Annotated in this window: 49 protein-coding genes (2 of these 49 cut by a window edge); 29 read left to right on the top strand and 20 right to left on the bottom strand. The window is 63.5% G+C overall.

Translation table 11 applies throughout. The annotated features are described in order from the left end of the window. A protein-coding gene (locus AN936_RS12785) for an IS1380-like element IS1247 family transposase (protein WP_006473457.1) crosses the window boundary here: on the bottom strand, positions 1–1,185 show its 5' portion. Its footprint begins 171 nt before the window's first position; the window shows 1,185 of its 1,356 coding nt (coding positions 1–1,185); the start codon lies at positions 1,183–1,185; the stop codon falls past the left edge of the window. A gap of 100 nt (positions 1,186–1,285) precedes the next feature. Between AN936_RS12785 and AN936_RS12780 the strand changes: the two genes are divergently transcribed. The 5 genes from AN936_RS12780 to AN936_RS12760 all read left to right on the top strand — a co-directional run bounded on the left by AN936_RS12780 (position 1,286) and on the right by AN936_RS12760 (position 7,066). Then, positions 1,286–3,094 (top strand): copper resistance system multicopper oxidase, encoded by a 1,809-nt coding sequence (locus AN936_RS12780; protein WP_054588490.1) that lies wholly within the window; start codon positions 1,286–1,288, stop codon positions 3,092–3,094. Continuing rightward, a complete protein-coding gene (locus AN936_RS12775; protein ID WP_054588489.1) occupies positions 3,091–4,347 on the top strand; it encodes a copper resistance protein B in 1,257 nt (418 codons plus the stop codon). The genes AN936_RS12780 and AN936_RS12775 overlap by 4 nt, the downstream gene beginning before the upstream one ends. A 26-nt stretch (positions 4,348–4,373) precedes the next feature. Then, entirely contained in the window at positions 4,374–4,892 is a 519-nt protein-coding gene (locus AN936_RS12770) for a YybH family protein (RefSeq protein WP_084758320.1), read from the top strand. 379 nt (positions 4,893–5,271) lie between these two features. Then, entirely contained in the window at positions 5,272–6,486 is a 1,215-nt protein-coding gene (locus AN936_RS12765; protein ID WP_006954973.1) for an IS256-like element ISSpma2 family transposase, read from the top strand. A 103-nt stretch (positions 6,487–6,589) separates the two neighbouring features. Further along, complete coding sequence (locus tag AN936_RS12760; protein WP_234715560.1) at positions 6,590–7,066, top strand: PepSY domain-containing protein; 477 nt, start codon at positions 6,590–6,592, stop codon at positions 7,064–7,066. A 30-nt stretch (positions 7,067–7,096) separates the two neighbouring features. On the opposite strand, the gene AN936_RS12755 is transcribed toward AN936_RS12760, so the two are convergent. Together AN936_RS12755 and AN936_RS12750 are read right to left on the bottom strand one after the other, a co-directional pair. After that, on the bottom strand, positions 7,097–7,537 hold the full coding sequence (locus AN936_RS12755) for a hypothetical protein (protein WP_054588488.1): 441 nt from the start codon (positions 7,535–7,537) through the stop codon (positions 7,097–7,099). A 157-nt stretch (positions 7,538–7,694) separates the two neighbouring features. Beyond that, entirely contained in the window at positions 7,695–8,135 is a 441-nt protein-coding gene (locus AN936_RS12750) for a MerR family transcriptional regulator (protein WP_034953551.1), read from the bottom strand. Positions 8,136–8,242: 107 nt separating this feature from the next. Between AN936_RS12750 and AN936_RS12745 the strand changes: the two genes are divergently transcribed. Further along, a complete protein-coding gene (locus AN936_RS12745; RefSeq protein ID WP_234715558.1) occupies positions 8,243–8,857 on the top strand; it encodes a cation transporter in 615 nt (204 codons plus the stop codon). Continuing rightward, a complete protein-coding gene (locus AN936_RS12740) occupies positions 8,854–9,228 on the top strand; it encodes a DUF3703 domain-containing protein (RefSeq protein WP_234715557.1) in 375 nt (124 codons plus the stop codon). Before AN936_RS12745 ends, AN936_RS12740 begins: the two co-directional genes overlap by 4 nt. On the opposite strand, the gene AN936_RS12735 is transcribed toward AN936_RS12740, so the two are convergent. Further along, positions 9,202–9,510, bottom strand: coding sequence for a hypothetical protein (locus tag AN936_RS12735; RefSeq protein WP_034953554.1), 309 nt, complete (start codon positions 9,508–9,510; stop codon positions 9,202–9,204). The two genes, AN936_RS12740 and AN936_RS12735, sit on opposite strands and share 27 nt — an antisense overlap. A gap of 235 nt (positions 9,511–9,745) precedes the next feature. Between AN936_RS12735 and AN936_RS12730 the strand changes: the two genes are divergently transcribed. The 5 genes from AN936_RS12730 to AN936_RS12715 all read left to right on the top strand — a co-directional run bounded on the left by AN936_RS12730 (position 9,746) and on the right by AN936_RS12715 (position 16,570). Then, positions 9,746–10,954 carry a TolC family protein gene (locus AN936_RS12730; protein WP_234715556.1) on the top strand — a complete coding sequence of 403 codons (1,209 nt, stop codon included), beginning with the start codon at positions 9,746–9,748 and terminating at the stop codon, positions 10,952–10,954. Positions 10,955–10,965: 11 nt separating this feature from the next. Further along, positions 10,966–12,111, top strand: a complete 1,146-nt coding sequence (locus tag AN936_RS12725; RefSeq protein ID WP_034953556.1) for an efflux RND transporter periplasmic adaptor subunit — start codon at positions 10,966–10,968, stop codon at positions 12,109–12,111. 43 nt (positions 12,112–12,154) lie between these two features. Further along, positions 12,155–15,397, top strand: a complete 3,243-nt coding sequence (locus tag AN936_RS12720) for an efflux RND transporter permease subunit (protein ID WP_054588487.1) — start codon at positions 12,155–12,157, stop codon at positions 15,395–15,397. A 35-nt stretch (positions 15,398–15,432) separates the two neighbouring features. Then, positions 15,433–15,855: a hypothetical protein gene (locus tag AN936_RS25490; protein ID WP_234715555.1), complete on the top strand. Its 423-nt coding sequence runs from the start codon at positions 15,433–15,435 to the stop codon at positions 15,853–15,855. Between the two features lie 73 nt (positions 15,856–15,928). Continuing rightward, positions 15,929–16,570: a cation diffusion facilitator family transporter gene (locus tag AN936_RS12715; protein WP_054588486.1), complete on the top strand. Its 642-nt coding sequence runs from the start codon at positions 15,929–15,931 to the stop codon at positions 16,568–16,570. 827 nt (positions 16,571–17,397) lie between these two features. Here AN936_RS12715 and AN936_RS12710 read toward each other — a convergent pair. The 6 genes from AN936_RS12710 to AN936_RS12685 form a co-directional block, all read right to left on the bottom strand. Further along, positions 17,398–18,051: an outer membrane protein gene (locus AN936_RS12710; RefSeq protein ID WP_054590277.1), complete on the bottom strand. Its 654-nt coding sequence runs from the start codon at positions 18,049–18,051 to the stop codon at positions 17,398–17,400. Between the two features lie 69 nt (positions 18,052–18,120). Continuing rightward, complete coding sequence (locus AN936_RS12705; protein ID WP_054588485.1) at positions 18,121–18,420, bottom strand: hypothetical protein; 300 nt, start codon at positions 18,418–18,420, stop codon at positions 18,121–18,123. A 158-nt stretch (positions 18,421–18,578) separates the two neighbouring features. Next, positions 18,579–20,903 (bottom strand): TonB-dependent receptor domain-containing protein, encoded by a 2,325-nt coding sequence (locus tag AN936_RS12700; protein WP_158500085.1) that lies wholly within the window; start codon positions 20,901–20,903, stop codon positions 18,579–18,581. Positions 20,904–20,925: 22 nt separating this feature from the next. After that, positions 20,926–21,879 (bottom strand): FecR family protein, encoded by a 954-nt coding sequence (locus AN936_RS12695; protein ID WP_054588483.1) that lies wholly within the window; start codon positions 21,877–21,879, stop codon positions 20,926–20,928. Next, positions 21,876–22,436 carry an RNA polymerase sigma factor gene (locus tag AN936_RS12690; protein WP_054588482.1) on the bottom strand — a complete coding sequence of 187 codons (561 nt, stop codon included), beginning with the start codon at positions 22,434–22,436 and terminating at the stop codon, positions 21,876–21,878. The genes AN936_RS12695 and AN936_RS12690 overlap by 4 nt, the downstream gene beginning before the upstream one ends. A 168-nt stretch (positions 22,437–22,604) precedes the next feature. Then, entirely contained in the window at positions 22,605–23,603 is a 999-nt protein-coding gene (locus AN936_RS12685; RefSeq protein ID WP_054588481.1) for an NAD(P)H-binding protein, read from the bottom strand. On the opposite strand from AN936_RS12685, the gene AN936_RS12680 reads away from it, so the two are divergent. Then, entirely contained in the window at positions 23,573–24,619 is a 1,047-nt protein-coding gene (locus tag AN936_RS12680; RefSeq protein WP_234715554.1) for a LysR family transcriptional regulator, read from the top strand. The two genes, AN936_RS12685 and AN936_RS12680, sit on opposite strands and share 31 nt — an antisense overlap. Here the strand turns inward: AN936_RS12680 and AN936_RS12675 are convergent. Beyond that, on the bottom strand, positions 24,592–25,488 hold the full coding sequence (locus AN936_RS12675) for a LysR substrate-binding domain-containing protein (RefSeq protein ID WP_054590275.1): 897 nt from the start codon (positions 25,486–25,488) through the stop codon (positions 24,592–24,594). The genes AN936_RS12680 and AN936_RS12675 overlap by 28 nt on opposite strands. A 146-nt stretch (positions 25,489–25,634) precedes the next feature. Between AN936_RS12675 and AN936_RS12670 the strand changes: the two genes are divergently transcribed. Together AN936_RS12670 and AN936_RS12665 are read left to right on the top strand one after the other, a co-directional pair. After that, on the top strand, positions 25,635–26,942 hold the full coding sequence (locus AN936_RS12670) for an NAD(P)/FAD-dependent oxidoreductase (RefSeq protein WP_054588480.1): 1,308 nt from the start codon (positions 25,635–25,637) through the stop codon (positions 26,940–26,942). Position 26,943: 1 nt separating this feature from the next. Further along, on the top strand, positions 26,944–28,464 hold the full coding sequence (locus AN936_RS12665; RefSeq protein WP_054588479.1) for an aldehyde dehydrogenase family protein: 1,521 nt from the start codon (positions 26,944–26,946) through the stop codon (positions 28,462–28,464). A gap of 21 nt (positions 28,465–28,485) precedes the next feature. Here the strand turns inward: AN936_RS12665 and AN936_RS12660 are convergent, their stop codons facing one another. The 3 genes from AN936_RS12660 to AN936_RS12650 form a co-directional block, all read right to left on the bottom strand. Beyond that, positions 28,486–29,103, bottom strand: a complete 618-nt coding sequence (locus AN936_RS12660; RefSeq protein ID WP_054588478.1) for a TetR/AcrR family transcriptional regulator — start codon at positions 29,101–29,103, stop codon at positions 28,486–28,488. Positions 29,104–29,268: 165 nt separating this feature from the next. Then, positions 29,269–31,521: a TonB-dependent receptor gene (locus AN936_RS25760; protein WP_084758319.1), complete on the bottom strand. Its 2,253-nt coding sequence runs from the start codon at positions 31,519–31,521 to the stop codon at positions 29,269–29,271. Between the two features lie 269 nt (positions 31,522–31,790). Further along, complete coding sequence (locus tag AN936_RS12650; protein WP_054588476.1) at positions 31,791–33,512, bottom strand: DUF885 domain-containing protein; 1,722 nt, start codon at positions 33,510–33,512, stop codon at positions 31,791–31,793. Positions 33,513–33,814: 302 nt separating this feature from the next. Here AN936_RS12650 and AN936_RS12645 point away from each other — a divergent pair, with 302 nt between their 5' ends. The 3 genes from AN936_RS12645 to AN936_RS12635 all read left to right on the top strand — a co-directional run bounded on the left by AN936_RS12645 (position 33,815) and on the right by AN936_RS12635 (position 39,922). Beyond that, positions 33,815–35,119: a spinster family MFS transporter gene (locus AN936_RS12645; protein WP_158500084.1), complete on the top strand. Its 1,305-nt coding sequence runs from the start codon at positions 33,815–33,817 to the stop codon at positions 35,117–35,119. Between the two features lie 15 nt (positions 35,120–35,134). Beyond that, complete coding sequence (locus AN936_RS12640) at positions 35,135–37,093, top strand: alpha/beta hydrolase family protein (protein ID WP_054588475.1); 1,959 nt, start codon at positions 35,135–35,137, stop codon at positions 37,091–37,093. Between the two features lie 234 nt (positions 37,094–37,327). Continuing rightward, positions 37,328–39,922 (top strand): TonB-dependent receptor, encoded by a 2,595-nt coding sequence (locus AN936_RS12635; RefSeq protein ID WP_234715553.1) that lies wholly within the window; start codon positions 37,328–37,330, stop codon positions 39,920–39,922. Between the two features lie 107 nt (positions 39,923–40,029). Here AN936_RS12635 and AN936_RS12630 read toward each other — a convergent pair whose 3' ends face one another. After that, positions 40,030–43,005, bottom strand: coding sequence for a TonB-dependent receptor (locus AN936_RS12630; RefSeq protein ID WP_054588473.1), 2,976 nt, complete (start codon positions 43,003–43,005; stop codon positions 40,030–40,032). Between the two features lie 434 nt (positions 43,006–43,439). On the opposite strand from AN936_RS12630, the gene folE reads away from it, so the two are divergent. After that, positions 43,440–44,036, top strand: coding sequence for a GTP cyclohydrolase I FolE (gene folE / locus AN936_RS12625; protein ID WP_054588472.1), 597 nt, complete (start codon positions 43,440–43,442; stop codon positions 44,034–44,036). Between the two features lie 234 nt (positions 44,037–44,270). On the opposite strand, the gene rplI is transcribed toward folE, so the two are convergent. From rplI to AN936_RS12605, 4 genes are all read right to left on the bottom strand, one after another. Continuing rightward, the gene (gene rplI, locus AN936_RS12620; protein WP_054588471.1) at positions 44,271–44,900 is read right to left on the bottom strand and encodes a 50S ribosomal protein L9; all 630 of its coding nucleotides are present in this window, start codon (positions 44,898–44,900) and stop codon (positions 44,271–44,273) included. A gap of 13 nt (positions 44,901–44,913) precedes the next feature. After that, the gene (gene rpsR / locus AN936_RS12615) at positions 44,914–45,138 is read right to left on the bottom strand and encodes a 30S ribosomal protein S18 (RefSeq protein ID WP_054588470.1); all 225 of its coding nucleotides are present in this window, start codon (positions 45,136–45,138) and stop codon (positions 44,914–44,916) included. A gap of 12 nt (positions 45,139–45,150) precedes the next feature. Continuing rightward, entirely contained in the window at positions 45,151–45,516 is a 366-nt protein-coding gene (gene rpsF, locus AN936_RS12610; protein ID WP_054588469.1) for a 30S ribosomal protein S6, read from the bottom strand. A 158-nt stretch (positions 45,517–45,674) separates the two neighbouring features. Continuing rightward, a complete protein-coding gene (locus AN936_RS12605) occupies positions 45,675–47,063 on the bottom strand; it encodes a Mur ligase family protein (RefSeq protein WP_054588468.1) in 1,389 nt (462 codons plus the stop codon). Positions 47,064–47,217: 154 nt separating this feature from the next. Between AN936_RS12605 and AN936_RS12600 the strand changes: the two genes are divergently transcribed. Genes AN936_RS12600 through AN936_RS12585 form a run of 4 tightly spaced genes read left to right on the top strand, consistent with a single transcriptional unit; the run spans position 47,218 to position 50,378 of the window. Further along, positions 47,218–48,045, top strand: coding sequence for an LD-carboxypeptidase (locus AN936_RS12600; protein ID WP_054590273.1), 828 nt, complete (start codon positions 47,218–47,220; stop codon positions 48,043–48,045). 45 nt (positions 48,046–48,090) lie between these two features. Then, complete coding sequence (fabD, locus tag AN936_RS12595) at positions 48,091–49,029, top strand: ACP S-malonyltransferase (protein WP_054588467.1); 939 nt, start codon at positions 48,091–48,093, stop codon at positions 49,027–49,029. Between the two features lie 24 nt (positions 49,030–49,053). Further along, a complete protein-coding gene (fabG, locus tag AN936_RS12590; RefSeq protein ID WP_054588466.1) occupies positions 49,054–49,794 on the top strand; it encodes a 3-oxoacyl-[acyl-carrier-protein] reductase in 741 nt (246 codons plus the stop codon). A gap of 17 nt (positions 49,795–49,811) precedes the next feature. Continuing rightward, positions 49,812–50,378: a hypothetical protein gene (locus AN936_RS12585; protein WP_149037659.1), complete on the top strand. Its 567-nt coding sequence runs from the start codon at positions 49,812–49,814 to the stop codon at positions 50,376–50,378. 51 nt (positions 50,379–50,429) lie between these two features. Here AN936_RS12585 and AN936_RS12580 read toward each other — a convergent pair whose 3' ends face one another. Then, entirely contained in the window at positions 50,430–52,562 is a 2,133-nt protein-coding gene (locus AN936_RS12580; protein WP_054588464.1) for a TonB-dependent receptor, read from the bottom strand. 196 nt (positions 52,563–52,758) lie between these two features. Here AN936_RS12580 and AN936_RS12575 point away from each other — a divergent pair, with 196 nt between their 5' ends. From AN936_RS12575 to AN936_RS12550, 6 genes are all read left to right on the top strand, one after another. After that, on the top strand, positions 52,759–53,745 hold the full coding sequence (locus tag AN936_RS12575; RefSeq protein WP_054588463.1) for a cysteine synthase A: 987 nt from the start codon (positions 52,759–52,761) through the stop codon (positions 53,743–53,745). Next, entirely contained in the window at positions 53,742–54,137 is a 396-nt protein-coding gene (locus tag AN936_RS12570; protein WP_054588462.1) for a hypothetical protein, read from the top strand. Before AN936_RS12575 ends, AN936_RS12570 begins: the two co-directional genes overlap by 4 nt. Further along, the gene (locus AN936_RS12565; RefSeq protein ID WP_054588461.1) at positions 54,134–55,303 is read left to right on the top strand and encodes a Gldg family protein; all 1,170 of its coding nucleotides are present in this window, start codon (positions 54,134–54,136) and stop codon (positions 55,301–55,303) included. Before AN936_RS12570 ends, AN936_RS12565 begins: the two co-directional genes overlap by 4 nt. A gap of 272 nt (positions 55,304–55,575) precedes the next feature. Next, a complete protein-coding gene (locus AN936_RS12560; protein ID WP_234715552.1) occupies positions 55,576–56,082 on the top strand; it encodes a division/cell wall cluster transcriptional repressor MraZ in 507 nt (168 codons plus the stop codon). Next, positions 56,079–57,083 (top strand): 16S rRNA (cytosine(1402)-N(4))-methyltransferase RsmH, encoded by a 1,005-nt coding sequence (gene rsmH / locus AN936_RS12555; RefSeq protein ID WP_054588460.1) that lies wholly within the window; start codon positions 56,079–56,081, stop codon positions 57,081–57,083. Before AN936_RS12560 ends, rsmH begins: the two co-directional genes overlap by 4 nt. After that, positions 57,077–57,400 carry the 5' portion of a hypothetical protein gene (locus AN936_RS12550; protein WP_054588459.1) on the top strand. 285 nt of this gene lie beyond the right edge of the window, so only the first 324 of its 609 coding nucleotides appear in the window; the start codon lies at positions 57,077–57,079; its stop codon lies beyond the right edge, outside the window. The genes rsmH and AN936_RS12550 overlap by 7 nt, the downstream gene beginning before the upstream one ends.

Below are 57,400 nucleotides of genomic sequence, written 5' to 3'. Positions count from 1 at the left end.
GGCCATGGCCTCGGGCAGCTCGATGCAGCGCAAGAAGGTGGCCAGGTTGTACGCCAGGGCGTGCAGTTGCAGCCGCACCTCATTGTCGCGGAACTTCCGGCACGACAGCCGCGTCCAGCGAAAGGCGTATTTGCCCTCTTTGATGTGCTGCTCGGCGGTGCCGCGCTGGTTGTAGAACCGCACCACCCAGTCCGGCTCCATCGGCAGGTTGGTGACGATGAAGCCGACACGCGGGAACAGTTCGCCCGGATGCCATTCGATCTTGGCGATCACCCGGCGTTCCTTGTCCCAGGACGCCGCCTGATACTCGAATTCCTCGAAGAACCGCTTGACCTTGGTCAGTGACGGCCGCCCGACAGGGCGCGTTAGCCGATGCGCGATCTTGTCCTTGAGGACCGCGTTTGCGGGCAGCCGGATGGCGTAGAAGAACCGCGCTTCTTCCAATCGCTCATAGATCGCCGGGATCGCGTAGGCAGCATCGGCCCGGAAGAACCTGCCACCAAGGTCGCGCTCCGCGTAGCGCGCAATGACGGGGTCGAGAACATCACGCCAGCCATCGGCGCTGTGGACGTTGCCATGGCGCAGGGCGCAGCGTTCCAGCATCCCGAACTGGTTGAACAGAAAGTTGGGGTGATAGCAGCTACAGTCGAAATGGCCATTCCAGGCGGACCCTTCCTGGTCGCCATGGGTCGGGCTGACCGAGCTGTCCATGTCCAGAACGATGTACTTCAGCCCGTTACGGTCATGGAACCGGTCGATCCATTGCCCGTTCAGGTCGGCCAGCGCGGCACGGTTCCCGGCCAGAGCCAGCGTCTCGGTCTCGAACCGTCCCATCTGCGATGCCGAGGCCGCTTGTGCATCGACCGCTCTGCCGCCGACAACTTGGCGCATGACCGGATCGCAGGCGAGACGGTTGGCGTCGTTGACATCCTCGTATCCGGCCAGCCGCCCAAAGACTGATTGCCGGAACAGGCCGTCGAGCCGATGGACCGTGTTCTTGCCAGAGCGAGTATCGCGCAGCGCCGCTGACGCCAAATCGGACAACCCGAGCGCGTCATCAAGCTCGCGCATCACCAGAAGGCCGCCGTCGGAACTGAGCTGCGTGCCGCGAAATTCCAGCCGCACGCGAGGGTCGAAATCCACCCGATCTGCCCGTTGCAAGCCCGCACCCTCTGGGTGATCCATGAAACGCGCCCCTCGCAGCCTTCAACACCATGTTTTATATAGGAAATATAATGGTCAGGACAGCGAAATCAGCGCCTTACTTGGGAAATGTGGGTTTAGGATGACAATCGTAAATCGCAGAAAATTCCTCGGCACAAGCGCTGGCGGCTTGGGCTTGCTTGGTCTCAGCGGCGCCATGCCCGCTTGGGCGCGCGGCGCGGATATCTCGGCGGGAAATGCCCGCAAAGGGCTGGACGAAGTGTCCGGGCCGAATATCGACCTCACCGTTGCGCGGTCGGCCTTCGCGACGGGTAACAGGCGCGGCGGTGCCATTGCCGTCAACGGCACTATCCCCGGCCCGCTGTTGCGCTTGCAGGAAGGTACGACAGTCCGGCTCAATGTGCACAACCAACTCCAGGAAGATACCTCGATCCACTGGCATGGCCTGCTCGTGCCGTTTCAGCTAGATGGCGTGCCGGGCGTGAGCTTCCCCGGCGTCAAGCCGGGAGAAACCTTCACCGCAGAATTCCCGGTTCGTCAGGCGGGCACCTATTGGTGGCACTCGCATAGCGGCCTGCAGGAACAGGCCGGACACTACGGCGCGATCGTGGTCGATCCGGAAGGGCCCGATCCGGTTCAGGCTGACCGCGAATATATCGTGGTTCTGAGCGAGTTCAGCGCCATGTCCCCGCACACGATTTTCGACAAACTGAAGAAGGGCGAAGGCTACTTCAACTACAATCAGAACACCTGGACCGACGACTACCCGCTTTCGGGTGAGGATCGCCGGATGTGGGCGAAAATGCGCATGATGCCGACCGACATCCTCGATGTGTCGAGCGCGGCTTACACCTACCTTCTCAACGGTCATGGCCCGCTCGACAATCTGGAATACCTTTTCCGGCCTGGCGAACGCGTGCGGCTGCGCTTCATCAATGCCGGCGCCATGACCTTCTTCAACATCCGTATTCCCGGCCTGCCGATGACTGTCGTGCAGGCGGACGGGAAGGATGTCGAACCGGTCGAGGTCGACGAGTTCCAGATTGGCGTTGCCGAGACATATGATGTCGTCGTTACGCCGGGCGAACAACAAGCTTACACACTGGTGGCGGAATCCATGGACCGCTCGGGCATGGGGATCGGCACGCTTGCGAGCGCACCCGGTGCGCGCGCCGCAATTCCGCCCCTGCGCGATCCGCCGCTCTTGACCATGGCAGACATGGGAATGAGCGGTATGGATCACGGCTCGGGCGGCGATGCCGGCATGTCGGGAATGGACCACGGCAATGGCGGCGACATGGCGGGGATGGATCACGGTTCCTCCGGCGATACCGAAATGGTTGGCATGGCCGGCATGTCGGGCATGAAAATGCGCGATACCTCGCGCTTGCCGCCCGATGTGAAGGTGGGGCCGGGTCTCGACATGGTGTCGATGAATCCGGTCGACCGAATGGGCGATCCCGGCATCGGTCTTGCCGATGTTCCCCATCGAACGCTCGACTACCGCAAGCTTCGCGCACTGGTGCCGAACAAGGATCCGCGAACTCCTTCACGGCGGATGGAAATACACCTCACCGGCAACATGGAGCGCTACATGTGGTCGTTCGACGGCAAGAAGTTCTCCGCCGTCTCCGACGAACCGATCCGCTTTGCCTATAACGAGCGCGTGCGCGTGAAGCTAATCAACGATACGATGATGGCGCACCCCATCCACCTCCACGGCCATTTTTTCGAATTGGTCAATGGCGCGCCTGGAGACCGCCAACCGCTCAAACACACGGTTGTCGTGCAGCCGGGCGGCAACGCGCAGTTCGACCTGACGGCGGACGAGACGGGCGACTGGGCTTTCCACTGTCACCTACTCTACCACATGCATGCCGGTATGTTTCAAATCGTTACCGTTGCCAACCCAGATGGGAGCACAGCATGAAGACTCCTGTCTTTAGCTCGCTCGCCTCGGTTGCGGCCGTTTCAGTTGTTGCGGTGCCCGCCGCGGCGCAGGATCACAATCATTCAGCAATGGCGCAGCAGAAGGGTGCCGGGCCGCAGGCCGCTGCCAAGACAAAGTGCGAGCAAGAAGCCGAGCCCCATCGCGCGATGGGCCATCAGGTAGCCGAAGATGCATGCGGACCCGCTGCCCAGCCTGAAGCTGCCACGGACCACCCTAGCATAGATCATTCTACCATGGATCATGGTTCGATGACCGCTCAGGATGATCAGTCGAGCATGACGATGCCGATGGATGCTGCCGGTCCAAGTTCGTCCTCCGCGGGCCACGCGGAAATGGATCACGGCTCGATGCCGCAGGCGGACGCCGATAGCTCGTCGATGGATCACGGGCAGATGGATCATAGCCGGATGAACCATGGGCAGACGGGCACGCAGGACATGCAGGGCATGGACCACTCGGCGATGCAGATGGGCTCGGACGATGATATCCGGTTGCTGCCGCCTCCTCCCGAGGCAGGTAGCGGCCCCGCGCGTGCGGCAGCTTCTATCTGGGGCGAGGACGCCATGGACGAAGCGCGGCGCGAACTCATCCGCGAGACCGATGGTGGCATCCAATTCTGGTTCCAGGGCGACCGGCTAGAATTCCGCGCCCGCGAAGGGGGCGACGGTTATCTTTGGGATGTTCAGGGCTATTATGGCGGCGATATCGACAAGTTCTGGTTCAAGTCGGAAGGCGAGGGCAGCTTCGGGGAGCCCATCGAGGGTGCCGAGGTCCAGGCGCTCTGGAGCCGCGCCATTGCACCCTTCTTCGATTTTCAGGCCGGTGTCCGCCAGGATCTGACTGGCCCCGAGCGCACCCATGCAGTGATCGGTATCCAAGGGCTCGCGCCTTACCAGTTCGAAGTCGATGCCGCAGTTTTCGTCTCCACCAAAGGCGATGTGACCGCACGGATCGAGGCTGAACTCGACCAGCGCATCACGCAGCGACTGATCCTCCAACCGAGAGCCGAACTCGCGCTTTCTGCGCAGGACATTTCGGAGCTGGGCATCGGTGCCGGTCTCGACCGGATCGAGGCGGGCCTGCGTCTGCGATACGAGTTCGCACGTGAGTTCGCACCCTATGTCGGCGTTTCGCAGGAATGGCGCATCGGCGGCAGCGCGGATTTTGCGCGGGCCGTCGGAGAGGATCCAAGCGTCACCAATTATGTCGTCGGCGTAAGGTTCTGGTTCTGAATGTATAGAGAAGGAATACAAGAAAAATGAACAAGGCTGTCACACGGATCGTATCGACCGCGCTCGCACTTGCGCTGATGCCAACGGCTGCATCGGCGCAGCAGATGGATCATTCATCCCATGCAGGCCACCCGATGCAAGCCATGGACGCTTCTGTCGACGATGTTGCGGGAGCGGAAGATGTGCTGAAGGCCTATCGCACTGCCCTGGAAGCACGCGATGCCGACGCGATGTCCGCGCTCTTCGCGGAATCGTCCGCAATTTTCGAAAACGGCAAGGCAGAGGGTAGCTTCGCAAACTATATGGAGCATCATCTCGGCCCCGAGCTTCATGCGATCAAGAGCTTCACCTTTTCCGATCCGACGCTGACCGTGACGCGTATGGGGCATATGGCTTATGGCTATGAAACTTACGGGTATCGGATCGAGCTGGAGGATGGGCGCGTATTCGAGCGTGATGGTGTTGCGACATCGGTACTCTCGCACGATGCTTCGGGCTGGAAAATTGTGCAGTACCATTCGTCATCGCGAGCACCGCGGAACTGAAAGTAAAAGCTGGGAGGGTAGCGAAGCTTGGTGACGCGTTCGGTAAAGCTGCGCCTGCATGTGCTGGGCAGCAAGATTCACAAGTGGCTGGCGATTTTGGTCGGTCTTCAGGTTCTATTGTGGATGGGAACCGGTGCCTTGATGTCGTTTCTCGATATCAAGGAGGTTCGCTCCGAGCACGTCGTTTCGCGTGAACCACAAGCGCTGTCTGCCGACGCCCCGGTTAGCGTCCGCGCTCGTGGTGTAATTTCCGGTGTAGGCGATGGTGTATTCCGGGGTGGGGCATGCCCCACCCCGGAATGCGGCGTCGCTGGTGGCCACCGGGTTCATCGTTATGGTGGAGTTTGCACACTTCAACCGTGACGAAGAGGAGTTCCCGATGACCGAGGACAGATTACTGATCGAAGAGCTGGCTGCAAAGGGCGGCCAACCGGATTTTTTGCGCACCATCGCCGAGAACGTGCTGCAGCTGATCATGGAGGCCGACGTTGATGGCCTGATCGGCGCGGGTCGCCACGAACGCAGCAGCGAGCGCGCGACCTGGCGCAACGGCTATCGCGACCGTTCGCTGGATACCCGGGTAGGCACGCTGAACCTGAAAATCCCCAAGCTGCGTGCTGGGTCCTATTTTCCGGGCTTCCTTGAGCCCCGCAAGATGGTCGAGAAAGCGCTGGTTGCGGTGATCCAGGAAGCGTGGATCGGCGGGGTCAGCACCCGGCGGGTCGATGAACTCGTCCAGGCCATGGGCATGACCGGCATCTCCAAGTCCACCGTCTCCAAGCTTTGCAAGGACATTGACGAGCGCGTCCATGCCTTTCTGAAACGCCCGCTCACCGGCGAATGGCCGTATCTCTGGCTCGATGCCACCTATCTCAAGGTACGCGAAGGCGGGCGGATCATCAGCGTTGCCGCAATAATCGCCATGGCCGTCAACACCGAGGGCCGGCGCGAGATCGTCGGCCTGCATATCGGCCCCTCGGAAGCGGAGGTCTTCTGGTCCGACTTCCTGAAGGACCTTGTTCGGCGCGGTCTTACCGGCGTGAAGCTGGTCATCTCCGATGCTCACGAGGGCCTCAAGGGCGCGATCACCCGCGTCATGGGCGCCACCTGGCAGCGCTGCCGGGTGCACTTCATGCGCAATGCCCTGTCCTATGTGCCCAAGGGCCAGAACACTGTCGTCGCCGCCGCGATCCGCCAGGTCTTCCTGCAGCCCGATCAGAAAAGCGCAACGCAGGTCTGGCGACAGGTCGCCGACCAGTTGCGCACCCGTTGGCCCAAGCTCGGCGCCTGCATGGACGAGGCCGAAACCGACGTGCTCGCCTACACCGGCTTCCCCACCCAGCACCGCACGAAGTTACACTCAACCAATCCGCTCGAGCGGCTCAACAAGGAGGTCAAGCGCCGCGCCGACGTCGTCGGAATCTTCCCGAACGAAGACAGCATCATCCGCCTCGTCGGGGCTGTGCTGATGGAGCAGAACGACGAGTGGCAGCTCCAGCACCGATACATGCAGATCGAAGGCATGGCCGAACTCAACCAACCCATGATCGAGGAGGAAAATCAGCCCCTACACATCACCGCCAAAGCCGCCTGACGATGGCCCACGGCCACAGCCGAAATTACACCACCTTGACGGACGCGACCACGCCCCGCTCCCTGCCTGGGTCGCAAACAAGGGCAACCTTGCTGCTGTGACGATGCGTTCGCTCGATGGCGAAGCGGTAACAGAGATCCAACTGATCGACGGAAGCGTTAGCCTGCACGATCCGGCGACCGGGCGAAAACTCTCGCCAATCTCGGCTGAGACAGCGAAATCGGTTGCCCTGCGCGCCTGGACTGGACCTCGAACGACGATCGAGTCCGCGCGACTTGTTGACGAGCCAGTGGGGACAGAATTTCGCGGACCTTTTCCGGCCTGGCAGGTCACATACGGGGACGAGGCTTCCACACGCATCTATGTCGATGCTTCGAGTGGTACAGTCGGGGCGGCACGCAGCGATACCTGGCGCCTGTTCGATTTCATCTGGGGCTTGCACATCATGGATTGGACCCAGCGTGACCGCATCAACAGCTGGTGGCTGCTCCTGTTTGGTATAGGCGGCACGGTCATGGCCCTGTCGGGCTTTGTTCTCCTTGCAAACCGAATGCCAAGGCTGCGGGTTAGAAAGAGGTAGCCGACAAACCTGCGGCGCTCGAATGGTGGCTCAGACGGTCCTGGCTGTGGTAAAACGCACCAGAACCAGGGTCACTCCGGGAACAATCACCCACATGGCTATCGGTACGAGCGCCAAGCCTAAAACAGGGTCGATCGGCATCAATCGGCTATATCGCCACGCGAAGACACTATCGGGCGGTAACGATGTGGCGATCAGTTCTACCAACACCGCAACGGCGAGACCGAAGCCGAAATAGGTAAAATATGCAGATTTGCGCGAGCTGGCCCACCAATCAGCTCCGCCAATGAAAACGGCTAGGCGATGAGCTGCCAACAGGATGACCCCATCGCCCAGGCTGGCAATCCCACAACGGATCGTCTGTTGGTAGGAAGTCAAACTACCTGGTTCAAAGAACGGCATCTGGTAGCTTTCCCAGACAAACGAAATCAGGGAGCCGAGAATCAGGAAAAGCCAAGTCGTTCGTCCCATCGCCCATTAGCGTGTCCCGAGGGCCGTTAACCGTCAACTACAAGTTGATCGGATTGGCTACTTCGGTGCTGCCCGAGCCTGTCTTTCTTTAGATAATAGACGAACAATGGTTTGGGAGATCGCGTTTTATGCCGAACGTGTCGGATCTGCCGAGCGCTCAGAGCCCCTCGACCTTCTCGTGCCGCTCGGTGTCACATTGGCTGTGATCGCCGAGAGCTTCGATAACCTTGCAATCCGCTGCGGCCCCACCGCCGCAAGCTTTGGCGATACGCTCCAGCTCTTTTTCGAGAGATGTGAGTTGCGCGATGCGCTGTCGGACAAGCGCAAGCTGCGTTTCAGCGATCTCGTTCGCCGTAGAACAATCCATCGCTGGGGTGGTTTGAAGCTGTAGCATCTCGCGAATGGCATCCAGAGAAAAGCCCAAATGGCGAGAATGCTTAATGAAGCTGATGCGCTTTACATCATCTTCGCGGTACATTCTCTGCCCGCCGGCGCTGCGCTCGGGTTTCGTCATTAGTCCCACGCGCTCGTAGTAGCGTACCGTCGTGATCTTCACGCCGGATCGCTTCGAAAGCTCCCCAATTGATATAGATTTCATAGACTTACCATTTCTCGCTTGAAGCTACAGTCACTGTAGCTTGTATCAAGCTGCCTGTCATTACGACTCGGGAAGAAAGAACAATGTCAGGCTGCTGCGAAGAGAAAGTGTTCGATGGGCTGTCACCGGCCTACAAGCGGGCCTTGATCATAGTGATCGCGATCAATGCGACCATGTTCGTTATCGAGATGTGGGCCGGTATGGCCTCCGGCTCGCAAGCTCTGAAAGCCGATGCCCTCGACTTCGCTGGGGACGCCGCGACTTATGGCCTTAGCCTGGCTGTGATCGGCGCATCCATTCGAACCAGAGCTATGGCCTCCTTGATCAAAAGCGGCTCGCTCGCGCTTATCGCCATCACAGTTCTTGGAATGACAGCGTTGCGGTTTGCAGAAGGCGTGCCGCCCGAAGCGCAGACCATGAGCTTGGTCGCACTGCTCGCGCTCGGCGCGAATGTTGCAAGCGTCATCATCCTGCTCAAATGGCGCGACGGCGACAGCAATGTCCGCTCGGTCTGGCTGTGTTCGCGTAATGACGCGATTGGCAATGTCGCCGTGATCGTCGCGGGCCTTCTTGTCGCCGCGACCGCGAGTGCATTGCCGGATTTGCTCGTGGCAATCATGCTGGCAGGCTTGTTCCTCCGGTCGTCCATCGCCATCGCGCGGCAGGCGATGTCTGAGCTTAGGTCTGAGCGCCTTCATTTAGAAAGAGGGGAAAGCCGATGACCATCATGGCAAAGGAACAGATCCTCTCGTTGATCGAAATCGAAAGAGCCGCTTTCGAAAAGGCAAAACAGGTAGGCAATTGTGACGCGGCGTGGAGGGCACTTGAGCGCGAGCACATCCTCGGTCAGGCATTTTTCTGGCAGCATATCCGATCGCATATTGCGATGCTCAGGTTTGCTCTCACACAAGGGGAGATCGGCGAAGCTCTCGGACAGTTCGTGCGACTGGTTCTGGCGCCGCTCGGCAATATTACGGGCAGGCTGCCTTGGGGTAACACGGGACGGTCCAACGTTAATGCCTTCACGCCGATGCCGTACCCGGATGACCTTGCAGAAATATTCTCGCTACCTGACCAGGTCCATAGGCGATAACGACATGAGCAAACTCCCAAACAACCTTGCCAGAATAGTTTCTTGCACCATGCGCGCCGAAACCCTAGTAGCGGCGCCGTAATGCGACGTCTTATCTTGCCTTTTCTTGCGTTTGTCGCGCTCCTTTTCAGCAATCTGCTGATGGTGCCCGATGTGCATGCCGAACAGGGAGAGACGTTTGCGCACGCCGCCGACCATGTCTACGCGCATGGCGCAGAGCACTTCGATGCCGACGTCCCTGATGATGATCAGACCCGGCAGGACCACGCGGGTGGCCACCATCACAATTGCAGTTTCAATTTGAGCGAAGTTGGCAACCTCGTATCAAACGCTTTCTGGCATCGAGAAACGTTGAAGCGACCGCTGCGTGTAGCATCCCTGGCGTCGCGCATGCCGTCCGTACCCAAACAGCCCCCGAAGGCCTGACCGAGACCTTTTTTGTGGCGAGCGCAATCTCGCTCGCCAGGTTTCAGTCAGGAGATACGAAATGCGGTGCATTGCACTGGCCGCGGCACTTATGGCCGCGTCCATCGGCTCGCAAACATGGGCACAAAACACGATTACGCTCGACGAAGCGCTTGAACGCGCTGGCGTTGGTACAGGCGCGGAAGACGCAGCCTCTGTCAATCCGAGGGTCTACGGGCCTTTAGCGGAGGAAGAAGCAGCGCGCGCAGCCATCACGCAGGCGCGGCTGCGACCCAATCCGGAGCTGAGCTTCGAGGCGGAGAATGTCGCGGGAACCGGAGCGTTTTCCGGTCTCCAGTCCAGCGAGTATACGCTGGGCTTCGCACAGCAGATCGAGCTTGGCGGGAAGCGCCGCGCGCGCATCGGAAGCGCGGAAGCATCGGCGAGGATTGCTGGGGTTCGCCGGGATATGTCGACCGCTGAACTCGCGCTGGCCGTGAGAGAGCGCTACATTGCGGCAGTCGCCGCTGGACAACGCGTCGAACTCGCGCGTGAAATCGTCGAGCGCAATCGCGAACTTGCGCGTATCGCAACCGTGCTGGTCGAGGTCGGGCGAGAGCCTCCTTTACGGGCCATGCGAGCCCAGGCATCGCTTGCCGAAGCGGAAGCGCAATTGCAGGCTGCCGAAGCTGACGAGATTGCTTCGAGCCAGGCCCTCACTGCGCTGTGGGTGCCCACAGAAGAACCCTGGCGTGTCGCGTCTTCTTTCCCTGACATTAGCCCACCCGTCGCTCCGAATGATGCATCTGATCCGCTGCCGTTGCGGTTGGCCGGTGCTCGCACCGAACTCGCGCAGGCTGAGATCGCTCGCGAACGATCGCTTCGTGTGCCGGACCCGAGTGTCATGGCAGGAGTGCGGCGCTTCGAAGGCAGCAACGACCAGGCCTTTATTGTCGGCGTTACGATCCCGCTTCCTTTCGGCAACCGCAATCAAGGCAATATCGCTGCCGCCGAAGCGCAGGCGCGTGCTGCGCAGGCACAGGAAGCGATTGTCGAAGCCGATTATCGACTGGAATTCGAGCGCACCCTGACGCTTTATCGTTCTGCCGAGACAAGGGTTGAAACCTTGTCACGCGCGAGCCTTCCGCAAGCCGAGGAAGCGCTTCGACTGGTCGAGATTGGATACCGCAATGGGCGGTTTCCACTGATCGAAGTTCTGGCCGCCGCCGAAGCGCGGGATGCCATCCGTGAAAACTTGATACAGGCAGAAGAGACGCGAGGCGTACTTGCCGCCCGCCTCATCTGGCTCACTGCAGAGTGAGGTCCATTCCCATGAAACGTAACATTCTCATAGCCGTCGCGGTCGTTCTTCTCGCGACTGCCGCCATTTGGGCCTTCTGGCCTAATGATTCCGAGGACCATTCCGAAGACGAGCACAGCGAGGTTGCCGATGCCCCAGAAGGGATCGTGCCGATCAGCGACCAGCAGATCGAAGCCTCGTCGATCGATATCGAGACGGTCGAGGCAGGCTCCGCCACCGAGTTGGTGTTCCCGGCGACCGTTGCCGCCGCTCCGAACGCGAGCGCGCGGATCGACGCGCGTGCATCCGGAGTTGTTCGCAGCGTCAACAAGACGCTTGGCGACTATGTCCGTAAGGGCGAGACGATCGCGAGTATCGAGAGTGCCGATGCCGCCGCTCTTGCATCGCAAGTCGCGGCAGCACGAGCGCGCGTGGGTGAATTGTCAGCGCTCTATGACCGTGAGCGCCGGCTGTTCGAAGCGAATGTGACGGCGCGGCAGGATCTCGAAGCTGCGCAGGCCAACCTCCAGGTCGCGCGAGCAGAATTGTCGCGGGCGCAGGCGGCTGCCGCCGCCGCAGGCGTTGGTGGCAACGGACGCTCGCTTGCCGTGACCAGTCCGATTTCCGGCCAGGTCACAAGCGCCCAAATCGTGCTCGGAGCCTATGTCTCTGCTGGCGATGAGCTGTTTCAGGTCGTCAATGCCAGTGGGTTGCAGGTGCAAGTGGCGCTACCCGCCAATGATGCGGCAAGGATCAGTCCTGGCGATGAGGCCACGCTCGAATTGGGGCAGGGCCGCGAGATCGGAGGGCGCGTGCGTTCGGTAACACCCGCACTCGATCCGGAGAGCCGCAGCGCTACCGCTATCATTGCGCTGCGGGGAGGGGTGCCGGAACTGCGTCCGGGCGCGTTCTTGCAAGCCCGGATCCGACCGTCGGATGAGGCCGATGTTGCCGCGATTTCCGTTCCGGAAGAGGCTGTGCAGATGGTCGAAGGCCGCCAGGTCGTCTTCGTTCGCATGGCAAGCGGATTCCAGGCAATGCCGGTGACGACCGGGGCAAGGTCAGCGGGGCGTATCCAGATAAGGTCGGGCCTGCGAGAGGGTCAGAGGATCGCCACTCGGAACGCATTCCTCTTGAAGGCCGAACTCGGAAAGGAGGAAGCCGAGCATGGCCATTGATAGTCCTTCTCCGCTCGCGCCCGACCAGCAGCACCGATCAGGAATGATCGGTTCTATCCTCGATCTGTCGGTTCGCTACCGTTGGGCAGTTGTGGTTATCGCTCTCGGCGTCGCGATCTGGGGTGCATTCAACCTCGCGCGTCTGCCGATCGATGCGGTGCCCGACATCACCAATGTGCAAGTGCAGATCAACACCGAGGCTCCGGCACTCTCTCCCTCGCAAATCGAAACGCAGGTTACCTTCCCGGTCGAAACCGGCATGGCGGGTATCGAAGGGCTGGAGATGACCCGCTCGATCTCTCGCAACGGGTTCAGCCAGGTAACCGCGATTTTCGAGGAGGGCACCGACCTCTATTTCGCGCGGACGCAGGTGGAAGAAAGGCTTGCTACACTTGCCGCCTCGCTGCCTGAGGGTGCCGAACCTTCGATGGGGCCAATCTCCACCGGGCTCGGTGAAGTCCTGATGTACACCGTCGAGTTCGATGGGGCCTACGGCAACGATACGCCGAGCGGCGGACCGATGGGATGGCAACCCGATGGAAGCTTCGTCACCGATGACGGTGAGGTGCTGGATACCGAGGTGGCGAGAGCGGCATACCTGCGTACTGTTCAGGACTGGATTGTAGCTCCGCTCATGCGATCGGCCGATGGAGTTGCGGGCGTCGATACGATTGGTGGCTACGTAAAACAGTATCTTGTGCAGCCCGATCCAGATCGCCTCGCGGGCTACGACGTTTCAATCGAGCAGGTCATCACGGCGCTTGAAGCCGCGAACCAAGCCGAAGGTGCGAACTTCGTCGAGCGCGCAGGGGAGGCCTTGCTCGCCCGGGTCGATGCACGGCTGGGTACCGTTGAAGATATCAAACAGGCCGTTGTCGCGACACGCGAGGGCATTCCCATTCGCGTGGCCGATATTGCCACGGTTGAAGTGGGCGGTGATCTGCGAACAGGCGCAGGTTCGCTCAACGGTGAAGAGGCAGTCATCGGCACAGTGTTGATGCGCGCGGGCGAAAATAGCCGCACGGTCGCCGCCGGTGCCGCCGAGCGACTGGAAGAAGTGCGCGGGTCGCTGCCCTTAGGAGTGACGGTGGAAATCGTCTACAATCGCTCCACTCTGGTGGACGCGACGATCAGGACTGTGCGCAACAACCTGACCGAGGGTGCGCTGCTGGTCATCGTGATCCTGTTTCTGCTGCTCGGCAATATTCGTGCCGCGATCATAGCCGCACTGGTGATCCCGCTTTCTATGCTGATGGCAGCCATTGGCATGAACCGGCTGGGCGTATCGGGCAATCTGATGAGCCTTGGCGCGCTCGATTTCGGGCTGATCGTCGATGGCGCCGTCATCATCGTTGAGAACAGTATCGCCCGTCTTGCCGCCAGGCAGGAGCATGAGGGCCGTCTGCTAACCCTGTCGGAGCGGCTCGTCGAGACACGCCTTGCCGCACAGGAAATGATCAAACCGACGGTCTATGGGCAAGCGATCATCCTGCTTGTCTTCGCCCCCTTGCTCACCTTCAGCGGGGTCGAAGGCAAGACCTTTTCGCCCATGGCCATCACCGTGATGCTCGCGCTGGCATCGGCCTTCATCCTCTCGCTCACCTTTGTGCCGGCAATGATTGCACTTTTGCTGAATAAAAAGGTGAGCGAGACGGAAATGAAGCCGATCCGCTTGGCCAAAGAGCGCTATGGGCCCCTGCTACGCAAGGCGCTCGCTCGCCCGTGGCCGGTAATCGGGACGGGTGTAGGAGTATTTGCACTCGCGGCGCTGGTCTTCACCTTTCTGGGGAGTGAGTTCACGCCGCAGCTCGATGAGAGGGATTTGGCGGTTCAATCGCTGCGTATACCTTCAACCCCGCTCGAGCGTTCACTCGATATGCAAAAGCAGGTCGAAGGCCGTCTCAAGCAGTTTCCGCAGGTCGAACTGGTCTTCTCCCGGACCGGGACGGCCGAAGTCGCGACCGATCCGATGCCGCCGAATATCTCGGACGCCTATGTCATCCTCAAGCCGAGAAACGAGTGGCCAGACCCCTCGCTTTCCAAGGATGATCTCGTTAGCGAGATGGAAGAAGCGCTCGGCGACCTCGTCGGCAATCTCTACGAATTCAGCCAACCGATCGAACTGCGCTTCAACGAACTGATCGCCGGTGTGCGCGGTGATGTCGCCGTGAAACTTTATGGTGACGATCTCACCGCCATGACGTCTTCGGCCAACGAAGTTGCGGCGATCCTTAATGGTATAGAGGGCGCAGCCGACGTGAAGGTTCAGCAGGTCTCGGGTTTCCCAACGCTCGACATCGCGTTCGACCGAGCGACAATCGGCCGATACGGACTGACGGTAGAAGATGTGGCGCAGTCGGTGGCTGTGGCGCTTGGTGGCCGTGAAGCCGGACTGGTGTTCGAGGGTGACCGCCGGTTCGATATCGTGGTTCGGTTGTCCGATGCCGATCGCAACGATTTCGATCAGCTCGGAACCTTGCCGATCGCACTCCCGAATGGAGACAGCGTTCCATTGCGCGCGGTTGCAGACTTCGAGGTGGTTGACGGTCTCGCGGAAGTTCGGCGAGAGCAGGGCCGCAGATTGGTAATCGTTTCCGCCAATGTGCGCGAACGCGACCTCGGTTCCTTCGTCAACGAGGCCCAGGCGGAAGTGGCGGCAAACGTCGATCTGCCGTCGGCCTCGTTCATCGAATGGGGCGGGCAATACCAGAACCTGCAGCAGGCACAGCAACGCCTCTCCATCGTGGTTCCGCTCGCTTTCGCGGTGATCCTTTTGCTCCTCTATGCGGCAGTGGGGAGTTGGACGTCAGCCTTGGCGGTGTTCAGCGCGATCCCGCTGGCTTTGGCCGGCGGTGTATTTTTCCTCGCGCTTCGCGGCATGCCGTTCTCGATTTCCTCAGCCGTGGGCTTCATCGCTTTGTCCGGCGTGGCCACGCTCAATGGCCTCGTGATGATCACTGCCATCAAACAACGTTTGGAGCGGGGGCTGGAGCTGAGCGATGCGATCGTCGATGGTGCCCTGGCGCGTCTTCGCCCGGTCCTGATGACAGCGCTCGTCGCGTCGCTTGGTTTCGTCCCCATGGCACTGGCCACCGGGACTGGAGCCGAAGTGCAGCGACCGCTCGCTACCGTGGTGATCGGCGGCTTGATTACCGCAACCGCGCTGACGCTGTTCGTTCTACCCGCCATTGTCAGCCTGATCTTTAGGAAGACATTGCAGCAAGCAGCCGCTCCGGATGATGGCGAGACCATCGAAGCGCCGTCTCGTCCGCTGCAAGAAACGTGACGCAAGGCGAGAAGTTGGATTGAAGGTGAAAAAAGATGAGAAAATTCAAGATAGCAGTAGCGCTCGCCGGCCCTGGCATGATGGTCGGTCCGGCCCTGGCACAAGACGATGTCACGCCAGCGCCTCTCGCCGGAGTCTGGAGCCTAGGGGAAACGGCGTCGTGCGAATCCGGTCCGGCATGGGTATTCTTTGCAGATGGCTATTACGCAGAAGTGCAGCTTCCGGACGGAGCGCCTGCTGCCCTGCGTATCTGGCGGGATGAGGGCGATGCAATCGCCTATACCCACGCGCATATGCCATTCGCAGGGCACGAACGGCCGATGAGGGTTCGTCATCTCACCATCGAAGAGCGCAGTTCCGAGCGGTTGGTCACGCGCAATTATCGCGGTGTGGCGCGTATTTTCCATCGCTGCCCGGCCACGTCGCTCAAAGCGCCCAAAGGGCAGAGCGGGCATTGATTGAAAATTGCTCACCGCTACCGGCTTGCACGTGTGAGACTGAGGTTGGGGAGTACGATTTAGGAGGTTCGGAATGAGCGGCGAAGGCGAGCTGCATCTTGAAACCGCAGACAAGCGAAGAACGCTATGGGTCGTTCTCTGGCTCAATGTCGCGCTGGCCGTAGGCTTCTTTATTTTCGGCTATTTCGCCGACTCGAACGCCCTCATCGCCAATGGACTGGACAACTCCTCTGACGCCCTCGTCTACGTCCTGAGCCTCCTCGCGCTTACACGAACACGCACATGGAAAAGAAACGCCGCGCGCTTGTCAGGCATTCTTCTTCTCGTGCTCGCAGGAGGCGTGATCGCCGATGCTATCCGACGTTTTGTGGAGGGATCGGAACCGGGCGGCATCATGATGATGGCCATGGCCGCGGTTGCTGCGGTGGTGAACCTAGTTTGCCTTCGCCTGCTTCAGAAGCTGCAGCAAAAGGACCTCAACTTACGCGCTGCAACAACCTTCAGCTTTAACGACTTCGTCGCCAACGGTGGCATTATTCTGGCAGGGATCATTGTCATGCTGACAGGCTCGAACTGGCCCGATCTTGTTGTCGGTGTCGCCGTTGCGGGGATCGCTCTTTACGGCGGCATCGATATCCTGCGAGACGCGCATATGGATAAGCACGATGAAGAGGGGACGGAACATCACAGGGGTGATGCGTTCCGCGAGCCATGAGGCGCTAGCGAAGTCGGTGACCCGACAATCGAGATAAATTCCACTGCACGAAGTGCGCTTCGCGACTATCGCGGCCAGTACTTCAGTGTTCAGTGTGGTTCAGCGAGGTCACTCAAAGCACCATGGGACCAAGACAGGCATGCTCGGCGCTGGCTGAAATTGTTTAGCTCGCGGTCTGGCTTACGCGCGTGGGAAACATCGGTTCTTCTGCCGAGTTTTGACATGGTGGACGGTCCATCAAGGGGCAGGAGCCCTGCCGTAATGAAGGTGAGATGCCGGCCAATTTATACTAGGGAATCGGTTCGTCGCGGAGGATGAACTGGTTACCGCAACCACCGGTGGTTGGGGGTATCGCTGGGGGTATTTTCGGGACGGAGAAATAAAGGGTCTTTGTTTATCAGGGGCTTATGCACTCCTTCTCGTTCCCTCCTCCGCTACCATTCCCGAAATTTGGTGCCATCCTCGCAGAATAGTTTACGCGCGAAGTCGCAACTTTCGTCGAAGTCCTGCTGATAGCTTTACCGGGCAAGCGTGATCATTCGCCCTGCGGCCGGCATCGGCCATTTTCGGATTCAGTCATCGAAGCCGGTTGAAACACGGCAAGGTAGTCGGGGCAAAAAAAGCCTGCGGAGCCGCGCACGGTATCGCGCGCGGCTCCGCAGGTCATCGGGGCAGGGCAGTATCGAAACAGGGCAGGGAGGGGGAGGGGGCGCCAGGTTCCGATACGCCTCTGCTCCGACTAACGGATGGCGTCGGTAATGACCGCGGACAATGTCCGCTGCGACAGGGAAGAGCGCGGCAGGGCGTGCCTGCCGCGCTGCTGGTGCTTAGAAGCGGAACCCCACGCCGGCGACGATCTGGTGCCGGTCGGTGTCGACCTCGAACCGGTCGGTGGTGTCGCCGTCGCGGAAACGGAAATCCGCTTCGGTATAGTTGGAGTAACGATATTCGATCTTGGCGTAGCTGCGGCTTCCGATCGCATGTTCGACGCCGGCGCCGATCCGCCAGCCGTCGAGCTGGAATCGTTCCTTGCGGTCGATGTCGCCGTTCGAGGCAACGACGTTCAGCCTGGCGTTCGTATAGCCGCCTTTCGCGTAGATCAGCGTATCGGGGCCGGCGGCAAAGCCGACGCGGGCGCCGACATACAGGTCGCGGCCCGGCGCCACTTTGCCATAGCCGAAGAAATTGGGGTCGCTGCGATCGGTCTTGGTCTTGCCGGTCGAATCGCTCCACTCGCCTTCGATGCCCACGACCACCCCGCCGAGCGCCAGATCGTAACCGGCATCGACGCCATAGAGAAAGCCTTCGGTGCTCTGATCGTCGCCGGCGACGTCCGAATCCTCGGTGCTGCCGGGGCGGACGATGTCGAGCCCGCCGATTACGCCGACCCTGAGGCCGCTCGGCGCGTCCTGAGCCATCGCCGGGGCTGCAAAAGCTGCCGCCGACACGGCGAAAAGCAGGGACGTCATTACGCTACGCATATCATACTCCATCATGTGTATCTTGCGGCCGCTCGGGGCCGCGCATCGTCATTCGGTTGTGAAAAAGGGTCAGCGCCGGTCCGAAATGTGGCGGCGGCGGCCATGGTCATCGACCCAGTACCGGCGCCCGTCGCGGTCGCGATAGACTTTGCGCTGGCGGCCATCCTGCGTGATGACACCGATTGCGGCGCCGCCGACCGCGCCGATCGCCGCGCCTTCCGCCAAATCGCCGCCGGTTGCCGCGCTGACCACGGCGCCGCCGGCCGCTCCGATCAGCGCCCCGCGAACCGCGGCCCGCTGGTCGGCGTTGCTGGCGCAGCCCGTGACCGCAATCGCGAGTACAGGCGCCAGAATCCAGGTATTTCTCATATGTCCTCCACTAGACATGAACGTCCGAACGAGGCGCGCCGACCGCTGTCGGTTCGCCGTCCTTCACGCCTAGGACACCGTGCCCCGGAGGAATCCCCACCATAAATCCGGCGGGAGCGCATTTTTGTGCAAAACGGAGCCTCCGCGCGCCCGGCGGTTCAGAAGGCGAAGTCGATGCCGAGCCGCAGCGAGCGCGGGCGAAGCGGGGTTACCTGATCGCGGCGAACGACCGAGAACGGGTTGCCGAAGGCGAAGGTATTGCCGCGCGCGTCGGCCACATTGTCGAGATTGAGCGAAAGCGCGATCCGTCCGACGTCGATCCCGACGCCCATGTCGATGACGGCATAGCCGCCTTGCGGTATGTCGAGCACCGACCCGACGCCGAGGCGCGATTTCCCGACATAGCGTACGGCCGCCCTGGCGGTCAGTGTCCTGTCCGCAGAGAGTTCGCGGCGCCAGTCCGCCGCCAGCCGGCCCCCGACGCCGGCGACGTTCGGCAGCGGCTGGCCCTTGCCCGCGGGGCCGACCGCTTCGGATGGCGTCAGGCGGCTATCGTTGACGAATGCCGACGCAGTGAGAAGCAGCTCGTGGTCCGGCCGCCAGCGTAGTTCGGCGTCGAGGCCGACAATCCGCCCGTTTCCGACATTGGCGGTATAGGGAAACCCCGTCACGTCGATGAGGTCGGCCTGCATATTGTGCCATTTGTTCAGGAAGAAGGCGGCGCGGAGAGAAAGCTCGTCGCGGTCGGATCGGCCGAGCCTGACCCCCAGTTCGTACATATCCAGCGTGTCCGGACGGAATGGCTGGGCAACGAGCCCGAGGGCCGTCGGATAAGCGGTCAGGCCGCCGGCGCGAAACCCCTGATCGTGACGGACAAACGCCGAGAAGAGGCCGCCGGGCTGCCAGTCGAGCGCCACCGTCCGTGAGAAGCGCGCGCCGTCGCGAAAGCTTTCGGCGGTATTCGGCGGTTTGGGATCGCGGATGTAGCTTTCGGTCCTCGCGTAGGTCAGGCGCCCCCCGACCGTCACGGATAGCGACGGGCTCAGCGAACGCGTAACCCGGCCATAGAGCGCCGTGTCGAGGTTCCGGTCGACGACCTCGACCGCGATCCTCGGGAAGTCGGCGAGATCCAGAAACTGCGAAACGAGGCTGCGACTATAGATCGCACTCGCCCCGATCACCCACGGCGTTCGCCGACCGCCGCCCGAGACGCGGGTCTCGTGCGACAGGATGAAGATCTTGCTCGCTTCCCCGAACCGGGAGGTGATTTCGAACAGCGGGCTGGCATCGAATTCGCTCTCGAGATCGTGCCGCACGACGGCGGTGGTCGATACCAGCGCGGCGTCGCCGAGCTGTTTTTCGGCCCGCAAATAGGCAAGGCGATAATCGCTGCGGAAAGGCTGTGCGATCGTCGGCTCACCGGGGCCATGCAGGACATATTGGCCCGAGGCGGTCTCGATATGTTGCCGGACATGGCCAAGGTCGAGGGTCCAGCCGCCGACATCTTCGCCGCGCAGCGCGATGCGATAGCCATAGCTTTGCGTCGGGTTGATATTCTTTGCGCCCTGCGCCGGCGCATCGATATAGCCGGCGCGCTCGCCGATCGAGGCGGTCATTCGCGCGGCCCAGCGCCCGTCCGAAATCGGGATGTTGAGCATGGCGTTGACTTCGCCGCCGAGACCGCCGCCCTTGGTATATTCGGTAAGGGCCGATGCGCTGCCCGACAGCCGGTGAAGGTCGGGCGTATTCGGCACGAACCTGATGATGCCGCCGAGCGATCCCGCCCCGTACAACGGCGCCTGCGGGCCGACGAGCACCTCCACCCTCCGCATATCGTAAAGGTTCAGCGACGGGTCGGGTGCGTTGAAGGTGAGGCGGACGTCGCCCAGATATTGCCCGGTCGCCGATTGCGTCGGGCCGTTGAAGCTGCTGTCGGCGACCCCGCGAATGAAGATTTTTTCCCGGCCCCTGCCGAGATTGGTCGTCGAAAGCGATGGCAGGAGCCGCGTGATCGCCGCCGTTCCGTCGGTGCCGTTGCGGGTGCTCCAACTGCCGGCGATATCGATGATGTTTGCCGTTCCCGGATAGCTGTCGAGCGACGTTTGTGCCTTGCTGCCGGTGACGATGATCTCTTCCGGGGCTTCCGCTGCGGGTGGCGGGGCGACGGGCCGGACGGCGGGTTTCGGCCGCGACGGTTTCGGCGCTTTCGGTACCGTTACGGTGCGGCGGACGATGCGGACCGTGCGTCCGTCGAAGAAGCGTGCTTCGGCGCCGGTCCCGGCGAGGGCGCGGCGGAGCGCTTCGCGCAGGCCAAGGCGGCCGCGCACGCCCGGCGAGCGCCGCTTGGCGAGTTCGGGATCGGGAACCGTTACCGTCGTGCCCGATTGCGCACCGATCCGTCCCGCGACATCACCGAGGGGACCGGGCGGAACATCGAAGCTCTGGGCCCACACCGGGGCCGCGCTGCCAAGACCGATGGCCACGGCACCCGCGGCCGCAACCAGCTCAATCCGGCGCACTTGTTGGCGGCCTCATGACCCAGATACGCCCTTCACGCTGGAGACGGACGTCGAGCGCGGCGGCGAGGCGGTGCAATTCGGCTTCGCTGGCGCCCTCGATATGCAGGTTGCCCGAAAACGGCCGGTTGCCGAGTTCCGGATCGACGCCGATACCGACGCCGAGGCTACGCGACAGGTCGGCCGCGACGCGCGAGAGCGGGGCGCCCGCGTACAGATATCGCTTGTGTTGCCACGACCCCACGGCCTCGATGGGCGTATCGGACACCGTGATTTTTCCGTCGCTCGCGGCAATCAGCGACTGCCCGGCGTCGAGCGGGACGGTCTTGCCCGCGGCGCGATATTCGACCTTGCCTTCCGACACCGCCACGCGAATCTCGCCGCCGTCGCGCACCACTTCGAATATCGTGCCGACATCGACGATCCGGACATCGCCAACCGCGACGACGAACGGCCGGTTGTCATCGTGCCGGACACGAAACAGGACCTGCCCCTTGACCAGCTCCGCCGAGCGTGTGTTCTCCCGGTCCAGAACAAGCTTCGTGTCACCGTTGAGCGCGATATCGGTGCCCTGTTCGAGCGCGAGCTGGCGCCGCTCGCCGGCGCTGGTTGCGATTTCGTACGATTGCGAGGCCAGTTGCGGTATCAGGAGCAAGGCGGCCGCGACCGACGCCGCCAGCGCGCCGCCCGCCCAATAGAGGAACCGGCGCCGGGGCTGAGGCTCGTCGTGGAGGTCATTGGCGGGTTGCCGGCGATCGATATCGTCCAGCAGCGGACCGATCCGGTCGTCGAGCGCCTCGATCCGCTCATAGGCGTCCGCATGGCGCGGATCTGCTTCGAGCCAGGCGGCAAATGCTTCCCAGGCGTCGTCGCCGCCGTCGCGCAGCCGGACGTGCCATTCGATGGCCCGCTCGATGATAGGATCCTGTTCCGCGATGCTCATGACACGCCCCCTGTGTTCCTGAGATGCCGCGGCAGGTCATGATCCCCATCCAGCAACAGCTTCGTGGCGGCAATTTCCCCATAAGCGCGCGTCAGATGCTTTTCCACGGCGCTGACGCTGATCTCCAGCGCGTTGGCGATCTGTTTTTGCGGCAGGCCTTCGACCCGGAATTGCATGAATATCCACCGTGTCCGTTCGGGAAGTTTCGATAGCGCCGTCTGGAGAATGGCAAGCTCTTCGCGCTGGATCAGCCGGGCTTCGGCGGAGGCGGCGGGGTCGATGTCTCGTTCGCTGGCGCTGTTCGCGTCCACCCAGTCTTCCTCGCGGCGCGCGCGGCGCTGCTCGGTACGGCGATGCAGTTGAAACTGGTTCGACGCCATTTTGTACAGATAGGCGCGGACCTCCGCCACCGGGCCGATATTGGCCGTCGAAAGCCGCAGCGAGATTTCCTGCAGCATATCTTCGGCTTCGGCGGTCGAAGCCCCGCGCACGACCAGAAACCGGTGCAGCGCCGGCCTGATCTGCATGAACGTCTGTATCAACCCGCTGCTCGACATGTTCGAAAGAAATCTTCCCGGAAAAAATGCCGGCAATGATGAGAGTTGCTACTTGCCTGGGCGCCGCGCCGTCGGCTGGCGATTTCGGCCGCGGGCCCCATAACGGGGCGCCAGGGGATTGTAAAAGCCTTTCCGGACGGGCTGCGCGATCCGTCGGATGGCGCGCCGTCACGCGGCTTGCGACAGGGTGCCGCGTTGATCGAGGCAGCCAAGCGCTTCGAGCGTATGCCTGACAGCCGTGTCGAGCGGCGTGTGCGGCTCGTTACCGAGCAGGCGTTGAAGGCGCCGGTTGTCGAGCCGCATGGGGTGGCGCCAATAGGGCTCGACTTCGACCACTTCGCGCGGAAAACCGCCGAACGGGGCAAGGCACCGCATCAGCCACCAGGGAAAGGCCCGCACCGGAATATCCCGGCCGACGGCAGCTCGCACAGCCTCGATCATTTCCGTGCCGCTTGCATCGACATGACCCTCGAACTGGAGGCGCTCGAAAGCATCGAGCCGGTCGGGCATTTCGATCAAACGGGCGAAAGTCTCGGCGAGGTCGGGAAGATAAGCCCAGCTGTGGCCCGCGCCGATCGCCGGATTGACGATCCGCCGAACCGGTGCGCCGGGCGTGACCATTGCTTGCGCGAACCAGCTTTGCCGGATTCCGGGGCCGAAAAAATCTCCCGCCCGCAGGATCAGGCTGGGCACGTCGGGCGCGGCATCTTCGAGCAGCCTTTCCATTTTCGTGCGAATGGCGCCTTTGCGCGATCGCGCCGATTGCGGCGTCGTGCCGTCCACGACGGTCGTTGTTCCGGCCTCGAAATTATAGACTGTGCCCGGGAGTATGATGCGGGCGCCGCCTGCTGCCCGCGCGGCGGCAAGGCTGTTCCCGATCATCGGCAGCACCAGACGGTCCCAGTTGCGATAGCCCGGCGGATTGACGGCATGGACGATCACCGACGTCCCGGCCGCGGCCGCCACGACGTCGGCCTCGTTCATCGCGTCGCCGGCGATCCACAGGGGCGACGAACCATTTTGCCAGCCGGCTGCCGCCTTGGCCGGATCGCGCGCGAGCGCCTTGACGGTCCATCCCCGGCGCCGGAGCGCGGCGCCGATCGCGCCGCCGATGCCGCCTGTCGCGCCGAGTATCAATGCGGTGGTTGTGGTGTTCTCGTTGGTCATCTTCGATCTCCTGTAATCCGGAGCCAAGGATAGGGCTGGGGCAGGCGAAAGAAATTGGCAAAACTTTCGAAACTGCTAATCAAAAAATGATGAGCGGTACCATTCCCTGGGAAGATCAGCAGGCATTTCTCGCGGCGTTCGAAGAAGGCAGCTTGTCCGGTGCGGCGCGGCGGCTCGGGCTGGCGCAGCCAACCGTCCGATCGCGGATCGCGGCGCTTGAACAGCGACTGGGTACGGTGCTCTTCACCCGGTCGGCGAACGGCCTTGCGGCGACAGAGCATGCGCGCTCGCTGGCCGACAGTGCCCGCGCGATGGACAGGGCATCCGAATTGTTCGGGCGCGTCGCGTCTGCCCCGGCCGGCGAAATCGCCGGCACTGTCCGGTTGAGCGCGTCGGAGGTCGTAGGCATCGAAGTCCTGCCACCGATATTGGCGAAGCTGCAGGCGGCGCATCCGGGGATCATGATCGAGCTTTCGTTGAGCAACGCGACGGCCGATCTGATCGAACAGGAGGTCGATATTGCCATCCGCATGCATCCGCCGCGCGAGGGTGCGCTTGTCGCCAAGAAGATCGGGGTGATCGAACTCGGCCTTTTCGCTCATGAAGATTATCTGGCGCGCAAGGGAATGCCGGACACTCCCGCCGATCTCGCCGCCCACGATATCATCGGGTCCGACCGCGAGCCCGCGGATCTGAAGTTCACCGCGGCGCTATTGCCCGGCATCGCCCGCAACCGTTTCAAGATGCGGACAGACAGTCATCCGGCCCAGATCGCGCTCGCAAGGGCGGGAATGGGCATCGCAGTGATGCAGCGGAGAATAGGGCTTGCCGATCGCCGATTAAAAGCTGTGCTTCCTGACCTGCTTCTGCCGGGGCTCGACACCTGGATCGTCGCGCATGAAGATTTGCGGCGCCTGCCTCGCGTCAGCATCCTGTTCGATCATCTTGTGCGCGAGTTGGCGCGCTATTCGCGGCCGGTGCGATCGGGTCAGTTCGACGGCAAGCCCGCCTCGTAAATGATCCAGTCCGCGAACACGTCGAGCGGGGTGTAGTTTTCATGCGTGTCGGGTCGGACGAGATAATAGCTCTCGGGACCCTGCCATGGCGCGTCGAACACTTTGACGAGTTCGCCGCGCGCGAGTTCGGAAGCGACGAGAAATTCGGGCAGCAACGCAACGCCGAGGCCAGCGCGCGCCGCTTCGATGCCCAGCGCAAACTGGTCGACCAACATCCCGTGGACTTCGCCGGGATCGACCTGCATCGCTGCGAACCAGCGTTCCCAGGCGTCCGGGCGCGAGACGAGATGGAGCAGCGGCGCATCGATGAGGTCGGCGGGCGCCGTGCAGCCAAGCTGAGCGGCGAGGGCGGGGCTGCAAAGCGGCACCACATTTTCGTTCATCAGGAAATCGAGGCGCGACCCCGGCCATTCGGGCAGGCCGAAATGGATCGCTGCATCGACCGGATCGAAACGAAAATCGAAGGGTGCGAGGCGCGTCGTCACATTGACCGACAGGTCCGGATGGGCGGCGAGGAAGCGCGGGAGGCGCGGCATCAGCCAGCGGGCGCCGAACAGCGGCAGCGCCGCGATATGCAGCGTCCCGCCACCCGGATTGGCCCGGAAGCCCAGCGTCGCGCCCGAAATCCGATTGAGCGCGTCGCGTATCTCGCGCGCGTAGGCGCTTCCCGCGAGCGTCAGGAAGACCTTCTGCTTCTCGCGGTGAAAGAGCGGCGCGCCCAATATATCCTCGAGTGCGCGGATCTGCCGGCTCACCGCGCTCTGGGTCAGCGACAGTTCGCGCGCCGCCTGGGTGAAACTCTGGGTACGCGCTGCTGCCTCGAACGCACAGAGCAGGGCGGTCGGCGGAAGGAAGCGGCGCGGCGTCATGTTCATTCCATTCGAGAACCAGTTGTGTCCGAATAGTCGTTTGACGGGGCAGTTTCAAAGCCGATAATTCCCATATCGCATGATACGCCTCTTTTCTTTGGCGGCAGGGGCAGGGGAGCGAGGGCCATGGTCGCCCCGGCAACGCTATGAACAACGACCCGCTGAGCCACGGCCTGTGGGAGGCAACGGTGCCGTCTCTGTCGCCGGGCACGCCCCTTGCAAAAGAGATAGTCGCCGACGCCGTGATCGTCGGCGGCGGCTTCACCGGTTGTTCGGCCGCCTTTCATCTCGCTGCGGCGGGCCTGGCGCCGGTCGTCCTCGAGGCCGAAGACATCGGTTTCGGCGGCGCCGGCCGCAATGTCGGCCTCGTCAACGCCGGCATGTGGGTGATGCCGGACGACCTCGTCGCATCGCTCGCGGCGCCTTATGGCGAACGGCTGGTGAGTCAGCTCGGCGAGGCACCCCGGCTCGTCTTCGACCTCATCGAACGCCTCGGCATCGACTGCGAGGCCGTTCATCGCGGCACGCTCCACTGCGCGGTCGGACGAAAAGGCCATGGCGACATTGCCGAGCGCGCGCGGCAATGGCGGGCAAGGGGCGCCGACGTCCGGCTGCTCGATGCACGCGAGGCTGCGCATTTCACCGGAAGCCAAGCCTATGCCGGCGCCCTCCTCGATCGCCGCGCCGGGACAATCCAGCCGCTTGCCTATGTCCGCGGGCTCGCGGACCATGCGGCGCGGGGCGGCGCGCGCATCCATACGCGGTCGCCGGTCATCGCCTACGAGGATCTGGGCTCGGCGTGGCGGATCTCGACGCCGGCGGGGCAGGTCGTCGCGCCGTGGGTGATCATGGCCACCGACGCCTATTCGCGCGGCGCCTGCGCCGACATCCGGCGCGAGCAGGTGATGTTGCCCTATTTCCAGCTTGCGACGCGATCGCTGTCGCCCGAACTGGCCGCAACGATCTTGCCCGGACGGCAAGGGGCGTGGGATACGAGGTCGATCCTGTCCTCCTTCCGGCTCGACGCGCAGGGCCGGCTCGTGTTCGGGAGCGTCGGCGCGCTGCGCGGGCTCGGCAAGGCGATCCACGCCGATTGGGGACAACGCGAGATCGCTCGCCTGTTCCCGCAACTTGGCAAGGTCGAGCTGGAGTATCGCTGGTACGGCCGGATCGGCATGACCGGCGACGCCGTGCCCCGCCTCCACCTGCACGGGCGCAACATGGTGTCGGTCAGCGGCTATAACGGCCGGGGCATCGCGCCCGGCACGACCTTTGGCCGCGACCTCGCCCGGCTCGCGCTCGGCGAAATCGGGCTCGAGGATTTTTCGCTGCCGCTGAGCGATTTGCGCGCTGCGCCCTTTGGCGGATGCCGTTCGGCCTTCTATGAAGCGGGTGCGCAGCTCGCCCATTTTACCGGTTCCCGTTTTCACCAGCCTGTTCATCGAGGATCATGACATGACCAATGCCGCTGCCGCCGAAACCCGCGACCTGATCGCCGCGCTGGGGGCCGATCCCGCCTTGCTGGAGGGGGGAACGCGCATCGTCCGTTCGCCGATCACCGGCGATGTGATCGCCGAAGTGGCGGAGACGACGCCCGCGGAGGCGGCGGAGCGGATCGCTGCCGCCGAGGCGGCGTTCCGGGTCTGGCGCGCCGTCCCCGCACCGCGCCGCGGCGAATTCGTCCGCCAGCTCGGCGAGGAATTGCGCGGCGCGAAGGAGGCGCTCGGCCGCCTCGTCTCGCTCGAAGTCGGCAAGGCGCTGTCCGAGGGGCTTGGCGAGGTGCAGGAAATGATCGACATCTGCGACTTCGCGGTCGGGCTTTCGCGCCAGCTTTACGGCCCGTGCATGCCGTCCGAGCGCGGCGATCACCGGCTGACCGAGCAATGGCACCCGATCGGCCCGGTCGGGGTCATATCGGCATTCAACTTCCCGGTCGCGGTGTGGAGCTGGAACGCGGCGCTGGCCTTTGTCTGCGGCGACAGCGTCGTCTGGAAGCCGTCGGAGAAGGCGCCGCTGACCGCGCTCGCGGTCCACGCGATCGCCCAGCGCGTGATCGGGAATTTCGGCCCCGACGCCCCCGCCGGGCTGGCGGGCCTGATCATCGGCGGCCGCGACCTCGGCGAACTGCTCGTCGACGACAAGCGGCTTCCGGTCATCTCGGCGACCGGCTCGACGCGGATGGGCCGCACGGTCGGTGAGCGCGTGGCGCGCCGGTTCGGCAGGTCGATCCTCGAACTCGGCGGCAACAACGCATCGATCGTCACCCCGTCGGCCGACCTCGACCTGACGCTGCGCGCCGTCGCTTTCGGGGCAATGGGAACGGCGGGCCAGCGCTGCACGACGATGCGCCGCCTGTTCGTCCATGCCGATGTTTACGACCGGCTGGTTCAGCGACTGATCGAGGTTTACCGCACGATCTCGATCGGCGACCCGCGCGATCCCGACACGCTGGTCGGGCCGCTGATCGACGGCGAGGCGTTTGCGGCGATGGAGCGCGCGCTGGCTGCGGCCCGCGCGGCGGGCGGGCGGGTGCACGGCGGCGGCCGCGTCGACGTCAATGGCGAGGCGTCCTTCTATGCGCGCCCGGCGCTCGTCGAGATGAGCGAGCAAGCCGACTGCGTCCGCGAGGAAACCTTCGCCCCGATCCTCTATGTCCTCAAATACCGTACGCTCGACGAAGCGATCGCGTGGCAGAACGATGTGCCGCAGGGGCTTTCCTCGTCGATCTTTGCGACCGACATCCGCGAAGTGGAACAATTCCTGTCGGCGGCGGGGTCGGATTGCGGCATCGCCAATGTGAATATGGGGACGTCGGGGGCCGAAATCGGCGGTGCTTTCGGCGGCGAAAAGGAAACCGGCGGCGGGCGCGAAAGCGGGTCCGACAGCTGGAAGGCCTATATGCGGCGGCAGACCAATGCGATCAACTATGGCCGCATATTGCCGCTGGCGCAGGGCGTGAAGTTCGACATCGAATAGGCGCCGATATCCCGCGCGGGCTCACACCGCGCGGGGCTTGCGCGCCTTTCGGGCGCTGGCGCGCGCCGCCGCTATCGCCTCCTCGCCGCACAGGATGTCGAGATAAAGCTGGGCATTCTTCCGTCGCTCCGGAATGCTCTGCTGCACGCCGATCGCATAATAGCCGATCTGGTGATAATAAAAGACGCGCGCGCGGATCGCCGCATGCTCGCTGTCATAGTCGATCGCTTCGAAGAACTTCTGCAGCGTGTCGAGCCGTTCGCGGTCGGCGCGTTCGACCGCCCATTCGGCGCGCTTGTCCGAACGCGCCCATTCGCGGACGGCCAGGTCGAAATGATAGTCATAGCCGTCGGCGTCGATCAGGCGCCGGATCACCCGGTCGAACCACGCGATCGCATCGGCGGGTCTGGCCGGTGGCGGGGCATCGGGCAGGAAGCGGCAGCTTTCCTCCCAGTGATGGATGAGCTGGTCGAAGAAATCGTCGCGGTCCTTGAAATTATGGTAGAAACCGCCGCGGGTCACGCCAAGCCGGTTGGCCAGCCGGTCGATTTTCAGGCCCGAAATGCCCTCGTCGACCAACGTCCGCTGGGCGGCCTCGATCCAGTCCTGAACCGTATTTTTCGGTGCCCGTCCAACCATGCCCGTTCAATATTCCCGTCCGTGAAGCGCGCCCGGCGTGCCGCCCGATGCGATCATGGCGTCATATCGCAGAACTGCAAGGATGGCATGCAATAGTGCATGATTAGGTCTGATGCTCCCTAGCAAGAAGACGGTCGCCCGGTGCCGGGCGACCGTCAGACGCGATCAGAATTTCGTCGACAGGCCAAGCGACACCGTGCGCGGCCGGATCACGCTGGCGCCGTCGATCGTGACGTTGGTGAAGCCGAGCTTGTCGAAGAGATTGTCGACGCGCAGCTGCGCCGTGAAGCGCTCGTCGAACGTGACGCTGGCGCGCAGGTCGACGGTGGTGATGTCGGGCAGCTTCTGCTGCCGCGACGGATCGAGCGCCGGGTAGGTGGCGGGCATATCCGACTGGAAGCGCAGCGTCGCGCCGACATTGCCGGTCATCGTGTCGCCGAGCGGCAGTGCGTGATCGACGATCAGCGAGGTCGTCCAGCTCGGCGTCAGCGGCAATTTGTCGCCCGCGCGCGCGCCGGTAGCCGACGAGGCGAGCGGGTCGATCGCCTTGATCTTGCCGTCGGTGTGCCCGGCGCTGACGCTGACCGTCAGCAGGTCCGACGGGCGCGCCGTGAGCTGCATCTCGAAGCCGTCGACGGTGGCGTTCGCGGCGTTGCCCTGCAGGATGATGCCGTTAACGAGCGAGTTGAGCTGGATGTCCTTCCAGTCGATGTGGAAGGCCGAAACATCGAAGGCGAGCGCGCCGTCGAGCACCGAGCCCTTGATGCCGGCTTCGTAATTCCACACCGTATCGGGCCGGACGAAGGTCTGCGCCCCCGGCGGCGGGGTGGGGTTGGTCTGCGGACCGCCGGGGCGATAGCCGCTGGCGGCGCGCAGATAGGCGCTGACATTCGGTGCGGGGCGCCAGCGCAGCGTCGCAAGGTAGCTCAGCGAATTGTCGCTGAAGTTGAACGTCCGCGGCGTCCGCGGCAGATAATAGGTGATGCCGCCCGGCCCGCCGGTGCCGGCCACCTGCTTGTTATGGGCGTAGCGCAGACCGCCGGTAATATCCAACGTATCGCTCAGGTAGAAGGTGAGGTTGCCGAAACCGGCGATTTCCTTGTAGCGCGACGTGGTTGTGGCCTTGAGCAGCAGGTCCAATGGCGCGGGCTGCTCGACGCCCTGTGCGTCATGGACATAGATGTTGGTGAAATATTCGTTGTCCTCGTCGGTGTAAAAGCCCCCGACCATGAATTCGACCGGCCCCAGCCTGTCCGACGCGAAGCGGACTTCCCCCGTCCATTTCTTCATATTGGGTGAAGCAAGGAAGCGCGCTTTGGAATCGGCGGGAAGCAGCGTATCGATCGGGATGCCGAACACGGTATCCGCAATCGGGCCCAGAACGGCTCTCGCCACCGGTATATAGGTCGCCGTCGCATCGGTTTCGGTACGCGACTTGTAACGTGCATAACTGCCCGATGCGGTGAAAGTCCCGATGCCGACGCGATATTCGGCATTGGCGTTGACGATGCGATATTTGATTTCCGATCCCAGGTCGGCGAAGCTGGTATAGGCATATTTGCCGAAGGCGGGATCGAAGGTTCCGGGGATGAGCTTCTGGGTTGCGTAGCCCATATTCTCGATATTCTGGTAGATGCCGCTGAGATCGATCGTGAAGTCGCTGGTCGGCGCGTAGCGCAGAGCGAGACGGCCGCCGTAGAGGTTCGACCGGTTCACATCTTCCGACCCTGTCACGACATTGTCGGTGAAACCGCCGGCGCGGCGATAGTAACCGGTGGCGGTCACCGCGAGCTGATCCTTGACGACCGGGACATTGACCGAGCCGCGGACCATGAAGCCCATTTCGCCGTGTGCGACGGTCGAAATCTCGCCGCCTGCCGAGCCCGAGAATGTCGATGTGTCGGGTTTCTTCGTGATGATGCGAACCAGGCCCCCAAGGTTGCTCGCGCCATAGAGCGTGCCCTGCGGCCCCTTCAGCACCTCGATGCGCTCGACCTCGGCAAGCTCGGGCGACGGCGTCAGCAACGCGCCCGCCGACAGGAAGCCGCTCGCGGTAAAGGGAACCTCGTCGATATAGACCGCAGTGGTGTTCGACACCTGTTGCGGGCCCGAGTTGAGGCCGCGAAGGATGATCGACCCCAGTCCGGGGGCGCCGTTGTCACGCTGGCTGAGGCCGGGGACGAGCGTCGCATAATCGCGGAAATCGCGGATGCCGAGCGTCTCTATCTTCTCCGAAGATACCGCGGTGATCGCCGCGGGAACGTCCTGGAGTTTTTCGGCGCGCTTGCTCGCAGTGACGATGATTTCATTGCCGTCGTTATAATCCGACGGTGGAGCAGTTTCCTGCGCGCCGACCAGTTGTGGCAACGCTAGAGCAAGCGCCGCGCATGATGTGTGGATGACCCATTTCCGTTGCATCGAGAACCTCCCTTTGGATTGTACGTTCCTCTGCGACTTGAGTCGCTATATTATGCAGAACTGTCATTTATTGCTGGGTGAAAATCAAGCCCAGTTTTCGCAGGCCGCTTTGAAGGGGACCCGAATGTCCACCGAAGTTTCCAAAAACTATTTATATTTTATAACAAGTTAACCGCGACCCTCCGCGCGATTGGACGAGGCATAATAAAATTCATTAATGCACGAAAAGTTCTCGAGGCGTTTTTGGCGGGATCTTAGGGTTCGCTCGCTCAGCCCGCGGCGATCCGTTGGGTCTGTTCTTCGACATTTCGCTGGAGCAGCGGCAGCGGCAATGCTCCGGGCCGCAGCACCGCGTCGTGGAAATCGCGGATGTCGAAACGGTTGCCGAGTGCGGCGCGCATTTTCTCGCGCGCTTCGTAGATGACGGTGTCGCCCAGCTTGTAGGCGAGCGCCTGCCCCGGAATGTCGCACGAATAGCGAACCGATTCCGAACGGATTTCCTGCTCGGGCATGAAGGCGTTCGCGCGCATATAGTCGCGCGCCTGCTCGAGCGACCAGCCGAGCGCGTTCATCCCGGTATCGACGACGAGGCGGCAGGTCAGGAAGGCGTCCATCATCAGCCGGCCGAAGCGTTCCTCCGGTTCGGGATACATGCCCATTTCGCCCGCCAGCGTCGCGGCATATTCGGCCCAGCCTTCGTTGAAGGCATTGACGAACGCCTTGCGGCGCAGCGGGTGGAGCGTCTCGTTCTCGTCCTGTGTCGCAAGGTGGAAATGGTGGCCGGGGACCAGCTCGTGATAATTGAGCGCGCCGACGTTGTTGAGCGGCCCCTGCGACAGGTTCGGCGCGTTGAAGATATAGCGGCCCTTGTCGTCGGTCGGCGTCGGCGGCGTGTAATAGCCGAAGGTCATCGAACCGGTCAGCGCGTCGGGCAACGGCGCGACGCCGTGGCCGGCCCTGGGCTTGAAATTGAAGGTCGCGTCGATGTGCGGCGCGATGCGGTCGATATAGCGCTGGAACACCGCGCCGATCGCTTCGGCGCCGGAAGCGCGCCACGCCGGGTTGTTCCTGACCGCATCGAGATAGTCGATCGGGCTCCCCGTGAAGCCTGCTTCGTCGAGCAGCGCCTGCATCTGCGATCCGATATCGGCCATCCGCGCGAGGCCGGTCGCGTGAACCTGTTCGGGCGTCAGGTCGAGCGTCGTGTGCAGACGCACCAGCTCGGCATAGACCTCGCTGCCACCCGGATATTGGGAAATGCCGACGCTTTCGGGAGCGTTTTCGGCATAGGCGGGGTTTTTCAGGAAGGCCAGGAAGGCGTTGAAGGCCGGGATCACATCGTCGGCAATCGCCGAGCTTATCTGCGCGAGCACGGGCGCGGCGTCGACCGCGGCGAGCCGCGATGCGTCGGGGGTCAGCATCGCCGTGATGCCGTCGCGGAAGCCTTCGATAAGCGGGATCGACTGTTCGAGCTGCAGGCGTGGCATGAAGATGCCCCGCTCGGCCTGGCCTGCGGTGCGTTCGTGCATCTGCTGCACCAGCCGGCCGTAATCGCGGATCAGTCCGACATAGCGATCGCCGTCGCCGCGCGACGCAAAGCTGTACCCGCCGATCCGCGGGCCGAAGACGTTGAGGAGGAAGCCGCCGCAATAGGCGGTGGGGGCGAACATCGCATAAAAGCCGCCACCGAGCGGGTCGAAGACGAGCCAGTACCAATCCGCTTCGCGCGACCACCGTTCGGCAATCTGCCGCGCCATCTCGAGCGTATAGGGCAGGTCGTGGGGCAGGGCGGCGCTGTCGATGGCGTCTATGCGGTCGAGCAGCGCGCGGCCGCGCGCGGCGCGCTCGGTCGCTGCCGCAAATCCGATATCGGGAAATCGTATCGGCGCGTCCTTGTCGCCGCCGAGAAAGCCGTTGCCGTTCAGGGCCGACCAGACATCGTCGATCACGCGCAATGCCGAACCGAAATTTTCGAGGGGGCTCAAGGTCATCGATATTCCTTCCCGGTGTGCGCGGAACTCGCTGCGATAAGGCGCAGCAATTTAAATACGTTTCTGCATGTTTAATTGTCAACGGCCGCCGCGCCGAATTGTGCGCCTTGGGCCGGGCATTGTCGCGGGTTTGATCCCCCATCCCCAGTTAATATACTGAAATAGAGATATAATTTCTGGAGAAATAAAAAATGCATTTATGCATTGAATCAATTTGGCCTTCGCGATAGTCCTTTGGCGATGGCCACTGCGTGCCAACGGCGGCGCAGCGGTTCCGGACTCACCTCCCAGGAAGGGCGATGATGAGCAACAAGGTCGAAGCGATCGATGCGGCGGAGGCCGCGAATCCTTGGGAGCTTTACGGGGCGGGGCAGCGGCGAACGCTGCTGTTCATTCTCTTCCTGACCGGCACGTCCAACTATGCCGACCGCAATGTGATCGGCGTCCTGCTCGAACCGATCAAGGCCGAATTCGGCGTCTCGGACACGATGCTCGGGCTGCTGACCGGGCTGGCCTTTGCGATCTTCTACGTCACGGTCGGGCTGCCCATCGCGTGGCTCGCCGATCGCGGCAACCGGAAGAAGATCATCGTCTGGTCGCTCACCGTGTGGAGCATTATGACCGCGCTGTGCGGCGTTGCGCAGAATTTCTGGCAACTGGCGCTGGCGCGGGTCGGGGTCGGGGCGGGGGAGGCGGGGGCGGTGCCCCCCGCGCAGAGCCTGATCGCCGATTATTACCCGCCCGAACAGCGGGCCGGCGCGCTCGGCGTCTATATGATGTCGTCGATGGCGGGTTATATCATCGGCATGACCGCCGGCGGCTGGGTCGCGCAGCATTATGGCTGGCGCGAGGCTTTCCTCGTCATCGGCCTGCCGGGTTTCCTGCTCGCCGTCGCGGCGCATTTCGTCCTGCGTGAGCCCCGGCTCCAGGCCGGCTTCGCCGTCGCTCCCGAAGCGACCGAGGATGCGCGGCAAAGCATCAAGCTGCTGCTCGCCAAGCCCGCCTATCGCAACATCGTCTATGCGCTCGTCGTCTATTTCCTGATGGCCTATGGCGCGCTGGTCTTCACCGCTTCGTTCATGATCCGGGTGCATGGGCTGACCGTGGCCGAGGCGGGCGGGCTGTTCGGGATCATGTCGGCGGTCGGCGCGGTGGTCGGCAATCTCGGCGGCGGCAAGCTCGGCGACTATCTGGCGAAACGCGATATCGCGTGGGTGGCGAAGTTTCCGGGGCTCGCGCTGATCGCGGCGCTGCCGCTTTATGTCGGCTCGTTCGCCATGGGTTCGGTGGCCCTGATGATCCCGCTGTCGCTGATTGGCGGCATATTGCTGACGGGCGCGGTCCCGACGATCTTCGCGGCGCTGCACGTCATTTGCGGCAGCAAGCGGCGGGCGATGGCGGTCGCGCTCGCCTTCTTCTTCGCCAATCTGATCGGGCTCGGGCTCGGTCCGGTCCTTGCCGGGGCGATCAGCGATCATATGGCGCAGATCTACGGCCCCGCCGAAGGGTTGCGCTATGCGCTGATGATCATGTCGCTGACCTTTCTGCCGGCCGGGATCTTCATGTTGCGTGCGGCAAAATATCTGAAATCCGACCTCGAAGAATGATCGCGGGAGCACGCCATGATTGAAAAGGACATGCGCGAAACCCGCGCCGCGCGCGACGTGGCTGCCTTTTACGGCGCGCTCTTCCGTCCGGGTACCGATGATCTGTGGACGGGCGCCGATCTCGACCTGACCCCCGACGGCGGCAGCGTGCATTTCGCGGGCCAATATTTCCCGGGGAGGCTCGAGGACGGGCCCGCCAGCACAATTTGCCGCCTCGACCTGCGCGACGGCATAGTCCATCGCATCGCCCCCGGCCGCCTACACCGCAACGCGCCGGACGGACGCGCCGCCTATATCGCGACCGGCCACGGCGGGTGCGAGCGGCTCGTCATCTTGTCCGAGAGCGGCGAGCCGCTGGTTTCCATTCCGCTCGAAGCGCGTGTCGAGGCCCTCGCCTGGTCGCCGGGCGGCAGCGGCCTGCTGATCCTCGGCGCCGATCCCGGGGCGGACGTTTCGGGCGCCGAGGGCGGTTATGTCCTGCGCGGCGGGGCGTCGGGGCCGAGCTGGCTGCCCGAGGTCGCGGCGTCCGACGCGCAGGATCTCTGGCGGCGGCTCTATCGCTGGTCGGACGGTGCGACGGCGCTGCAAGCGGTGACCCGGCCGCCGGTCAATGTGTGGGAAGCAGCGTGGCTCGGCGAAGAGCGCTTCGCCGTGATTGCGAGCGATCATCACGGCGAGGGAAGCTGGTACGAAGCGACGCTGCGCATCATCGACGCGAAGACCGGCGCCGAGGAGGCGCGACACGCCCCCGTCGAGCAGATCGGCGTACCCGCCGGCTCGCCCGACGGGCGCTACTGGGCCGCGATCGAGGCCTTTTGCAGCGATCGCGGGATCGTCTGCGGTTCGGTCGTGCTGGGCGAAGGGGAGGCACGGCGCGTCCTCGATACCGGCGGGGTCGAGGTCTCCGATGTTCGCTGGCGAGACGAGCGCCGCCTGCTGTTCGCGGGCGTGCGCGAAGCGCAGACGGTGGTGGGCGAGATCGACGTCGCCACCGGCGAACGGCACGAGCATTGGTCCTCGGACGAGCAGACGATCGGCGGCTGGTATCCCAAAGCGATTCCCGCGCCCGGCGGCGCCGCGCTGGCGGTGATCGAAGGCTATGCCAGCCCGCCGGCGATTGCGCGCCTTGCAAACGGAGGGGCGGACGGGCTCGCCGAGTTCGCGCCCTTGCCGGGACCGGCGATTCCCGGGACGATGCGTTACCATAGCTGGACCGGGCGCGACGGGCTGGAGATCGGCGGCTGGCTGGTGCTTCCCGATGGCGATACGGCGAATCTGCCGTTGTTCGTCGACATTCACGGCGGGCCGGTCTGGGCACATCGCAACCGCTATGCGGCGGCGCTGCGGGCGGGCCCCGTGCTGGTCGGGAAGGGCTATGCGCTATTGCTGCCGAACCCGCGCGGTTCGGGCGGGCGGGGGCAGGATTTCGCGCGCCGGGTTCACCGCGACATGGGCGGTGAGGATATGCACGACTATCTCGCCGGCATCGACAGCCTTGTCGCGGCGGGGATCGTCGATCCGTCGCGCGTCGCGGTGTCGGGCACCAGCTATGGCGGTTTCATGAGCGCCTGGCTCGTCACCCAGACCGATCGTTTCGCCGCCGCGATTCCGATCTCGCCGGTCGCGAACTGGTACAGCCAGCATTATGCGTCGCAGATTCCGTGGTTCGACCAGACGCTGCTTGACGGCTCGCCGCGGCGGCCGGGCGGGCAATATTTCGACCGCAGCCCGGTTTTCTTCGCCGAAGGCGCGACGACGCCGACACTCGTGCTGGCCGGCGGGCGCGACAAGAACACGCCGACCGGGCAGGCCGTCGAGTTCTTCGGCGCCCTTTCGGAGGCGGGCGCGACGGCGGCGCTCGCCGTCTATCCCGACGACGGCCACAGCTTGCGGGGCTATCCGGCCTATCCCGACTCCGCCGCGCGGATCGTCGACTGGTGCGAGCGCCATATCGCGACGGGAGGAATCGACTGAGGCAGCGGCGCCAAAGCTCCCGATTTCGGGTGCGATAGCTCGTCATCGGTGTGGCGGTCGCTACGCCGCAAGTAAACTGTTGCTTTTTAGCCACTAATCGCAGGGAAAATCGGCGCTCGCTGCGGGCCCGCGTTGACGCGCGGCGCTGCTCCATTACAGCGGCCGTTCACCGGCGGGCATCTCCCGTTCAGGCCGTACGGCCGCGCTTCGCCGGTTTTGGAGAGAGGTATCGTCATGACTTTGCGCAACATCCTGTTGGGCGCCACCATGCTGTGCGCCGCGACCACCCCTGCCTTTGCCTACGCCCAGGACGCCGCGCCCGCCGATGATACGGCGACCGCGAACGACGCCGACTATGGCAATGAAATCATCGTCACCGCCAGCAAGCGTTCGCAGACGCTGCAGGACACGCCGATCGCCGTGTCGGTGACCTCGGCGGCCGACATCGAAAATGCGGCGATCCGCGACCTCATCGACCTGCAGTCGGCAGTGCCGAGCCTGCGCGTGTCGCAGCTCCAGTCCAGCGCCAACACCAACTTCATCATCCGCGGCTTCGGCAACGGCGCCAATAATGCCGGTATCGAACCGTCAGTCGGCGTGTTCATCGACGGCGTCTACCGTTCGCGTTCGGCCGCCCAGATCGGCGACCTACCGAACCTCGAACGCGTCGAAGTGCTGCGCGGTCCGCAGTCGACGCTGTTCGGCAAGAATGCCTCGGCGGGCGTCATCAGCATCGTCACGCAAAAGCCGCAGTATGAATTCGGTGGCGCGATCGAAGCGAGCTACGGCAATTACGATGCGATCACCGTCAAGGGCAATATCACCGGCCCGATCAGCGATACGGTCGCCTTCTCGCTCGCCGGCAACTACAACCGCCGCGACGGCTATGCGCGCGATCTCAACCTCGACACCGACGTCAACGATCGCAACCGCTGGGGCGTGCGTGGCCAGCTTCTGTTCGAACCGACCGACGCGCTGTCGATCCGCCTGATCGGCGATTATGACAAGATCGACGAAAATTGCTGCATCGCCGGCAATGTCATCGCCGGCCCGACCGTCGCGATCACCAACGCGCTCGCCGGCGGCCCCAGCGTCGACGCCAACAATCCCTTCTCGTACAACGTCTACAACAATTTCCTGTCGACGAACGAGATCGAGAATTACGGCGGTTCGGCGCAGATCGACTATGATCTCGGCAAGCTCGCGCTGACCTCGATCACCGCCTATCGCGAAGTGCGCGCCAACACGAACCAGGATTCGGACTTCACATCGGCCGACCTGATCGGGCAAAACAGCCAGCAGCTGGGCATCGACACCTGGACGCAGGAAGTTCGCCTGACCTCGGACTTCGACGGTCCGATCAACTTCCTGCTCGGCGGCTATTATTTCAACGAGAAGATCAAGCAGAAGAACGACATCCGCTTCGGTGAGGACTTCCGCCCCTATGGCAATGCGCTGATCCAGGCCGCGAGCGGCGGAGCGCTGAGCGTTCCCGCGCTCGAGGCCGCTCTTGGCGCCCCGTCGGGCAGCTTCTTTCGCGAAGGCGACGGGCTCGACGAGGCCTATCGCCTGAAGAACACCGCCTGGTCGATCTTCGGTACGGTCGATTTCGAGGTTACCGATCGCCTGACGCTGTCGGCCGGCGCGAACTACACGCAGGATCGCAAGAAGTTTGCGACCAACGTCATCAGCACCGATACTTTCTCGGGTATCGACCTTAACGATCCGGCGTTTGCCGGTTTCCGCAACCAGCTCCTGCTCGGTGGCGCGCTGCAGCAGGCGGGCGTCAATCCGAACGATCCGGCTGCGGTGTTCGCGTTCGCGACCAATCCCGCCACTGCGGCAACCTTCCAGGCGTTCCAGGCCTTTGCCAACGCCAACCAGAACAATCCGGCGGCGAACCCGCTTAATGGGTTGAAGCCGTTCCAGTTCCTGCCGCCGTTCCTCAACCTGCCGAACAGCGTCGAGCCGGGGAAGACGAGCGACAACGATCTCGCCTGGAGCGTCCGCGCGTCGTATGAACTGACCGACACGGTCAACGTCTATGCGACCTATGCGACGGGCTTCAAGGCAAGCTCGGTCAACCTGTCGCGTGACAGCCGTCCGCTCGCGAGCGACCTGGCCGCGATCGGCGCGGCCGGCCTGGCGACTCCGAACCTCGTTTCGGGTTCGCGCTTTGCGGCTCCGGAAGAATCGGAAGTCTATGAAGTCGGGCTGAAGGCGAACTGGTCGGTCGCGGCGCTGAACCTTGCCGCGTTCAAGCAGTCGATCAAGGGTTTCCAGTCGAACATCTTCACCGGCACGGGCTTCGCTCTTGCCAACGCCGGCAAGCAGTCGACCTGGGGTGTCGAGTTCGACGGCTCGGTGCGTCCGGTCGATGGGCTCAACCTGACGCTCGCAGTGACCTGGCTCGATCCGAAGTATGACAGCTTCATCAATTCGGCGTTCGGCGATATCTCGGGCACCATGCCCGCGGGTATCCCCGAACTGACGATGGCCGCCGGCGGTACCTATACGCATGAATTTGCGGGCGGGACCAAGGCGATCTTCCACGTCGACTATCATTATGAAAGCCCGGTCCAGATCGTCGAAGGCCTCACCGGGCTGCCGGCAAGCGTTGCGCAGAACCTGAAGCGCGAAGTCAACCAGCTCAACGCGTCGTTCACCGTCGCGCTGACCAACGGCTTCGAACTCGGCGTGTGGGGCCGTAACCTTACCAATGCGACCTACCTGACGACGATCTTCCCGGCCGTCGCCCAGGCGGGCAGCGTCTCGGGCTATCCGAACCAGCCGCGCACCTATGGCGTGACCGGCCGCTTCAAATTCTGACCGGAAGCGGCCGGAGCAATGCTCCGGCCGCCCGGACAGCAGGCAAAAAAATACCCCGGCTTCCCGATCGAGAAGCCGGGGCTTTTTGTTGACGTTGCCGCCGGCTTTTAGAACCGCACACCCGCCGCGATGCCGTAGCGGCGCGGTTCGAGAGTGAAGATGTTGGTGTAGTTACCCGACGACTGGTCGGTGATGTACAGGCCGGTGACGCTGTTGGCGTTGAAGATGTTCTGGATGAACCCCTTCACGAACCATTTGTCGTCGGCACCGTTGAGCTGCAACTGCGCGTTGACCTGGGCATAGCCCTTGATCCGGTTGACGTTGCCGTTGAAGATGCTGCCATAGCTTTCGCCGGTATAGGCAAGGTCGACGCGCGGGACGAGGGTCATGTCGCCAAGATGCGCGGTATATTGCACGCCCGCGCTGAACTTGTAGTTCGGCGCCTGCGGCAACTCGTTGCCCTTGATGTTGACCGGTATGCCCGCGGTGAAGACCTGGATCCCGTTCGGGTCGAACAGGTTGCCCGCTGCCGCGGCATAGCTTTGCAGTACGCCGCAGATGCTGAACGCGCCGGTCGATGCGATCCCGCCATCGGCGGGGAAGCTGGTCGTCCCCTGCAATCCCGCGCCCGGACGGATGTCGCCGGCGCCGATGGTGCCGTCGCCATTGACGTCGATACCTGCGTTGATCGCATTGTTGACGAAGTTGACGAAGGCATTGCTGCCCGCGGCATTCCCCGACGTTCCCGGTGCCACGGCGCAGTTCGCGGCGTTGGTGATGTCCTTGATGATGACCGCATCGGAACGGCCGCCGCCAAAGTCGCGCGGGTTGCTGGTGAACTTGTCTTCGGTGACTTTCGTGTGAAGGTAGCTGAAGCCGAGGTTGATGACCCAGTCCGGATCGGGGCGGACCATGCCTTCGATTTCGAAGCCGTAGATGTCGGCGTCGACATTATCGTTGACCGCGGTACGCGCGACGATCTTGCTGAGCTGCAGCTTCTTGTACTTGTAGTAGAAGGCCGTCAGGTTCAATTGCAGCGCGCCGTCGCCGAAGGCGTTCTTCGAACCGATTTCGAACGCGTCGACCTGTTCGGGCTGGAACGATTCGGGGACTTCGAAGATCGGCTGCAGCGGCGGGTTGATGCCGCCCGATTTATAGCCGCGCGAATAGGACGCGTAGAGCAGGTTGTCGTCGGTAATCTTGTAGTCGACGACCGCACGGCCGGTCCATTCGTTGAACTTCACGCTGCGGCGTTGTTCGAGCTGGTTGCCCGGCGTGCCGGGATCGGCGTCGAATGTCACCACGAAGGGCGAATCGAACGCGGTTCCGGTCTGTCCGAACGGAACAAGGAAGCTTGCCAGCGTCGAGCGGGCGACGACGGCTTTCTTGTCGTTGTTGTAGCGTAGGCCGAGCGTCAGCTTCAGCTTGTCGTTCACCTCGAAATAGGTTTCGCCGAAGATGCCGTACGACTTGATCTTCAGGTCGCCCGTGTTGTTGCGGAAGAAGGGCGTGCCGAGGAACGACGGCGGCAGGCCGTTGGCGAAGGAGTTGAACGCGCCGAGCACCCCCGTCAGATAATCGATCGGGAAGGCGTTCACATAATAGCTGTTCTCGGTCAGGTGATAGTCGGCATAGATGCCGCCGATCAGGAAATTGAACGGACCGTCAAGGTCGCTGGTCAGGATGCTTTCGACCGACCAGCTGCTGTTATACTGGTTCGACCGGTCGAATTGCAGCGACTGGTCGCTGCAGATCTTGTTGCCCCCGAAGCTGCCGAAGCCGCTTTCCTCGGCCAGCGAGGTGCAAAGCTGCCCGGCCGGCCCGTCCGGAATGATTGCTGCGGCAACCGGCGCGAAATAGGCCTGCAGCGCCGGGCCAAGCGCTCCGCTCGCCGCCGCCTGCAGCGTGCCGAGGCCGCCCGCGTAGAGCGAGCGGTCGCCGACGTTGCTGTTATAATCCTGCGACGCGTCGAGCTTGACCTTTTGATACTGGCCCGAGACCTGCAGCGAGACCGGCCCGAAATCATGCTCGATCTGCCCCTGCAGCGTCAGTTCGCTTGTGAAATAGTTGGGCGTATAGGCGGTGTTCACCGTCCGCGGGTCGGCGGGGATCGTCGTATTGCCATATACGTCGGGACCATAGAGGCTGCCGAGCGCGAACGCCGCCGGAATGCCCTGCGTCGCGAGGAATTCGCGCGATGTCAGCGCGGCGGTGAAGGTCGAATTGCCGTTGAACGGCGAATTGTCGAGCCGCGTGTTCAGGCAGCCGAGGATGCCGGTCGGATCGCGCTGGCAAAGCTGTTTCTGGATACGGGTGCGCTGATCCTTTTCGCGGAAATAGGACCCCATCAGATCGATGGTCGTGTTGTCGGTCGGTTCCCAGCGCAGCGAGCCGCGGACCGAATAAAGATCGCGATCGTCGATGCGCGTATTGAGGAAGGTGTTCTTCGTATAGCCGTCGCGGTTGAGATAGATGCCCGCGACGCGAAGGGCGATGGTGTCGCCGATGGGAATATTCACCATCGCCTTGCCCTTGATCGAATCATAATTGCCATATTCGCCTTCGGCCGCCGCCTCGAACAAGCCGAGCTTCGGCTTGGCGGTGATCACATTGACCACGCCCGACGTCGCATTGCGGCCGAACAGCGTACCCTGCGGCCCGCGCAGCACTTCGATGCGTTCGAGGTCGAAAAACTCGGTTTCGAACAGGCGGGTCGAGAAGAGCGGGTCGCCGTTGAGGTGGATGGCGGTCGCGCTGTCGCAGGTCGTGCCGACGCAAAGGTCGCCGATCCCGCGGATGGTAAAGCTGGCGCCGGTGAAGTTGGTCTTGGTGAAGGTAACGTTGGGTAGCGTCAGCTGAAGATCCGACGGCGTCTTGATCTGCTGTGCTTCGAGCGCTTCGGACGAAAAGGCGCTGACCGCGATCGGCACGTCCTGCAGACGTTCCGACTGGCGCTGCGCGGTCACGACGATTTCGCCGCCGAACGCGTCCCGTTCGGTTTCGGCCGGTGCATCCTGCGCGAAGGCCGGCGTCGCCACCGTCATCGCAAGGATCGAGGTTCCGATCAGTGCTTTGAACTTCATCTATATCCTCCCTTTTTCGAACCCGGGGGTGCGGGGCCGCCCAAACTCAATTTGTGGTAAGGGGAGGGGGTATGACCAGGCGTGGCGAAAGGCGCCCGGCCGAAACGGCCAGGTGCCCGTGCTTATCCCACCTGCCAGCTGCGCTGGTCATCGTCCTCTCCCACCGGCGTCGGGGAACACGCCGGCCTCTCCGGATTACGACCCGCTTGAGCGAGTTCTGTAATGCAATGAAGGTGCGCCGAGTTGACGAAAGCGTCAAGCCACTTGTTGGGGCAGAAAAACGACATGAAAAGACCCAAGTTCCGGGGGTTGAAAAGCTCCGATTCCGCAACGTAAACTTCGCCGCTGCGATGAAAATCTTCGCCTGCCGGGGTTGCGCATGCGCGATTTCGCGTCGAAATGTGCGACATGATAGCAACAGTGAAAGCGGTGCGATGACGAAGGTGGAACTGGGACCGGATGGCAAGCCCGTCGTGCCCGAGGAGGTGCTGGGCGCGGTCCGCACGCTGATCGAATGGGCAGGCGATGATCCGTCGCGCGAGGGGCTGCTCGACACGCCGCGGCGCGTTGCGCGGGCGTGGCTCGAATATTGTCAGGGCTATGCCGACGACCCCGCCATCCACCTGTCGCGCACCTTCGAGGAGGTCGGCGGCTATGACGAGATCGTGATGCTTCGCGACATCCCGTTCCAGTCGCACTGCGAACATCATATGGCGCCGATCACCGGCAAGGCGTCGATCGCCTATCTGCCGAGGGATCGTGTCGTCGGTATTTCGAAGCTGGCGCGGGTGCTCAATGGCTATGCCCGCCGGTTGCAGGTGCAGGAACGCCTGACGGCCGAGGTCGCGAAGTGCATCTGGGATAATCTTCAGCCGCATGGGGTCGCGGTGGTGATCGACGCGCAGCATGGATGCATGACCGGGCGCGGCGTCCGCACGCCCGGCGTCGGCATGGTGACAAGCCGGCTGCTCGGCAGCTTCCTCGACGATGAGCGCAGCCGCAAGGAAGTGCTGGCCTTGATGGGATATTGAGCGTCGGGTTGCGGCCGTTAGGCCAACTCTTATCCGTTCGCATCGAGCGAAGTCGAGATGCCCCTCGGGCTGGGCACAACCTCGAAGCGTGTCTCGACTTCGCTCGACACGAACGGAAACGGGACAGTCTGGATACCACCCCAAAACCGCCATCGGCCAAGCCTCTGTCACAAAGAAAAAGGCTCCGGAACAAGGGTTCCGGAGCCTTTTCTGTCTGTTGCGGGGAGAAGGGGCTTAGGCCTCTTCGTCCTCGTCCGCAGGGGGAGCTTCCTCGGCGGCGACTTCCGACGGCGGGGTGGCTTCCTCGAACTCGTCTTCGCTGTCGGGTTCCAGCGCCGAAGCAACGGCTTCGGCCTGTTCTTCCTCGAACATCGCGGCGATGACGTCGATGCCCTGCTTCTGCATTTCGGCTTCGTCGGGCGAGCGTGCGACGTTGACGCCGACGGTCACGGCGACTTCGGGGTGCAGCTTCACCTTGACGTCGACGAGGCCGAGCGCCTTGATCGGGCGTTCGAGTTCGACCATCGCCTTGGTGACGCCAGTGACGCCGTCTTCGATCAGCGCATCGACGATGTCGCGAACCGAAACCGAGCCGTAGAGCTGGCCGGTGTTCGACGCCTGACGGATCAGGACGACCTGCTTGCCGTCGATGTCCTTGGCGCGGCCTTCGGCGTCGGTGCGACGCTCGGCGTTGTCGGCCTCGATCTTCGAACGGTTGGCTTCGAACAGCTTGCGGTTCGCGTCGTTCGCGCGCAGCGCCTTGTTGTTCGGCAGCAGGAAGTTACGGGCAAAGCCGTTCTTGACGGTGACGACGTCGCCGATACCGCCCAGTTTCTCGATACGTTCGAGCAGGATGATTTCCATGACGCTGCTCTCCTTACTTCACAATGTAGGGAAGCAGGCCGATGTGGCGGGCGCGCTTGATCGCCTTCGCCAACTCACGCTGCTTCTTGGTGGACACCGCGGTGATCCGCGACGGGACGATCTTGCCGCGCTCCGACAGGTAACCCTGGAGCAGGCGGACGTCCTTGTAATCGATGACCGGTGCGTCCTTCTGGCTGAAGGGGCAGGTCTTGCGGCGGCGGAAAAAGGGTCGTGCCATGATGCTGTTCCTTTATTCTTCGCCGTCGCGGTCACGGCCACGGCCGCCGCGGCGTTCCTGCTTGCGCATCATCACCGACGGACCCTTTTCGAGTTCGTCGACCTTGATGGTCAGCCAGCGGATGATATCTTCGTTGATCGCGGCCTGGCGCTCGATTTCCGCGATGGCTTCGCCCGACACTTCGGCCGAGAGCATCACATAATGGCCCTTGCGGTTCTTCGCGATCTTGTAGGCGAGCTGCTTCAGGCCCCAGGTTTCGGTCTTGTGAACCTGGCCCTTATACTCGCTGATGACGTTGGTGACGGTTTCCGCCAGCGCATCGACCTGAGCCTGGCTCAGGTCCTGACGCGCGATAAAGACATGCTCGTAAAACGGCATGGGTAGCGTCCTTCGATTTGGCCGATCGCTGGTTCCGCGCCAATCGCGAAACCCCTCCGGCTGTCGTCAAGTCTTGCGTATTGGTGCAAAACAAACGGGGCGACAGGCACAAGGCCTCGCCCCGAATGAGGGCGCCTATACAGATTCGCGGCGAGAAATCAAGCGCGCGCGGCCAGCTTTTCCAGCAATTCCTGCCCGAATTCGGTCAGCGTGTCGTCGCGTGCGCCAAGGATGAGAATGCGGTCGCCCGGCTTCGCTTCGTCGAGCATCGCCGCGCCACACGCCGCGCGGGTCGTCAGATGCACTGCATCGCCGCCGCCCGCGATGATATCGGAGACCAGCGCCTCGCTGCCGATGCTGCGGTCGACGGTGCCGCCGAAATAGACCGGATCGCAGACGAAAAGCCGGTCGTCGGAGCGCATTCCCGCGGCGAAGCTGGCGGCGAGTTCATTGCCCATCTGGCGCAGCGGGCCGTAACCGTGCGGCTGGAAGAAGAGCAGTGCGCGGCCGGGAAGTTCGGCGACGGCGGCGAGCGTCGCGGCGACCTTGTCGGGATTGTGCGCGAAATCGTCGATCACCGTGACGCCATTCGCCTGTCCCAGCACCTCGTAGCGGCGCGCGAGGCCGGCGAAATCGGCGAGCGCGGCGACCGACTGGCCGACCGGAATGTTCACCGCGCGCGCCGCCGCGATCGCTGCGAGGGCGTTGGCGGCATTGTGGCGGCCGGGCATGCGCAGGCGAACCTCGTGGCGGTCGCCGGCGAAGCTGACGGCAAAGCGGCAGCCGTCGGGCAGCGCCTCGAAATCGCTGCCCCGGATCGCGGCGGCATCCGAAAAGCCGAAACGCATGACGTTGCCGCCGGCCAGCAACGGGGCGGATTCAGGATCGTCGGCGTTGATCACCGCGATCCGTGCCTTGGCGACAAAATCGCCGAAGAGCCGGTGCAATTCGTCGAGACTCTTGTGGTCGAGGCTGATGTTGGTGACCACCGCGACATCGGGCTGATAGAGCGCGATCGAGCCGTCGCTTTCGTCGACTTCGCTGACATAGGTCGCAGCTTCGCCGACCAGCGCGCTCGCGAAGGGCATGGTGTCGTTCGCAAAATTGCGCATCACGGCGCCGTTCATCACGGTGGGCTTGCGGCCCGCGCGTTCGAGAATCCACCCGATCATGCCCGTGACGGTCGACTTGCCGCTGGTACCGCCGACGCCGATTGCCCGTTCCGCCGCGTTGAACAGCGCGGCATTGAGGTCGGCGCGCGTCATCCGGGGGAGGCCGAGAGCGTTTGCCGCCGCGACATCGGGAACGCTGTCCTCGACCGCCGCCGAAGCGACCAGCGTCTGACCTGCCTGCGGTCCGCTGCCGTCCTGCGGGAACAGCGCGATCCCGCGGCTTTCGATCCAGCCGAACTTGTCGGGGGAGCGGCCCTGATCGCGGCTGCGGTCCGACCCCGAAACGGCGCTGCCGCGCGCCGCGACGATCATCGCGAGCGGCAGCATGCCCGACCCGCCGATGCCGCAGAAGAAATAGGATTTGTTTTCGGCCATCGCGGCGCGATATGGCTTTGATGAAGGGTTTGCAACCTAGGGCGACACTCCCTTGCCCGTTCGCATCGAGCGAAGTCGAGATGCCCCTCGGCCATGCTTTGTGACGATGGGTGTCTCGACTTCGCTCGACACAAACGGAATCAAAGGTCGGCTTATGCGCATCGGGATCGTCGCCCCTTCAACACCTATTTTACCGGACGATGCGGAAGCGGTGCGGGCGATCGCGGCACTTGGCTATCCCGATGTCGAGCTGGAATTCGACCCGCAATGCTTTGCCGTGCACGGCCATTTCGCCGGCGAGGACGGGCATCGTTTCGCGGCACTGGTCGAGATGGCGAACCGGCCCGATATCGACGCGATCTGGTTCGCGCGCGGCGGTTATGGCGCGTGCCGGATCGCCGAGGATGCGGTGGCGGCGATGACCGATGTCGCACGGCGGAAGGCGTTTCTCGGCTATTCGGATCAGGGCAATCTGCTCGGTGCGCTCTATCGGGAGGGTTTCGACCATGTCGCGCACGGTCCGATGGTCGCGGATATCCGGCGCGAAGGGGGCGATGGGGCGGTGACGCGTGCGCTCGACTGGCTCGTCGCGCGCGATCCCGCGGCATGCGAACCGGGCCTTGCGCACGGCGCGCGCCACGCGGCGTTCAACCTGATGACGCTGTCGATGCTGCTCGGTACCCCGCTCGAACCCGATCTTTCAGGGCATGTGCTGCTGGTCGAGGAGGTCAGCGAATATCTCTATGCCTTCGACCGCGCCTTTTTCCATGTCGCGAGTTATCTGGCCCCGCGCGGTCTCGCGGGCATCCGCCTCGGGCGGGTGAGCGACGTCCCCGAAAACGACCGGCCGTTCGGCATGGACGCCGAGGAAATCGCGCAGGACTGGTGCGCGCGGACCGGCATTCCGTGGCTCGGCCGGGCCGACATCGGTCACGATGCGGCGAACAAGGTCGTGCCCTTCGGCTTGCATCGCGCCGGGTGAAGGAATAGGCGCGGGCCAAATCGAAAATCCATCAGGGGACGCATCATGCGCGCATTCATCTTTCCAGGTCAGGGCAGCCAGGCGGTCGGCATGGGCAAGGCGCTTGCCGACGCATCGCCGGTCGCCCGCGAAGTGTTTCAGGAGGTCGACGACGCGCTCGGCCAGAAGCTGTTCCTGCTGATGAGCGAAGGGCCCGAGGACCAGCTCACCCTCACCGAAAACGCCCAGCCGGCGATCATGGCGAACGCGATCGCGACCTTGCGCGTGCTCGAAAAGGAAGGCGGCGTGACGCTCTCGGGCAAGGCCGATTATGTCGCGGGCCACAGCCTCGGCGAATATAGCGCGCTCTGCGCTGCCGGAGCCTTCGACCTTGCGACCACCGCGCAGCTGCTGAAGACGCGCGGGCAGGCGATGCAGGCGGCGGTGCCGGTCGGCGTCGGCGCGATGGCGGCGCTGCTGGGCGCCGATATCGAGACGGCGCAGAAGCTCGCCGACGCCGCTGCCGATGGTGAGGTCTGCACGGTCGCGAACGACAATGACCCGTCGCAGGTCGTGATCTCGGGCCACAAGGGTGCGGTCGAGCGCGCGGTCGCGCTGGTCAAGGACTTCGGGATCAAGCGCGGCGTGCTGCTCCCGGTGTCGGCGCCCTTTCATTGCCCGCTGATGCAGGCGGCGGCAGATGCGATGGCCGAGGCGCTGGACGCGAACCCGCCCGCCTCGCCGCTGGTGCCGGTGGTCGCGAATGTGACTGCCAGCCCGGTCAGCGATGCCGACGCGATCCGCGATCTCCTCGTCCAACAGGTCACGGGCCGCGTCCGCTGGCGCGAAAGCGTCGGCGCGATGGAAGATATCGGCGTCGCGCAATTCGTCGAATTCGGCGGCAAGGTCCTGTCGCCGATGGTGAAGCGCAGCGCTGCGGGCGAGGTCGAGACGATCAGCGTGATCTCGATGGATGACATCGAGGCTTTGCTCAAGACGCTCTAATTCACGGGATTCAGGAGAATATAGATGTTCGATCTCACCGGCATGACCGCCCTCGTCACCGGCGCCTCGGGCGGCATCGGTTCGGCCATCGCGCAGGCGCTCGCAGCGCAAGGCGCACGGCTTGCGGTGTCGGGTTCCAATGCGGAGAAGCTGAACGGTTTTCGCGACAGCCTTGGCGGCGATCATGTCGCTTTGCCGTGCAATCTCGGTGATGCGGCGGCGGTCGATGCGCTCGTGCCTTCGGCAGTCGAGGCGTTGGGGCAGCTCGATATTCTCGTCAATAACGCCGGGGTTACCCGCGACAATCTGATCCTGCGGATGAAGGACGACGAATGGTCGGACGTCATCCGCATCAACCTTGAGGCCAATTTCCGCCTCGCGCGCGCGGCGGCCAAGCCGATGATGAAGGCACGTTTCGGTCGCATCATCTCGATCACCAGCGTCGTCGGCGCGACCGGCAATCCGGGGCAGGCCAATTATGCCGCGTCAAAGGCCGGCGTCACCGGCATGACGAAGGCGCTGGCGCAGGAACTCGCGAGCCGCGGCGTCACGGTGAACTGCGTTGCACCGGGCTTCATCGCCACCGCGATGACCGACGACTTGCCCGACGCGCAGAAGGAAGCGCTCAACCAGCGCATCCCGGCCGGGCGGATGGGCGAGGGAAGCGATATCGCGGCCGCAGTCGTCTATCTCGCGTCGAAGGAAGCCGCCTATGTGACCGGCCAGACGCTGCACGTGAACGGCGGGATGGCGATGTTGTCCTGATGGACGGGGCGCTAGGAATGGCGATGTTGAAATCTATTTTGTCGGGCTCGTTGCTTGCTGCGGCGGCGTTTCCTACGATGGCCGCCGCACAAGACGGTGAAAAGCTGGATTGTATTACCCGCACCGCTGCCCCCGAATTGAAAGCGTCGATCGTCGAGACGACGGTCCGTTCAATGAGGGAAGGACAAGAGTCTGTAGCGGCAGAGAAAAAGGATGCCCTAGCGGCCCGCTTTTGGCAGGTCATCACTAACTGTGCGGCCAAGCAGAGTGTGGATCGAGAGGAATCGTCGCACTATTTCGACTACAGTCACGCTCGGATCATGCGTGAATGGGTGATGGCTCAGGCTAAAGAGATTGGAGTATCTTTTGATCTGGTTGATAAGATATTCGATTTCGGTCCCGGTCGAACCAACGCCGATTTCATAGGCATTGCTTTAGACGAGCGCCTTGCTGACGTCCGTACAGCCTATCTTGCTAGAGGAGTCGGTCTCGATCAACTGGACGGGAAAGTCTTTGAACAGGTCGGAATCTATGTCGTCGTTACACCCATCTATTGGAATGCGCGCAAGGCATTAGGTCAATAGCTAGCGATGCTCGATTCATTGAATCGGCTTAGCTCGATTCATTGAATCGGCTTAAAAACTCGCCCGCGCGGTGAGGCGGAGATCGCGGCCGGACAGCGGCACATAATCCTTGGTGAAGCTCGCGTGGCGGCGTGCTTCGACGTCGAAGATATTGTTCGCCGACAGGCTCAATGTCAGGTTCTTCGTATCGGGAAGCGGGCGCCAGCTCAGCGAGGCATTGACGAGCGTGAAGCCGTCGGTCGGCGTCTCGAACTGCGCGGTGCGCGTCTGGTCGTCGGTCCATTCGACCTCGACCCGCGCATCGACCCGTTCGCTCTGCGCTTCGATCCCGCCGAGGATGCGCAGCGGCGGAATGCGCGGCACGTTGCGGTCGAGGCCGGCATTCTTGATCTTGGCGCGGGTCATGTCGGCAGTCACGTCGCCGACGATGTTGAAGCCGCCGATCTGCGCCAGCCGCGCGCTCGCCTCGGCCTCGAAACCATAGACGCGGGCATCGCGCTGGAAATATTGGAACACGGGCAGTTCGTCCTCTTCGGCGCCGGTCGCGGCCGAATAGATGAAATTGTCGAACCAGTTCGAATAGCCCGTCAGGCTGAGGTTGAACGCGTCGGTCTTGATCTTGAACGAGGCTTCGGCGCCCCAGTTCGCTTCGCGCTTGAGGTTCGGATTGCCGACCTCATAGCTCTGCGTCGCGATGTGCGGACCGTTCGAGAGCAGTTCCTCGGCCGACGGTGCACGAACGGCACGCGACACCGAAACCCCGATCTTGGCGCCGTCGAACACATCGTAGGTTGCGCCGAGCGCGCCCGAGAAGCTGTCGAAATTGCGGTCGAAGCCGACCGTTTGCGCACGCACGCTTGTCTTTTCGTACCGCGCCGCCGCTTCGAGCCCGAGCGGGCCCGCGGTATATTCCTGCAGTGTGAACAGCGCGAACTGGTCGGTCAGGTTCCGCGGCACGAACGCCTCTTCGCCCACCGCGTCGAAATCGCGGTGGCTGTACTGCACGCCGCTCGCCCCGCGCCAGCCGCCGCGGTCGCTCTGCGCCAGTTCGATCCGGCCTTCGACGCCCTTGTTGGTGAAGATGGTGCCGACCTCTTCGCCCTCGAATTCTGTGTGCTTGTAATCGGCAAAGCCCGCGCGGATCCGCAGCTTATCGAAGAAGCCGTCGCCCAGTTCGACCTCGCCGCGCAGGTCGGCGCGCCATTGCTTCATGCCGATGGTGACGGACCCCTCGCCATGCTCGTGGCCGCCCTCTTCTTCTTCGCCGCCATGGTCATGTTCGGTGTTCGGTCGGTCGGGCACGCCGTAATTGGTGTCGAAATAGCCGATCGAAATGCCAAGCTGGCCGCCGTCGTTGATCAGCGAAATGCCGCCGCCGGCGGTCCAGGTCTCGCTTTGCGTATTGTCGATCTTGCCGCGCTTGCCCGCCTGCGCGGTCAGTTCGGCCGCTTCGTCGAGATGGCCTTCCTCGACTTCATGTTCGGCAAGATGGAGCAGGTCGCCACGGATATCGGGAGCATAGACGAATCCGCCGGTGCGGGCGTCGCCCGTCTTGCGCCAGCTTCCGTCGAGATGCGCCACGATCTGCGAACTCAGCGCGACATCGATCGAACTGCCGATGTTACGGTCGTTCGCCGCGGTGGCATAGCCGCCGATCGCATCGACATGGACATGGTCGGCCGGCACTTTCCGGGGGATCCGGCGGTCGAACATATTGACCGCGCCGCCGATCGCCTGGCTGCCGAACAACAACACCGCGGGGCCGCGGAGGATTTCGATACGCTCGACGGTCAGCGGATCGATGGTGACCGCATGGTCGGCGGAGGTGTTCGAGGCGTCGATCGAGCCGATGCCGTCGGTCAGCACGCGGACGCGCTCGCCCGAAAAGCCGCGCAGCACGGGGCGCGAGGCGCCGGGGGAGAAGCTGGTCGCCGACACGCCGGGCTGCCGAGTGAGCGTGTCGCCGATCTGCCCGCGAATGTCGCGCGCCAGTTCGTCGCCTTCGAGCACCGAGACATTGCCGAGAATATCGAGGCTGCGCACATAAGGTGCGGTGACGACAATCGGTTCGCCGGTGTGAACGTCGTCGTTGCTGGCGCCGCGCCGGTCCTGCGCGATGGCAGGCGAGGCGAGGACGGCAAGGGCGACGGCGAGACTGGAGCCGGCGGTGGAAAGCAGACGCATCGGTGAAAAATCCTGTTGCTTGGGAAGAGCTGTCGGGCGGTCCAGTAATGATATACTGTTACAATGGCAACCCCTTCGATTGCTCATGACCGGGCGTTCGTCGGCGTCCGTGCTCCGTTGGTCGACAAAGGCGAAGATGGCGCGGGGCAAACGAAGCTGTCTTGCAGCCGCCTTGGCGCCGCCCTAGATCAGGCGCATGACCATTGCGCAAAACAGTCTGGACCTGATCGGCAATACCCCGCTCGTGCTGCTCAAAGGGCCGAGCGAAGCCACGGGCTGCGAAATCTGGGGCAAGTGCGAATATGCCAACCCCGGCGGATCGGTGAAGGATCGCGCGGCGCTCTATATCGTCCACGATGCCGAGGCGAACGGCAGCTTGGCGCCCGGCGGCACGATCGTCGAGGGGACGGCGGGCAACACCGGCATCGGCCTTGCGCTCGTCGCCAATGCGCTGGGTTACAAGACGATCATCGTCATGCCCGACAACCAGAGCGCGGAAAAAATGGCGACGATCCGCGCGCTCGGCGCCGAACTGGTGCTCGTTCCGCCCGCGCCGTTCGCCAATCCCGGCCATTTCGTCCACACCTCGCGCCGCATCGCCGAGGAAACCGACAATGCGATCTGGGCGAACCAGTTCGACAATATCGCCAACCGCAAATCGCATATTTTCGGCACCGCCGAGGAAATCTGGGCGCAGATGGACGGCCGGATCGACGGCTTCACCTGCGCGGCGGGGACCGGCGGCACGATCGCGGGAACAGGGCTAGGTCTGAAGGCAAGGGATGAGAAGATCACCATCGCGCTGACCGACCCGCATGGCGCCGGGCTCTATAATTATTACCAGTGCGGCGAATTGAAGCCCGAAGGGACGAGCGTCGCCGAAGGCATCGGCCAGAACCGCATCACCGCCAATCTCGAAGGCGCGCCGATCGACACCCAGTTCCGCATCTCCGACGCCGAAGGGCTCGCAGTCGTGCGCCAGTTGCTCGACGAGGAGGGGCTTTGCCTCGGCCTGTCGTCGGGGATCAATGTTGCGGGGGCGATGGCGCTCGCGCGGCAGCTCGGCCCCGGCAGGCGCATTGCAACCATCCTTTGCGACAGCGGGTTTCGTTACCTGTCCACGCTCTACAACCCCGAATGGCTGGCGAGCAAAGGCCTGGCGGAAACGGAAACGGCGGCATGAACGGCGGCATACCCAAAGCGAAGATCGAGGCGTTGCCCGGGACGCCTGCGGCGCCCGTCAACGACTCGATGCGGCGGTTGCAGATCGGCATCGCCGGGGTGCTGACGGTGCTGTTGCTCGTCGGTATGGCGGGATTGATCGGCGACCGTGCGCGCGAAAATGCGGCGCAGAGCGCAGCGATCGACCCGACCGTGAAAATGCCGGGCGAGCAGACGAAAAGCGGTGGTAGCGCGCCGCTCGAGGAACTCGGCGTTCAGCCGGTTTCGAAGGATGAAAATGCGCTGACGCCGGTGAAGGTGCCGCAGGCGGCACCCTCGGCGCCGGCAGCGACGACGGTTCCCGATCTCGAACCCGATCCCGCACTCGCCCGGGCGCGCCAATCGAAACAATGACGGCACGCACGCGCCGGCCGTTGCTGCGCGCGCTGGCCACCGCGCTGCTGGCGCTCATGCTCGCGTGGATCGCGGGCGGCCAATATTGGCTTGGCCGCATCGACCCCGCGCTGGCTATTCCCTTGCTGGCGCCGTCCATGCTTCTGCTCGCCTGGTGGCAACGTCGCGAGGCGGCAAGGGTGCGCCGGCGCACGATCCTGACGGCGCTGGCGATTCTATTCGCGGCGCAGACCTTGCTGTCGCTGTCGCTCGCCGGTTCTGCGGGTTGGGCGCAATTGGCATCGGTGCTGCTGGCCGGTGTCGCCGCAGCATGGGCGGCCGATGCCTTCGCGCAGTGGCGCGCGAGGGGAAGGGCGTTGCGGCTATTGGCGGCGCTGGCGTTGATGTTCTGCTGGTTTGCAGCGGGACATGCGCTGCTGTCATTTCTGTATCGCCCGTTCGCCGCCGCCCCGGCTGCTCCTCCCGCGACGATGCTCACCGGGCTGCCGCTGCGCTGGACCAGCGGCGGCGACATCGCCGCGATGATTGCGGAGGGAGCGCGCGACGATCCCGCGCTGGCACGGCTCGAGGTCTCCGGCTCCGTCAAGCTCGTCGATAGTCTCGTCGATGATGTTCCGCCGCGTGGCAGTACGCTGCTTGTCGCGCATCCGCGCGCGCTGGCGCCGCAGGAACTGGTCGCGATCGATGCCTTTGTTCGCGGCGGCGGCCGGGCGGTGGTGCTTGCCGATGCGCTGTCGGGATGGCCTATGCAGTATCCCCTGGGTGACCCGCGCAACCCGCCGGTGACCAGTCTGCTCACGCCGCTGCTCGATCATTGGGGCGCGACGCTCGGTGCTTCGCCGGTTGGCGAAACGCAGGCCGTGGCGGTCGATGTCGATGGTGCCCGGCTCCGCCTGTTCAGTGCCGGGCGCTTCGACAGATTGCCGCCGGGTTGCCAGGCCTATGGCGGCCGCCGTGTCGCCTTGTGCCGGATCGGCGCCGGCGAGGCGTGGCTCGTCGGCGACGCCGACCTGCTGTTCGCTCCGCTGTGGCAGCCGTTGGTCGCGGGTGCGCCGCATCTCCGCCGTGCCGACACGATGGACTGGCTGGCCGCCCGCCTGTGGGACGGAACGGCCGGGGATGGCGTGGCGCTGCGTCCCCTGTGGATTCGCTCGAATGACGATTGATCCGGCATTCAGGGTGGCTTTTCCCCGACCGGCCCCGAACCGACCTGCCCGTTGCTCGACCACCGGGCCCCCATTTCGACGATCCGACCCCGATTTTGCGATGAATAGGGGGTAGATTCCCTATTTTACCCTAAATTACCCCTTTCCACCCCGATCTATAGTTGATAGGCAGGGATCGGAGAGGGGCAATCTCCACCTGAGTCCTATTTTTCGGAATTTCGCGATTCCGGGGCAGGGGAAGTTTTGCCCGGTGGCGCGCAGGACAGGGGGGCATGGCGATGGCGGTTGTGACGCCCGGTCAATATGCTGGCACCAACTTCGCCGCGATCGATGGCAAGGGACGCATCGCCGTCCCCTCTCAGTTCCGCAACAATGTGCCCCTCACTGCGGACGGCCAGCGCGTGCTCTGGGTCGGTTTTCACGAAAAGCTGCCCTGCCTCGTCGCCTATGGTCAGGATCAGTACGACCGCCTGAACGGCGAGATCGAACGCGACCGCGAAACCGCGCGGCTGCGCAACCTCGATTTCGACGAGGATGCCGAGTTCAAGAAGCGCTTCAGCTATACCGAGCCCTATACGCTCGACGACAGTGGCCGCTTCCTCCCCAGCTTCATCCACCGCGACCGCGTCGGCGATGCCGGCGCGACCGCTTTTGTGGGCTCGGGCCGCCGCCTCGAAATCTGGTGGCTGCCGACGCTGGCCGAATGTGCCGACGCGGACCCGGTGCTCCAGCGCCTCGCCGCCGCATGGGATGCGGCGAAAGGGAAGGGGCGGAAATGACCGGGCTTCCCCCCGAACTCCCGCGCGATCCGCGCCACGATCCGGTCCTTCGCGAAGAAGTCATCGCCGCGCTCGCCATCGCCCCGGGCGAGCGCCATGTCGATGCGACCTTCGGCGCCGGCGGCTATACGCGCGCGATGCTTGCGGCGGGGGCCGACGTTGTCGCCTGCGACCGCGACCCCGATGCGATTGCCGAAGGGCAGGCGCTCGTCGCGGAAGCGGACGGCCGGCTGACGCTGGTCCACGGCCGCTTCGGCGAGATCGACCGGCTGCTTGCCGAGCGTGGCATCGATGCGGTCGACGGCATCACCTTCGACATCGGCGTGTCGTCGATGCAGCTCGACCAGGGCGAGCGCGGCTTTTCGTTCCAGAAGGACGGTCCGCTCGACATGCGCATGGCGCAGGAGGGCGAAAGCGCCGCCGACTGGCTCAACCGCGCCGACGAAGCCGAGATCGCCGACGTGCTTTATCATTATGGCGACGAGCGCCAGTCGCGCCGCGTTGCGCGCGCGATCGTCGCGGCGCGTCCGCTCAGCCGCACCGGCGAACTCGCGACCGTGATCCGCAAGGCGCTGCGCCACCCGCCGGGCGCGCCGAAAGACCCGTCGACGAAAAGCTTTCAGGCGATCCGCATCCATATCAACGGCGAACTCGACGAGCTGACGGCGGGTCTCGCCGCCGCCGAGCGCGTGCTGCGGCCCGGCGGCCGGCTGGCGGTCGTCAGCTTTCACAGCACCGAGGACCGCATCGTGAAGAATTTCCTGCGCGAACGGAGCGGAGGCGATGCCGCCGGTTCGCGCCACCGGCCCGCGCCGACCACTGCGGCGCGGGCCGCAACTTTCGAGACCCCGGCGCGCAAGGTGCGGCCGGGCAAGGCCGAGGAGGCGCGCAATCCGCGTGCACGCTCGGCAACGCTTCGGAGCGCGGTGCGGAGTGCGGCTCCGGCGTGGCCCGCTCGTTCCATGGGTGAATCGACGGACAAGGAGGCAATCTCATGCTGATGGCGGCTCGCAAGCTCCAGGGTATCGGTCTCGTGCTCCTCGTGCTCATCATCGCGATGATGCTGTATCCCGTGTCGCTGAAGGTCGCGGCGACGCGCAGCGAGCTGGCGAAGATCAACCGCCAGATCGAGCGGACGCGCGACAATATCCGCTACCTCGAATCCGAACTCGCGGTGCGCGCCTCGATGCGCCAGCTCGAACAGTGGAACGCCGACACATTTGGCTATTCGGCTCCCTCCGCCGACCAGTACCTGTCGAACGAGCGCCAGCTCGCCTCGCTCGACCGCCTGCCGCGCGCGCGCGGTGCGAACGAGGTC

The organism is Sphingopyxis macrogoltabida, assembly GCF_001307295.1.
Classification (GTDB): Bacteria; Pseudomonadota; Alphaproteobacteria; order Sphingomonadales; family Sphingomonadaceae; genus Sphingopyxis; species Sphingopyxis macrogoltabida_B.
Note: the sequence above shows the minus strand (reverse complement) of the source record. Positions and strands in the feature narration are given on the sequence as shown.

What these genes read in the sequence shown, in the direction of transcription:
- AN936_RS12660 (WP_054588478.1), bottom strand. Translation starts at nt 29,103, where the DNA reads ATGGTTGGACGGGCACCGAAAAATACGGTTCAGGACTGGATCGAGGCC.
- AN936_RS12585 (WP_149037659.1), top strand. Translation starts at nt 49,812, where the DNA reads ATGGCGATGTTGAAATCTATTTTGTCGGGCTCGTTGCTTGCTGCGGCG.
- AN936_RS12705 (WP_054588485.1), bottom strand. Translation starts at nt 18,420, where the DNA reads ATGAGAAATACCTGGATTCTGGCGCCTGTACTCGCGATTGCGGTCACG.
- AN936_RS12665 (WP_054588479.1), top strand. Translation starts at nt 26,944, where the DNA reads ATGACCAATGCCGCTGCCGCCGAAACCCGCGACCTGATCGCCGCGCTG.
- AN936_RS12720 (WP_054588487.1), top strand. Translation starts at nt 12,155, where the DNA reads ATGATCGGTTCTATCCTCGATCTGTCGGTTCGCTACCGTTGGGCAGTT.
- AN936_RS12730 (WP_234715556.1), top strand. Translation starts at nt 9,746, where the DNA reads ATGGCCGCGTCCATCGGCTCGCAAACATGGGCACAAAACACGATTACG.
- AN936_RS12780 (WP_054588490.1), top strand. Translation starts at nt 1,286, where the DNA reads ATGACAATCGTAAATCGCAGAAAATTCCTCGGCACAAGCGCTGGCGGC.
- AN936_RS12760 (WP_234715560.1), top strand. Translation starts at nt 6,590, where the DNA reads ATGCGTTCGCTCGATGGCGAAGCGGTAACAGAGATCCAACTGATCGAC.
- AN936_RS12735 (WP_034953554.1), bottom strand. Translation starts at nt 9,510, where the DNA reads ATGGTGGCCACCCGCGTGGTCCTGCCGGGTCTGATCATCATCAGGGAC.
- AN936_RS12650 (WP_054588476.1), bottom strand. Translation starts at nt 33,512, where the DNA reads ATGACCTTGAGCCCCCTCGAAAATTTCGGTTCGGCATTGCGCGTGATC.
- AN936_RS12640 (WP_054588475.1), top strand. Translation starts at nt 35,135, where the DNA reads ATGATTGAAAAGGACATGCGCGAAACCCGCGCCGCGCGCGACGTGGCT.
- AN936_RS12685 (WP_054588481.1), bottom strand. Translation starts at nt 23,603, where the DNA reads ATGACCAACGAGAACACCACAACCACCGCATTGATACTCGGCGCGACA.
- AN936_RS12580 (WP_054588464.1), bottom strand. Translation starts at nt 52,562, where the DNA reads ATGCGTCTGCTTTCCACCGCCGGCTCCAGTCTCGCCGTCGCCCTTGCC.
- rpsF (WP_054588469.1), bottom strand. Translation starts at nt 45,516, where the DNA reads ATGCCGTTTTACGAGCATGTCTTTATCGCGCGTCAGGACCTGAGCCAG.
- rpsR (WP_054588470.1), bottom strand. Translation starts at nt 45,138, where the DNA reads ATGGCACGACCCTTTTTCCGCCGCCGCAAGACCTGCCCCTTCAGCCAG.
- AN936_RS12710 (WP_054590277.1), bottom strand. Translation starts at nt 18,051, where the DNA reads ATGCGTAGCGTAATGACGTCCCTGCTTTTCGCCGTGTCGGCGGCAGCT.
- AN936_RS12690 (WP_054588482.1), bottom strand. Translation starts at nt 22,436, where the DNA reads ATGTCGAGCAGCGGGTTGATACAGACGTTCATGCAGATCAGGCCGGCG.
- AN936_RS12715 (WP_054588486.1), top strand. Translation starts at nt 15,929, where the DNA reads ATGAGCGGCGAAGGCGAGCTGCATCTTGAAACCGCAGACAAGCGAAGA.
- AN936_RS12740 (WP_234715557.1), top strand. Translation starts at nt 8,854, where the DNA reads ATGACCATCATGGCAAAGGAACAGATCCTCTCGTTGATCGAAATCGAA.
- AN936_RS12725 (WP_034953556.1), top strand. Translation starts at nt 10,966, where the DNA reads ATGAAACGTAACATTCTCATAGCCGTCGCGGTCGTTCTTCTCGCGACT.
- rplI (WP_054588471.1), bottom strand. Translation starts at nt 44,900, where the DNA reads ATGGAAATCATCCTGCTCGAACGTATCGAGAAACTGGGCGGTATCGGC.
- fabG (WP_054588466.1), top strand. Translation starts at nt 49,054, where the DNA reads ATGTTCGATCTCACCGGCATGACCGCCCTCGTCACCGGCGCCTCGGGC.
- fabD (WP_054588467.1), top strand. Translation starts at nt 48,091, where the DNA reads ATGCGCGCATTCATCTTTCCAGGTCAGGGCAGCCAGGCGGTCGGCATG.
- AN936_RS12635 (WP_234715553.1), top strand. Translation starts at nt 37,328, where the DNA reads ATGACTTTGCGCAACATCCTGTTGGGCGCCACCATGCTGTGCGCCGCG.
- AN936_RS12645 (WP_158500084.1), top strand. Translation starts at nt 33,815, where the DNA reads ATGAGCAACAAGGTCGAAGCGATCGATGCGGCGGAGGCCGCGAATCCT.
- AN936_RS12570 (WP_054588462.1), top strand. Translation starts at nt 53,742, where the DNA reads ATGAACGGCGGCATACCCAAAGCGAAGATCGAGGCGTTGCCCGGGACG.
- AN936_RS12605 (WP_054588468.1), bottom strand. Translation starts at nt 47,063, where the DNA reads ATGGCCGAAAACAAATCCTATTTCTTCTGCGGCATCGGCGGGTCGGGC.
- rsmH (WP_054588460.1), top strand. Translation starts at nt 56,079, where the DNA reads ATGACCGGGCTTCCCCCCGAACTCCCGCGCGATCCGCGCCACGATCCG.
- AN936_RS12575 (WP_054588463.1), top strand. Translation starts at nt 52,759, where the DNA reads ATGACCATTGCGCAAAACAGTCTGGACCTGATCGGCAATACCCCGCTC.
- AN936_RS12775 (WP_054588489.1), top strand. Translation starts at nt 3,091, where the DNA reads ATGAAGACTCCTGTCTTTAGCTCGCTCGCCTCGGTTGCGGCCGTTTCA.
- AN936_RS25760 (WP_084758319.1), bottom strand. Translation starts at nt 31,521, where the DNA reads ATGCAACGGAAATGGGTCATCCACACATCATGCGCGGCGCTTGCTCTA.
- AN936_RS25490 (WP_234715555.1), top strand. Translation starts at nt 15,433, where the DNA reads ATGAGAAAATTCAAGATAGCAGTAGCGCTCGCCGGCCCTGGCATGATG.
- AN936_RS12755 (WP_054588488.1), bottom strand. Translation starts at nt 7,537, where the DNA reads ATGGGACGAACGACTTGGCTTTTCCTGATTCTCGGCTCCCTGATTTCG.
- AN936_RS12770 (WP_084758320.1), top strand. Translation starts at nt 4,374, where the DNA reads ATGAACAAGGCTGTCACACGGATCGTATCGACCGCGCTCGCACTTGCG.
- AN936_RS12670 (WP_054588480.1), top strand. Translation starts at nt 25,635, where the DNA reads ATGAACAACGACCCGCTGAGCCACGGCCTGTGGGAGGCAACGGTGCCG.
- AN936_RS12695 (WP_054588483.1), bottom strand. Translation starts at nt 21,879, where the DNA reads ATGAGCATCGCGGAACAGGATCCTATCATCGAGCGGGCCATCGAATGG.
- AN936_RS12600 (WP_054590273.1), top strand. Translation starts at nt 47,218, where the DNA reads ATGCGCATCGGGATCGTCGCCCCTTCAACACCTATTTTACCGGACGAT.
- AN936_RS12765 (WP_006954973.1), top strand. Translation starts at nt 5,272, where the DNA reads ATGACCGAGGACAGATTACTGATCGAAGAGCTGGCTGCAAAGGGCGGC.
- folE (WP_054588472.1), top strand. Translation starts at nt 43,440, where the DNA reads ATGACGAAGGTGGAACTGGGACCGGATGGCAAGCCCGTCGTGCCCGAG.
- AN936_RS12560 (WP_234715552.1), top strand. Translation starts at nt 55,576, where the DNA reads ATGGCGATGGCGGTTGTGACGCCCGGTCAATATGCTGGCACCAACTTC.
- AN936_RS12675 (WP_054590275.1), bottom strand. Translation starts at nt 25,488, where the DNA reads ATGACGCCGCGCCGCTTCCTTCCGCCGACCGCCCTGCTCTGTGCGTTC.
- AN936_RS12565 (WP_054588461.1), top strand. Translation starts at nt 54,134, where the DNA reads ATGACGGCACGCACGCGCCGGCCGTTGCTGCGCGCGCTGGCCACCGCG.
- AN936_RS12750 (WP_034953551.1), bottom strand. Translation starts at nt 8,135, where the DNA reads ATGAAATCTATATCAATTGGGGAGCTTTCGAAGCGATCCGGCGTGAAG.
- AN936_RS12680 (WP_234715554.1), top strand. Translation starts at nt 23,573, where the DNA reads ATGCGGTGGTTGTGGTGTTCTCGTTGGTCATCTTCGATCTCCTGTAAT.
- AN936_RS12630 (WP_054588473.1), bottom strand. Translation starts at nt 43,005, where the DNA reads ATGAAGTTCAAAGCACTGATCGGAACCTCGATCCTTGCGATGACGGTG.